This window comes from Streptomyces sp. NPDC047000 (assembly GCF_040644295.1).
Taxonomy (GTDB): Bacteria; Actinomycetota; Actinomycetes; order Streptomycetales; family Streptomycetaceae; genus Streptomyces.
Map to the genome: position 1 here is coordinate 57,672 of NZ_JBEYWE010000006.1, position 55,815 is coordinate 113,486.

The following is a 55,815-nucleotide window of genomic DNA, read 5'->3' on the forward strand; positions in this document are numbered from 1 at the left end:
CGCCGCGCCCGTGCGGGACCGTACCGGCCACGTGGTCGCCGCGCTGTCCATCTCCGTACCGATGATCCGCTGGAGCGAGGACCGGCGCGGTGAGCTGGAGCAGCTCGCCCTGAAGGGCGCCGCCGAACTGTCCGAGCGGCTCGGTCACCGGGGCGCGGTATGACGGCCTACGAGGTGGCGGTGCGCGCCGAGGCGGCCCTGGGCGAGGGCCCGACCTGGGACGCGGCCGCCGGACGGCTGATCTGGCTGGACATCCTGAACTCGCGCGTGCACACCTACGACCCGGTCACCGGCCGCCGTACGGTGCGGGTCACGGAACAGCACGTGGGCGCAGCGAAGCCGCGGGCGGGCGGCGGCCTCGTCCTCAACCTCCGCGACGGCGTCGGCCTCACCGACCCGGACGGCACCTTCCGCTGGCTGCACCACGAGCCGGTGCCCGGCCGCCGCGGCAACGACGCCGCCGTCGCCCCGGACGGCTCGCTGTGGGCCGGGACCATGCGCTACGACGAGGCGCCCGGCGGCGGCACGCTGTCCCGGATCACCGCGGACGGCACGGCCGAGACGGTCCTCGGCGACGTGACGATCAGCAACGGCATCGGCTGGAGCCCCGACGGGCACCTGATGTACTACATCGACAGCCCGACCCGCCGGATCGACGTCTTCCGCTACGAGGACGGCCGGGCCACGGACCGGCGCCGCTTCGCGGAGATCGAGCCCGGCGCGGGCTCCCCCGACGGGCTGACGGTGGACGCCGAGGGCTGCGTGTGGGTGGCCCTGTGGGACGGCTCGGCGGTACGGCGCTACACGCCCGACGGCGAGCTGGAGAGGGCGGTCGTCCTCCCGGTCCCGCGCGTCACGGCCTGCGCCTTCGGCGGCCCCGCCCTCACGGACCTCTACATCACCACGGCCCGCGTCGGCCTCACGGCCCCCCACCCGATGGCAGGCTCCCTCCTGGTAGTCCCCCACGCAGCCAAGGGCCTGCCCCAGCCGCCCTTCACGGGCTGACGGGTCGTCGTCGCATCCGCCGTCGTCACCGACGACCACGGAAGCGCGTCCTCCTCCAGCGCCGCCGCGACAACAACCTGTGGGCGCTGCCCGGCCGGAGCCCCGGCACCGGTCCGTGCGACCCCGGCCGACCAGGGCCACGCCTTATGGCAGCAGAGTGAAGAAGAGAGGCGCCCTGGGGCGGACGACGCTGAAGTGGCGGCGATCGAGCGTGGCGATGGCGTCCGCGCCGAGACGTTCGGCGACGGCGAAGACGGAGGCGTCGACCGCGCCGAGGGGGAAGTCGGCGTACTTCTCCACCAACTCCACCATGCGGTCGACGTCCTGGGCGGCCAGGGGGACCAGGCTGATCTGACCGGTACGGATGGAGCGCAGGAAGGCGGCTTCCGCACGGGTACCGTGCTCGCGCTCCAAGAGGTAGCAGACCTCGGTGAGCACGGGGTAAGGCACCAGCAGCGGGCGAGGGGTGCGTCGCATGAGCTCGACGCAGCGGGCGTGGTCCTGGTCGTCGGCATCGGCGGCCGCGACCAGCGCCCCGGTGTCCCAAATGATCACTCGGCTTCGCGTCCCATCTCGGCGCGGAGGATCTCGCCGGAACGGGCACCCAGATCACCCTTGCCGCTGGACAGCGCGCCGACGAAGTCGGGCAGCGGCCACTCGTCCCCGCCGTCTTCGGCCGGAGTGCTCTCCCGCACGAGAGCCAGTATCGGCGCTACCTGCGACTCCGGAAGCCGGTCGATCAGCTCGTGCAGTTCTTCACGCAAGGTGCTCATGACGCCAGGATAGGGACGCCCCGCAGGGAACGGCGAACAAGGACAGAGACCAGACACCCACGTGATCCGTCCCTTGTTCTTCGCGGAGAGTCCCAGCCTTCAGGATTACCGCAACAAGTGAAACGAAGCCGGCCGGAGGGGCCGCCGAGGGCGACCCGTCTGCCCGGACATGATCCAGGGCCGCGGCCTCGTTCGCGCCTCCGCCGATCCGGTTCGCCACTGGCGCGGCATCGGCGAGCCGGGACAACGGAGCGCGCGGCCGTCGTGGCGTGGGTGGCGCGTGGTCTACAGGCCTGCGGCCTTGCGTTCCTCCGGGGTCAGGGGCGGGCCGGGGAGTGGGGGTTTCAGGGGGCCTATCGCCGCTGCCAGGAGTGTTCCCGGGGTGAGGAGCACCGGGGGCTCGTGTTCCAGGGACGTGACGTCCGTGACGCGGCGGGCCATGCGGCCGTTGCCGGTGGCGGTGTGCATCAGGCGGGCGACGTAGGCCGACACCAGGCGGTCGCGCAGGGTCGGGCCGTGCTCGGTGGCGCCGGGGTAGAACACGTCCTGCCCGATGGCCAGGTCCCATGCCGCGCCGACCGGCCGGGCCACCGCCCGCTGCACCCGGCGGGACAGGCCGGGTGAGCCCCAGCCGTACCGGCGCACGGTGTCCCGCAGCCGTACGGCGCTCTGCGCGGCGACCGACATGCCGTGGCCGTAGACCGGGTTGAACGCGGCGAGCGCGTCGCCGACGACGGTGAGACCGTCGGGCCACACCGGCATCCGCTCGTAGTGGTGACGCCGGTTGACGGTGGAGCGGGTCAGGGTCACGTCGGTGAGCGGCTCGGCGTGCTCCAGCAGCTCGCCGAGCAGCGGGTGGCGCAGCCCGTCGCGGGCGAAGGGCACGAAGTCGGCGTTGCCGGCGGTCGGTTCGCCGCCGCGGGTGCCGGACAGGGTGACGATCCAGCGGCCGTTCTCGATGGGCAGCAGCCAGCCCGAGCGGCCGGGACCGCCACCGCTGCCGTGTCTGCCGTGCCGTGGCGCGGGCTGCACATTGACGACGGGGAAGCCGTCGCGGGCCCCTTCCGGCGCCAGATACAGCCGGCTCGCGTACACCAGACCGGAGTCGACCTCCCGGCGTTCCGCCTCGGGCAGGCCCAGCGAGGTGAGCCAGCGGGGTGCCGACGAGCCCCGGCCGGTGGCGTCGACGACGAGATCCGCCTCCAGGACGCGTTCCCGGCCGCCGGGCTCCCGTACCCGTACGCCCGTCACCGCGAGGTCGGTGCCGGTGAGGCCGAGCGCCTCGGTGCCGTCGAGGAGTCCGATCCGGCCGTCGGAGAGGACCCGCGCCCGTACCGTGGCGTCCAGCAGGTCCCGGCTCGCCAGCACCACGTGGTGGGACTCGGGCCAGCGCCGGAACCAGCCCTGCGCGGACAGCGCGACGACGTCCGTCGTCACCGGGGTGCGGCGGGCTCCCACGGCGGCGAGCTCCACGCCGATGCCCGGCAGCAGCTCCTCCATCGCCAGGACGCCGCCCGACCACAGCATGTGGGCGTGCCGGGCCTGCGGCAGCCCCCTGCGCGGCTGAGGCCCCGCCGGGAGCACATCGCGCTCCACGACGGTGACCCGCGTGAAGCAGGCCAGGGCACACGCCGTGAGCAGGCCGGCCAGGGATCCCCCGAGGACGACGGCGCTTCTCGCGGGGGAGGGGCGGGCGGAGGGGCGGTCAGTCATGCGCGGGCACGCTCTCTGCCGGGGCGGCCGCGCGGGCACGTACCGCCGTGATCTCGTCGGGACGGCTCAGCGCCCGGGACACGGCCTGGATCTCCTGGAGCAGATAGGCCGGGTCCGGGCCGGAGGGCGAGGCGCAGGCGGAGAGCGGCGGTGGCGTGACGGTGCCGGGGTCCGGGGCGTGCCGGCGGGTCTCCACCGCGTCCAGGACCGCCACGGCCGCGGCGAGGGCGTCCGCCCGGCCGGTGTCGTGGCCGAGGGCGAGGGCCGCGGCGCGGGCCCGGGCCCGCAGGCCCTCGTCGAGGTACCGGGAGAGCTGGAGCAGGGCGTCGCGGATGAACGTCTCACGGCGGATCAGCCGCAGTTCGGCGGTGGCACGCGGGGTGAACGGCTCCCGGCCGCCCGTGACACCGCGCAGCAGCCGCTCCAGCGGCCGCAGCGCCCGGTGCCCCGCCCGGATCCGGCGCTGTTCGGCCGCGTACTGCCCGGCGTGCGGGAGGATGAAGCCCACCGCGACCAGGGTGGCGGAGACGCAGGCGGCGGACGGGGCGAGGTCGGTGCTCAGCCAGTCCAGGTCGTGACCGCTCCACCGGGCGCCCACGGCGGTCAGCTTGGCCGCGTCGAACAGCAGGTTGGTGCTGTAGCCGAAGCCGAGGAAGCGCAGGCCTCCGCGCAGCCAGCCGTCGAGACCGGGGGTGCGGATCCAGTTCCAGATCAGCCGGGCGGTGACGGTGCAGGCCACAGTGTGCGCGAGGAGGTAGAGCAGGATCTCCTCGCGCATGAACGGCGTGTTCGCGTAGTACGTGTCGAGGTCGCGCGGGCGTTCCACGGGGACGTCGGCGAGGGCGAACAGCACCCATAACGCGACGACCACCCCCGCGTACGCGGCGATCACCCAGCGGGTGACGCGGCGGGTGGCGGCGGAGCGGTCGGCCAGCCCGTTGCGCCAGGCGATGATCAGCAGCAGCCAGGACGCGCACAGCGCGGTGAGCAGCGAATACACCCACGGCGCAGCGATGTTGGGGACACCGGCGACCTGGTTGGTCCAGGTGATGGTGCGCGGCGCGGCGAACACGAACACCGCGCAGGCGAACACCAGCAGCCCGCCCACCGCACGCAGCAGCGGGTCACGCCACATCTTCACGATGCCGGGCAGTTTGATCGCGAGGGCGGCGGTCAGGACGGTCGTGGGCAGCCAGAAGGAGACGTACGAGGTTCCGCCGCCCGCCGCGAGGACGTCGGCCGCGAGTGGGCAGGCAGCGAGGGGGCCGGGCGCGAGGGGGCCGGCCGCGCCTAAGGCCGTCACCGCACCGCACCGCGGCGGCCGCGGTAGCCCAGGGTCCGCTGCACCGGGTCGAGGGGCCGCTCGGCGTCCCCGCCGGCCAGTCTGCCGCGCAGCAGGGCGGCCAGCCGGTGCCCGAAGTCGTCGGCCTCCGCCTCGTCGGCCTCGCGGGAGCCGTTGCGGGCGGCGATCGGGGTGCCGCCGCGTTCCAGGGAGGCCGACAGGCCGGGGGAGAGCGTCTCGTCGTCCCAGCGGGCCAGCGCGTGCGAGGCGGCCGGGCCGACCGGGCCGATCGGGTGATGTCGGTGCCCGGCGTGCAGATGCCACAACTCGTGTCCGAGGATCACCAGTTGCTGTACCGCTTCGGCGCGCTCCTCCACGATGACCAGGTCGAAGTCGTCGAACTCCACCCACAGACCGGTCACTTCGAGTTCGTCGGGGAACCGCTCGAAGCGCAGCTCGACCGGCCGGCCGCCCCGGTGCGCGCCCATCTCCGCACACAGCGCCCGGCACAACTCCGCTACGTCGGAAAGGGGTTCGGGCCGGGCCCGGAGGGCGCCGGTGAGGTCGGCGGCGAGCTGTCGCATCGCGGAACCGGAACGGCGGGAACCCGGCCTGCGGGAACCCGGACGGCGGGGTCTCAGCCGCGCGGCGAACCGGATCACCCGTGCCCGCGCGCCCGCGAAGTCCATTGAACCCCCATCTCACCGCGTCGGGCGGTGTGTCGGTCGGCAGCGGCACCGAGCCTACGCGCCCGGAAGCGCCCGCGGCAGGGGATCCGGTGCCCGTACCTCGCCGTTGAACGACCGTCCTGAGCGGCGGTCCCGCGGTTGCCCCGCCACCCCACCCCGGCGCTCCGGGAGGCGTCCCCTCCGCTCCGGGACGCGCTCCCGGCGCCCGGAGCGGAACTCCGGCCGCCCCGGAGCGGAGGGCGCCCTCAGTGCCCCGGTGAGGCCACCGCCGTCACCGGCACCCCGCCCGCCGCGCTGCCCAGCAACGTCAGCCGGACGTCCCCCGGCCCCGCCTCCGTGGTGCCGTCGGACAGCACGGCCAGCGCCAGCGTGTTGGTGCCCCGGGTGCGCAGGATGCCGCCCGGCAGCACGAACGTGTGCTGCGGGCCCACGTCGTTGATGTACTGGCCCATGTTCCAGCCGTTGAGGAAGATCTGCGCGCGGTAGGCGCGCCCCGGGTCGTCGTCCAGGTGCAGGCCGACCGACGCGTCCACCCGCTGATCCACCGCCAGCCGGAACGTCGTCCGGTACCAGGTGACCCCCTGCCGTCGCTCCGTGTGCGGGAAGGACACCGGCGTCCAGCCGTGCTCCCCGCCGCCCGGCAGATGCCAGCCGTGCCGCTCCCCGTACAGCCCGCCGTTGTTCTGCGGCCCGCGCACCGGGTCCGGCGCCGCCTCGCCCTGGATGCGCCAGCTCACCTTCGGAGCGGCCCCCTTGGCGGCCTTCAGGGAGACACCGGTCAGGCCGCGCGCCGCCTTGTGGGTGTCCTGCGCCCGGCCGTCCATGTCGTGCTGCATCCGCCGCACCAGCACGGACAGCACCCGTCCGCCCCGCCTGCGCAGCTTCTTCGGCACCCTGAGGACCGCCGTCGCCGTCCAGGTCCCCTTCCGCACGGTCGCACTGTCCGGCACCGGCATCCGGTGCACGCCCAGCGGCACCCCGTCCAGCCAGGCCATCAGCAGTCCCTGCGTGCCGGTGCTGTAGCCGAGGGACACCTCGGTCACGCCGCCCTTGCCGGTGCGGAAGCGGCCCCGGTACCAGACGTCGCCGTAGTGGAAGCCGTAGTCGTCCGCGAAGAGCACCGGCTGCCCGTCCGGGACCGGGGTGGTGCTGTTCGACGCGGTGAGGCCGGCCGGCTGCCACGCCGAGTCGTCGAAGCCGGGCGCCGCCTCCGGGTTCTCGGCGCGCCGCCGCCAGCCCGTCAGCTCGGGCAGCCGTACCGCGGGCACGGCGGGCAGCGGCGTGCGGGCGCGCAGACTGCCCGCGCCGTCGTCGGCCCGCACCGGTACGGCGGTCCCGTTCCAGGTCACCTGCCGTACGCCGCGCGGCGCCCACACCTCGAGATCCGCCGCGTCGGTCACGTCACCGGTGAGCCGGACCGTGTCGCCGTGCACCGCGGCGGAGCGCAGCAGCGCCGGGCCGTGTACCAGGACGGTCCCGGACGGCGTGTCGCGGGGGAACAGGCGCAGCGCCGTCGTGTCGTCCGCCAGCATCACCAGCAGGGGCCGGTCGGAGCCGCCGCCCTCGACCAGGACGCGGGCCGGTCCGCCGTCGCCGAGCCGCGCCGTGATGTGCAGTTCGTCGCCCTCGTACACCCAGGCCGCCGCCTGGTCGAGCCGGGTCGGCCGCGCCGCCGCCGGCAGTTGCAGGACGATGTGGGCCATCTCGTCCCGCGGCCCCGCGAACACGGCGATGTCGCGCCGCCCCGCCGTCAGGAACATCATCGGCGTCACCGTGGCGGACTTCAGTCTCCGCGGCCCGAGCGCGAGGCCGGTGACCAGCAGCCGGGCGTCGTGCGCCGCGACCGGCACGGCGAGTTCGCCCGCCTCGCGGGTGGTGAGCCGCGCGCGGACGTCCTCCGTCCCGTCGTTGCGCAGGACGTACACATGGGTGCCGGTGTCCGGGTTGGTCAGGTGGTACGTCCGTACCCGCGCGTCCCCGGCCGCCACGTCCGCCGCCCGGTCCAGCCGGGCGAAGTCGGGCACCCGCTGGAGCAGATGGCCGAGCTGGTGCATCGGGGCGAGCTTCGCCGTCGCGTTGCGGGCCTCGTCGAGGGCGGCGCCGTAGTCGTACGACGTGTAGACCTGCGGGGCGGGCAGCCAGCCCCACGAGGTGCCGCCGAAGGTCATGTAGACGTTGTGCAGGGAGATGCCGTTGGCGAGGTTGGTGAGGTAGAAACGCCGCTCGTAGGCCGCGTCCCGGGTGCGCCGCGACCCGTCGTACCCCTTGCCGCCGAACTCCGCGCCGCCCCACGGGTCGAACCAGCCGCCCCCGAACTCCGGCACGAACCCGGGTGTGTGCGGGCTGGCCGTCGCCCCGCCCCTGAGCCCGCCGGGCCCGAACCGCCCCCAGTCCGGCGGCACCTGGGACGGCGCCGGATACCCGTCGAAGCCGTACAGCCAACGGCCCTTCTCACCACCGGTGTCGAACGATCCGGGGGTCCAGTAGCCGTTGCGGCCCTTGTCGTTGTGGAAGAGGGGGACGTCGATGCCGTCGGCGCGCACCTTGCGGTACAGGTGCGCCATGTAGGCCGCGCCGGTGCCGTCGGCGACATGGGCGTCGTACTCGTTCTCGATCTGGTAGAGCAGGACGGTGCCGGTGCCGTGGGTGAACAGATGGCGCCGCACGATCCCGTTGACCGCCGTCAGCCATTCGTCGGCGTACGCCAGATACGTCGGGTCGTCGGTCCGGGCGGTGCCCTGCGTCGCGGTGAGCCAGCCGGGGAAGCCGCCGCCGTCGACCTCCGCGTTGATGTACGGGCCGGGCCGCATGATCACGTACAGCCCGGTCTCGGCGGCCGTGCGCAGGAACAGGTCCAGGTCGCGCACGCCGGTGAAGTCGTACCGTCCGGGCGCGGGGGAGTGGTAGTTCCACGCCGCGTACACGCTGACCGCGTTGTAGCCGTACGCCCGCATCTTCTCCAGCACGTCCCGCCACAGCGACGGACTCGGCAGCCGGAACGGGTGCATCTCGCCCGACCACAGCACCAGCCGCTTCCCGTCGATCAGCAGCGAGTGGCGGTCGAACCCGACCGTGTGCCGCGCGCGGTCCGCCCGCGGCGGGGCGGGCGGCGGCCCGGTCGGCACGATGTGTGCCGCGTACGCCGAAGGCGCTCCCGGGCCGCCGCTGCCGCCCAGGGCGAGCCCGAGCGCGGCGGTACCGGTGAGGGCACTGAAAGATCGTCTGCTGAGCGCCAAGGAAAGCCTCCTGCGCGATGTTCACGGGGCGCGGCCCCGACATTCTCCCCGGTCGCGCACCCACAATGGACGCATGAGGATCTCGGCACGCGCGGATTACGCGGTACGGGCGGCACTGGAGCTCGCCGTACGGCAGGGCGACGGCACGGTGAAGGCCGAGGAGATCGCCACCGCACAGGACATTCCGCACAAATTTCTGGAGGGGATCCTCGGTGATCTGCGGCGCGGCGGGATCGCCGTGAGCCGGCGCGGCGGGGGCGGCGGCTACCGTCTCGCCCGCGAGGCGACGGAGATCACCGTGGCCGACGTCATCCGCGCGGTCGACGGCCCGATCGTCTCGGTACGCGGCGAACGCCCGACGGAACTGTCCTACCGAGGCACCGCCGAACCGCTGCTCCCGCTCTGGATCGCCCTGCGCGCGGGCGTCCGGCGCGTCCTGGAGGGCGTCACGATCGCCGACCTGGCGACGGGAACCCTGCCGGAGACGGTGCAACTCCTGGCGGCGGAACCGGCGTCGTGGACCAACCCGTAGCGTCCGCACCCGGTGCGTACGATCGCCCGTATGACGGACATCCGTGAGTTGGACGCGCGCGCACTGAAGATCACCGAGTCCCTCGTCCATCAGGTCGACGCCCGCCTGCTCGACCGTCCTACACCGTGCGGGCAGTGGACGCTGCGGCAGCTGCTGGCGCACATGACGGGGCAGAACCACGGCTTCGCGGCGGCGGCCCGGGGCGAGACCCGTGACCGCGGCGTGTGGGCCGACCGCCCGGTCGACGACGATCCGGCGGGGGTGTTCGCGGCGTCGGCCGCGGAGGTCACGGCCGCTTTCGCCGAGGAGGACGTGCCGACCCGCTCGTTCTGGCTTCCGGAGATCCGCGGCGGGCAGACGTTCCCGGCGCCGCAGGCGATCGGGTTCCACCTCCTGGACTACGTGGTGCACGGCTGGGACGTCGCCGTCTCCCTCGGAATCCGGGCCGATTTCGACGCGGACCTGCTGACCGCCGTGCTGCCGATCGCCGAACAGGTCCCCACCGGACCCGCCCGCGAGCACGAGGACGCCGCGTTCCGGCCCGCGCTGGACACGACGGCCGCGACCGGCCCGCTCGACCGGACACTCCTCCTCCTCGGCCGCGACCCGGGCTGGCCGGGGAAGCGGTAGCCCGGCCGGCGCCAGGACCACTCCGCGGGGATCTCGGGTGGGTGAGGCCCCGGGTTCTGCCACATCTGCCGTGCTGGGCCAAGTCCGCGGTCTGCCGATGGGAGAGAGGACCGGCCGGCGACGGCGCGGGCGGTGTCGCTCAACTGCTCCCGGGGACCGAGGCGACGGGCCAGGGCACGCCAGTTCTTCAGGTGGGCGATGCCATGCGGCAGCTCGACGTCTCTCTGTCTGCCCTGCACGAGATCGTCAGTCACCGATGAACACGAGGCGCCTGTGAGGCTCGGCACGCACCAGCTCACACAGACGGACCAAGCTCTGCACGGCACCGTCACCCACGCCTATGGCCGCCAGGAATTCGGCCCCGTCTCGAAGTTCACCGATGAGGAAATCGCACTGCAGGTAGTTCAGGGCCGTGTCACCGCACGGGTCCAATGATGCCATCGTCGGGTATTTCTTTGCATCCACACCCTTCATTACCGGGTTAAAATTTCCATCTGCCACGATCTTGTCCACGACAAGGCCGTTCTCTTCCAGAACTCGGACGCCGAACGCCATTTACCCTCCTTGGGAGCAGGCCCCAGTCGGCCGGCCCCCGTGGGGTCGGCTCCGAGGAGATCGGCAAGGCCACCGGGGCAGACCTGGTTGATGATCCGGCGGATCGTTGCCGTACTTGGTGCGATGCGGACGCGGAACACCGAGACTGTACGGGCGTCGAGTCGGGCGAGGGCGGCCTGTGCTGCGCTTCGTGCCCACTGACCGATTGCCGCGAAGGACCTGGCACCGGCCACCACGGACGAGCAGGCCGCCAGCAGAACGCTTACGAACGGGTGACGCTTCCCTCGCCGGCAACACAGATCCACCAGCGTCCCAAGCCGCGTCGGCAAGCTGACGATGCTGACACGAAGGTGACTTGGTCAGACAGACACTGGCAGACTGACGGCACATCGAAGCTCCGGTTCGGTTGGGCAGGGCGACTTGGCAAGGTCACCCCTTCAACCGGAGCTTCGTTGCATACGTGGCGGGTTACCGATACACCGTCGCACGCCGTGACCTGCGCAGATTCATGAGCATCAGGACTTTGAAACCCCCCTGGTCGGACGTCCCACACAGGAGCAGAAACAGGCCGCCGGGGATCCGGCGGGCCGTTTACGACGTATGGGCTAATCCGCACTCAGGCTGGGTCTTCGTAGAAATATGCTTCTTCGGCGACCTTCTCTGCCTCGTCTACTCCAATGGCGACCTCGAGCGCGTCGAAAACCTTCTCGCGCAACCGAGCAAGTCGCTGCATCACTTGTCTGTCGACCATGTAGTCAGCCAGGATTTCCGGACGATACTCGCCAGTACCCAGTCGCGAGAAAATTCTGTCAAAACAGACCACGTATTCATTTAGATCCTTAGCAGCTTCGATCGCATCGGCCAATGAAATTTTCACCGGGGTCGCTTCCGCCATCGCCTCACAGTGATATTCGAAACCTCCAGGTCGCCGGTTGCGACCCATTCCGTAAATCCGTACTTGGCGTTGTAGCGCGATGTCACTCGATCCGCCGGGACATCAAACTCGAGCACTTTGTTTCCTCGACCTCGACCGATGCCTAGCGCGCTTTCCGCATCCTTTGGGCTCACCGGTCAGCCGCAGCCCGTCCGCCCGGGCCCGGGCCACCAACTGAGTGACCAGCTCGTCATCCACCCCAGCAGCCGACCCGGCGGCCCAACCTTCACTCTCGAAGACACTCACGTCAGTGGTCATCAACTTCCACTTCCTGCTCGGGAGTTACACCACTCACCGTACAGACCCGAACCAGCCAACCTCGTGGGGGCTCCGGCGTCCCGCGTTGCCGTCAACTGCGCCCAGAGATCATGATCGACCACAGATCGCCAGGCGCGAGCAACTCACCTTCGCTCGCAAATTCATCAACGACGAAGAGAATCACGTGAGATTTCGAGACGCGATAGCACCGATATCCAGATTGCCCCCGGAGCTCCTCCAAGGCATAGGAACCATCCCTTTCGATTTCACTACGCAGAGATTCGAACGAAACCGTTCGCGAGAGCTCAGAAAGGGAGGGTCTCAAGGCGTCGGGAATAACCTGCTCAGGCCCGCCCGTTAGCCGATGAACCTGGACAGCGATGCCCTCGCAGGATCCAGCGAACAAGCTGAATTCCAGAAGACCGTAGTCCAGACGGAGAGACTTCTTCCTGCGGTCTGCGACGCATTGGTCTCCGAGCGCATCACGGATCTGTTCAGCCGAGCTACCGAGGCCCAGACCTGCGACGGTTCCCGTCACTGCCACACGCGCAAGGAAGCTGATGGCCGTCACTCGATCTTCTCCAGCGCCTTGATCAGGAAGTGCATTTCAGGTGCCCGGTTGAGCGAATTCCCCCAGTTGTGGTCATTCATATCAGCCATGGCAGATCGCGCCTTGTCGATAAGGTCGGCCCTAAGCTCCGGATTGTTCATGATGGCACTTCGGGCAGTCGCCACATCGCGCGCGCTAGCCATTCCGTTGCTGAGGCGAATCCCTTCGAAACCGACTCCTCCGTCACCGTTCGGGAAGACTCGTATTTCGGAACTGCCAACGTGCATGTGCGCACCCTTCGTGGCCCAGTCCGATGCCGCCGGAGAAATCCGAATGTTGGGTGCCGCGCAATTGTGCACCAAGACCGGTGTGGCCCCCGCCAGCACATAGTACGTGTGGAGACCGTCGATGGTCAGATTGCGGGTGACGTGCGAGTCGTTGAAGGTGCGTGTCGCGACGACGGGGACGAATGCTCCGGTCTCTGTGCGCAGCGTCATGCCGGGCTGTAGGTCGCTGGCGTCGACCCAGGAGTGGCTGCTGGGAGACCAAAAGGGGTGGTGGGCGGTTGCGATTATGCCGGAGTTGGATTTGTGGGATTTCACCGTGATTTCGGTGAAGTCTTTGTCGTCCTTGGTGATGATGGTGGCGAGGACGGTTCGCGGTTCGGTCTTGCCGGTTTCCGGGTTGGTCGCAAGGACCTTTTCTCTGACCTTCACGTCCTTGATGTGTCGTGCGGTGCCGTCGGCCATTCGGACGTCTTCGTCGGGTAGGAAGCTGTTGGCGCACGGATTTCCCTTGACCGATCCGTAGCCGTTGGCCAGATATTCTCCTGCACCGCCCCACGCTGCTCCGGCGGTCATATCGTAGAGCGTTTCACCATTGGATTCTTTGTCGCTGTCGTTGGCGTCCTTTATGGCAGCGCCCGCAGCGCCTGCCATGAATCCGCATCCGGTGATTCCGGCCCCGGCACTCGCGCCGAGAGTTTCAGGGGCTCCAGCCGCGGCCGCGGCTTCGCACAACGAGTAGGTGACGAAGGTGGTCAGTGCGCCAAGAAGTTCGGCCGCAGCCTCTCTGGCGTCTCCGTTGTAGGCCCCTTGAATGCTGCAGGATTCGGCAGCCATGTATCCGTACGAACTGCAGCCCGTGCCCGTGCCCGTGCCGGTACCGGAACCGGTGTTGGAGCCTGAACCGGTGCCGCCGCCGCTGAGGTCATTGGCAGGGGTTCCCTCTGTGCAATCGACGCGGCTGCAGTCGTTGCTTCGGGACGAAGCAGTCATCGCCCCAAAGTTTGACCATCGTGCCGCCCCTCAGGCACCCCAATTCTCGGCGTGTTCCCTCAGGTAGTCGGCGAGTTCGGGCGGATGGAGTTCAAGCGCTCTCACGGCTGACGCGTCCAACTCGACGCGCACCGGCGAGAAGTCGCCTACGTCGGGATCATCAAGCTCGGGGCCGCTGCGGCGGTTGAGATCCATGTTCAGCACGTCAGCGCGAAAGAAGTGGTGTACAACGCTGACCTTGTCACCAGGCTCGGTCAAGGTCAGGAACTCACTCGCCGGGCCGATCGTGGCACCGATCTCTTCCATCACTTCACGGCGTAGAGCCGCTTCAAGGTCGGCATCGTCAGCTTCGACGCCCCCACCGACGGTCGTGTAGTAGGAGGTCCCGCCCGGCCATCCTCGGCGTAGGAACACCAGCTGACCGCCATCGCGCAGAACCGCACGTACGTTGTGACGGACCTTCATAGGCCCGACGGTAGTGCACCCACCCTGGCGAGGAGGCTCGAACCGAACAGACCAGAACGTGGATGGGCCCGGCGCACCACTAACGCACCAGAACGAGCGGGGAACAGCGGGGAATCACGGGGAAGGCTGCCGGGCTCGACAGGGCCGCTCACCTACCGCTCACCCAGGTCAGCGCTCCCCGCCCTCAAATGCCCGCAGCTTCCCAAGCTGAGAGCTCACGCATCGTCGTCACGGACCCGCTGTCTGAGCTTGCTCTGATCGACGAGGCAACCCAGTAGCGTGGCTGGTGCCGGTGGGGGTGCAGCGAGGCACACGCGTGCGCCGTCTGCCGGCGGACCCGCTGTCGTGGCGGGCTGTCGTCGGCTGAGGTTCGGGCGGGGTGCGTCGAAGGTGACTGCCGGAGGGCGACCGGCGAGGAGGCTTGATCAACTCCGGGCCGTCCCTGGGCCGTGCGAGGGCGGCCAAGGGCACTCGACAGCAACCGGTGACGACAGGCGAGCCGGCGCCTCCACGACCAGGTACCCCAGGTCACCCGCCCCCACCACACGGGTTACCACGCAGCCCTGGACGTCAGGCAAGATGGCGTGTTTCTCACCAGGCGGCTTGCTGGACATGGTGGCGCGTCCTCAGGGTGCCGTCGATAGGGTCGGCGCCGTGAGTGAAGACGCCCGCCTCATGGCAAACCATCGACTCCACCTTGTACCCGTGGTTCTGGCTCTGGCGAATCCACCGTGGCAGCGGGATGTCTGGCTCGATCCGGCAGTGTTTGAGAACCTGGACCACGTCTTCCACACGCTCTTCGACGACTTCTGTGACGCCGATGAGCCCGAGCGGTTCCTCGGTATCAGTCTGAGGACCGAGGAAGAGGTCTCTCTCATGCGCCAGTTGGGGGTCGTACTCAACGCTGTGGTGACCCAGGCGCCCAACGATTCGGACGAGGAGTATCTACAGTCGCCCTCTTGGCCAGAGGTCGTGGCCGTTGCCGGACGCCTTGCTCAGGTCATGGTCGCGAACGACCTTAAGGAACTCGCTGCGCTGCAGGAGTCCACCTGAACCCCGGCACTCGACATAGGCCGCAGCGTTGAGTGTCTGACTGCGTGACAACGCCTGCGGACAGTCGCGGACGCACACGAACGACTACGGACCATCGCTGCACGTCAGATAAACATCGGTCCAAGGCCGGCAATCCGCGCAAGTTGCTTCCGTCGCTGTGGTCTTCGGAGGTGAAGCTCAGTCCGGAGGGGTCGCTGTAGGCGATCGGGTTGTTGCGGCTGTAGCTGTAGCCGGAGAGGTCCTGCGGGTCGTAAGGGGTGAGGAGCGGGTCGTTGCTGAGGAAGCGTCCGAAGTAGGGGTCGTAGGCGCGGGCGCCGAGGAGGGACAGACCGGTGCTGGTGTCTTCGGTCTTGCCGAGGAACCCGTTGCTGGTGCCCGCGGGGAGGGTGCCGGAGCGTTCGTCGCCGGAGGGGGTGTAGCGGCGGCGGGTGGTGGCGTCGACGGCGAGTTGGGTGGAGGCCTGTTTGCCGACCATCAGGAAGGTGAGGGTATCGCTCTCGTCGACCACAGGGGTGGCCTCGACAACGCCGCGCCCGCCTCCTTTGAGAACCGGGAGGCGGGCGCGGGTGGGTCAGGTGCGTTCAGTGCCCCGACGCGAACCTCACGAACGTGTCCCACCTGCCGCGACCCACGGCGAAGGCCGGACGGCTCACGTCCTTGGAGTCCCGTACGTGGACGGCCTGGTCGCTCATGGCGACCTCCACGCAGTCGTCGCCCTGGCTGCCGCTGTAGCTGGACTTGAACCAGGCGAGTTCCGTCTTGCCGCTCTTCATGGCTCTCCTCGGAGTCGCTCCAGCAGGGCCCGGGATTCGCTCGGGGGCAGGGCCTGCGAGCGCAGTGTGTCATAGCGCTGACAGAGGAGGCTCACCTCTTTCCGGTCAGCAATCAGCCGCCCGTTCTGCTGTCCCTCGGAGTAGGCGAGCCGCTGCCCTTCAGCAGTTTCCAAGATCCGCACCGGCCCGTCCAGGCACGCGTGCAACCTGGCTCGCAGGGGCACCACTTGAAGCGTGACGTTACGCAGAGACGTGCGCTCAAGCACGTGATCGATGAGTGCCCGCATCGCCTCCGCATCACCGAATTCACGCCAGAAGACCTGCTCCTCGACGATAAAGCTGAACGGCACCTTCGGCCGCTCCCGCATCATCGCCTGCCGCTCCATCCGGGCGCCGAGTTGCTCCTCGAGCTCCTCATCGGTCCGCAGGGGAATGGTGCCGTCGAACACCGCACGGGCGTAGGCCTCCGACTGCAACAGCCCCGGCACCAACCGGTTCTCGTACGTGCACAGACTCACCGCATCCCGCTCCAGCCGTGCCCACCGCCGGAACCACGCCGCCAACCCCGCCTCCCCCCGCGTCAGATGCCGGGCGGCCTTCCGCAGTGCGCCGGTGTTCCCGGTGGCCTCCTCGGTCCGCTCGACGAAGGAGTCGTCCGGCATCCGGCGCCCCAGTTCCACCGACTCGACGGTGTGCTTGGAGTACCGCACGACCGCGCCCAGTTCGGCCCGGCTGAGCCCCGCGTGCTCCCGCAGGGCCTGGACGACCGCCCCGAACGTCCGCAGACTGTCCGACGGGTGAGGCTCCCGCTCACCGCCGCACGCACCGCTCCACTCGGTCCTGGCCTCGGCCCCGGACCCGGCCAGGGCCTCGTCCCCGTTGACGATGTCCATGCGCCGCCCCTCTCCGCGTACCGCACCACTGCGGCCCCTTGCGCCGCACAGTGTTCAACACCCAGAGTGAGTGATCGGTTCGCGTACTGTCCACCCTCTGTGTCCGTACGCTGACGTGGAGTACGCGGCATGGGGCTCGCGCTCGCCCACCCGGGTCGCCACGCTGGCTCCCATGAACCACCCGACCCCCCAAGTCGACGTCCCCACCAGCGCCTTCACCCAGCTGCTGTCGTCGACCCCGAGAGGCGCCCGCCTGGCCCGGCTCCTGGCCATGAACGAGCTGCGCACCTGGAACGTCCCCGAGAACATCACGGAGCGTGCCGAACTGGTGGTCGCGGAACTGGCGAACAACGCCGCCGTGCACGGCAAGGTCCCCGGCCGGGGCTTCCGTCTGACTCTGACCTGGGCCCTACCGCCGGAAACCCTGCACATCGAGGTCACGGACGCCCGGGGCGACCACCTCCCCGACATCCCCCCGCAGGACACCACCCCGGACCCCTTCGGCATCGGAGGCCGCGGCCTGACCCTCGTGACCGCCCTGGCCGACCACTGGGACACCGTCCCGTACCCACCCACCGGCAAGACGATCCGAGCCCTTTTTCACACCCCTGGCCCCGGCCTGGCCGCCCCAGCCGCCGCTGGCGCTACGCTGCCGTGTCGTGCAGGAGACGCGTCTCGACACCGCTCGGATCCGGGCGGCTCGCCGGTTGATCGACCCGGTCTTTCTCGACAGTCCGCTGTACCGCTGTGAGGCGCTGGAGCCCGGCCTCGGGTGTGCGGTGAGCGTCAAGCTCGAAACGGCGAACCCGGTCCGCAGCTTCAAGGCCCGCGGCACCGAGGTGGTCGCGAGCCTGCTGGCCGGCAGTGGCTCGCGGGCCGCGGTGTGTGCGAGCGCGGGCAACCTCGGCCAAGCCCTCGCGTGGTCCGGCCGCGGCCGGGGGCTCGACATCACCGTCGTGGCATCCCGTCATGCGACCCGGGCCAAGATCGACCGCATCCGGGCACTCGGCGCCCGGCTGGAGCTGGTGGACGGCGACCATGAGACGGCTCGCGAGCGGGCGGCGGCCATTGCGCGGTACGACGGCATCCGGCTGGTCGAGGACAGCCTGGACATCGAGACCTGTGAGGGCGCGGCGACCATCGGCCTGGAACTGGTGGACACCGCGCCGTCGTTCGACACCGTACTGATCGCTCTCGGCGGCGGGGCGCTGGCCACCGGCGTAGGGCATGTCATGAAGGTCCTGGCACCAGGCGTCGAGGTGATCTGCGTCCAGCCGCTGGGCGCACCGGCGATGACACACTCGTGGCGCGCGCGACGTGTCGTCACCACCGACTCGACCGACACCATCGCCGACGGCGTCGCCGGACGGTATCCCATCCCGGCGGTCCTGGACGACCTCCTCCTGGTCGCCGACGACGCCGTTCTGGTCCAGGAGGCGTCGATCATCGCCGGTATGCGGATGCTCCTCGACCACGCCGGCCTGATCGTCGAACCGTCGGCCGCGCTCGGCGTCGCGGCGGTCCTGGAGGACCGTGACCGCTTCGCGGGCCGGCATGTCGTCACCATCCTCTGTGGCAGCAACGTCGACGTGGACGCCTACCACCGATGGGTCGGTGCCGCTCCCCTCAGGTGAGCCGCACCCATGCGCCGCCCCGGGGCGGTTGTTGCGAAGACTTTCGGATATCGGTGCGGGTCATTGACGCGGGAGGGGCGTGAGCTTACGGTCCCGTCCGGCGACGCGAATGTCATTCGGTATTCCGAACAGCAACGGCCCCCGCGCTGAAGGAGCGTCCACGATGAGCCGTACCTCCCGCACCGCCCGCGAGCACCGCCGTGCCTCCCGCCGAACGGCGCTGCTCGCCGTCCCCGCCGCGGTCCTGCTGGCCCTCGTGCCCTCGACCGCCTCCGCGTACCCGAACCCGGGGACGGTCACCGGGTCCGTCGTCGTGCACGACCCGACGATGATCCGCGCCGCCGACGGCCGCTACCTCCTCTACGCCACCGGCGGCGGACTCGCCTACCACACCTCCACCGACCGCGTCGCCTTCAGTGCGGGCGCCGACGCCTTCTCGACGCGGCCGAGCTGGTGGTCGTCGTACGGCACCACCGAGGCGTGGGCGCCGGACATCTCGTACCACGGCGGCAAGTACCTGATGTACTACGCCGTCTCCACCTTCGGCTCCAACAAGTCCGCCATCGGGCTGGCCGGTTCGACGACCGGGCTGCCGGGCTCCTGGAGCGACTACGGCACCGTCTACACCTCCAGCACCTCCAGCGACTACAACGCCATCGACCCGAACCTCTTCGTCGACGACAACGGCACGTGGTGGCTCTCGTTCGGGAGCTGGTGGACCGGGCTGAAGATGATCCGGATCGATCCCTCCACCGGCAAGCAGCTCGCCTCCGACACCACCCGGTACTCGACCGCCTACCGCCCGACCGGGACGAAGGCCGTGGAGGCGCCGTACGTCGTCAAGCGGAACGGGTATTACTACCTCTTCGCCTCGTACGACACCTGCTGCGCCGGCACCAGCTCCACCTACAAGGTCAAGGTCGGCCGGGCCACCTCCGTCACCGGGCCGTACTACGACAAGAGCGGCGTCGCGATGACCGACAACGGCGGGACACCGGTGCTGGAGTCGCACGGGCGCTACATCGGCCCCGGCGGCCAGTCGATCATGAAGGACGTCGACGGGGACCTGATCGTCTACCACTACTACGACGGCGACGACAACGGCACCCCGAAGCTCGGCATCAACCTGCTGGACTGGAGCAGCGGCTGGCCCGTCGCCTACTGACGGCGTCAGGGGTGCGTGCCGGCCCGTCAGCCCGCCTGCCCCGTCCCGGCCGCGCTGGGCCAGCTCTGCGGGTTGGGCCAGCCCGTCGCCGGGGCGGGGGAGAGGCCGTTGGTGCCGCGGACCTGGGCGGCGGTGAGGCCGCCCCGTGCGGGCACGCCGGGCGGGGTGGGACCGGTCATCGGGACGTTCATCGAGGCGTTCATCTGGCCGGGTACCGGTCCGGGCGGGGCCATCGGGGGCGGCGCCTGCATCGGGCCCGGCGCCTGCATCTGGGCCGGTACGGGCATCTGGGCCGGTACCGGCATCGGCCCGCGCGCGACCATCGCGGCGGGGACGCCCTGCACGCCCGGCATGCCCGGTGCGGTCATCGGTGCCGCTACCGCCGCCGCGGCAGGCATCCGCATCGGCTCCGGCATCCGCATCGGCTCGGGGACGCCCAGCGGTTCGGGCAGGCCCAGTGGTTCGGGCACGCCCATCGGGTACGGTCCCGCGGCCAGCGGGTCCGGAGCGGGCACCAGAACAGGCACCGGCACCGGAACCGGTGCGGGCTGTACCGGGGCTGCCGCCGGTACCGGCATCCCGTCGGCGCCCGGCACTGCGGCCTGGGCGGCGACGGGGAGCGGCATGCCGGTGCCGGCGGCCGGGGCGGGGGGCAGCCCCGCGACGGGGCCGGCGCCGGCGGCCTGTGCGAGGCCCCGCATTCCGGCCCCGTTGGTCTCGCTGACCAGCCGGTCGACGGCCGCCGTACCCGAGCTGTAGCCGTTCGCGACGGCCTGCTCGGGCACGGCGGCGCCTCTCCTGGTCCCGTAGAGCACCTGTTCCAGGCCGGACACCAGGCGACGCACGTCGACCTGGGGGCGCACCACGAGACGCAGGAAGCGGCTGGACGAACCGATCTTGTTGCCGCACTCGCGGACCAGGATCCGGTGCTCGGTGAGCATCCGGTCCCGGACCACGGTGCCCTCGGCGCCCACGGGGAGGCGCACGAAGAGGAAGTTCCCCTGGGAGGGGTAGACCGTCAGACCGGGCAGCGCGGAGAGCTGGCTCGCCATGTCGAGACGGTCGCGGCGGACCTGGTGGAGGCTCTGCTGGTACTCGGCGCCGTGCTCCTTCAGCATGAACACCACGTGTTCGGCGAAGGAGTTGAGGTTCCACTTGGGCAGCATGGAGCGCACCCGCCCGGCCAGTGCCGGGTTGGCGACCAGATAGCCGAACCGGATGCCGTGCAGGCCGAAGTTCTTGCCCAGGCTGCGCAGCACGACCACGTTGGGCCGCAGCATCGCCTCCTGGACGACGCTGGGTTCGGCCTCGGCGTCGGCGAACTCGAGGAACGACTCGTCGATCACCACCAGGTCCAGGTCGGCCATCGCGTCCATGAACTGCACCACCGAGTGCTTGGGCAGGAAGCCGCCGTCGGGGTTGTTGGGGTTGCAGATGACGGCGGTCCGGGTGCCGCGCGCGCGGATGAACTCGCCGTACTGGGCGAGGTCGAGGGCGAAACCGGCGGACTCCTGGAGCGGGAACATGTCCACCCGCTTGCCGGTCTCCATCGGCTGGTCGGTCCAGCGGCCGAAGGTGGGCACGGGGACCGCCAGGGACTCGCGCACCAGGAGATGGTCGAGCCAGGTGATGAGTTCGGTGGAGCCGTTGCCCATCGCCACGCACTGCGGGGGCAGCCGGAGCAGACTGCACAGTTCGGCGGTGATGGTGTCCGCGCCGCTCGGGTAGTACGTGATGATGTCGCGCAGCCGGGACGCCATGTCCTCGAACATGGCCGGGGTGGGGAAGTACGGATTGCAGGGGATGCAGAAGTCCACCGGCCCGGCACCCTCGCCGCCCTCCCGCGCCAGCGCAGCCATCGAGGGGCTGTGCGCCGCGGTGCTGCGGAACAGCGAGGTGACGTTGTCGGCCATGGAACCTCCGTACGGGGCGGACCCGGCGGGGGGAGGACCGGGGCCGTCTTCTGGGCGGCCCGCGCGGGGGAACGCGGGCCGCCCTTACGTACGGCGCCGGGCGGCGCGTTGTTCAACCGTTCGGAGATCAGGAGGAGAGTGAGGAGAGGCCGGGGAGAGACGGGCGGAATCCCGGGAGGACGCCGGGCCGAGCCCCGCAGGGCTCCGCGTCCGGGCGGGTCCCGCATCCCCGCCGGTCGCAACCTTCGCTCAGGGGCCGCACGGCCATTGACGGGAATCGCCGTCCCGGCCAGGATAAGGCTGTAATTTCGAACAGTGGTCGATATATCGAACACTTGGGAAGGAGGCGGCGGATGAGCGCCGAGCACGATGGGCAGACGGGTCCCGAACCCTGCGTCGTGGGAGTCGACTACGGCACGCTGTCCGGGCGGGCCGTGGTGGTACGGGTCCGGGACGGCGCGGAGCTGGGAACGGCGGAGTACGCGTACCCGCACGCCGTCCTCGACCGGGAGCTGCCCGACGGCACACCGCTGCCCCCCGACTGGGCCCTTCAGGTGCCCGCCGACTACGTCGACGTCCTGCGCCACGCGGTGCCCGCGGCGCTCGCGCAGGCCGGGGTGCGGCCGGAGCAGGTGATCGGTATCGGCACGGACTTCACCGCCTGCACGGTCCTGCCGGTGCTGGCCGACGGCACCCCCCTGTGCGAACTCCCCGAGTACACCGGCCGCCCGCACGCCTACGTCAAGCTGTGGAAGCACCACGCCGCCCAGGCCCACGCCGACCGGATCACGGCGACGGCCACCGAGCGCAAGGAGCCGTGGATCGAGCGCTACGGCGGCAAGATCTCCTCGGAGTGGGAGTTCGCCAAGGCGCTGCAACTGCTGGAGGAGGACCCGGAGCTCTACCGCCGCACCGAGCGCTGGATCGAGGCCGCGGACTGGATCGTGTGGCAGCTGTGCGGCACCTATCTGCGCAACGCCTGCACCGCCGGCTACAAGGGCCAGCTCCAGGACGGCGTCTACCCCACACCCGAGTACCTCGCCGCGCTGAACCCGGACTTCGCCGGCTTCGTGGCCGACAAGCTGGAGCACCCCATCGGTGAGCTGGGCGCGCGGGCCGGCGGGCTGAGTGCCGAGGCCGCCGCGTGGACCGGGCTGCCCGAGGGCATCGCGGTCTGCGTGGGCAACGTCGACGCCCATGTGACGGCACCCGCGGCGGCCGCGGTGGAACCGGGCCAGATGGTCGCCATCATGGGCACCTCCACCTGCCATGTGATGAGCTCCGACCAGCAGGGCGTGGTGCCCGGCATGTGCGGGGTCGTCGACGGCGGCATCCTGCCGGGACTGTGGGGCTACGAGGCCGGGCAGAGCGGCGTCGGCGACATCTTCGCCTGGTTCGTGAAGAACTGCCTGCCCGCCGGGTACGCCGAGCGGGCGGCGGCGGCCGGGCAGAGCCCGCACGAGTACCTCACCGCCCTCGCCGAGACGCAGAAGGTCGGCGAGCACGGCCTGGTCGCGCTGGACTGGCACAGCGGCAACCGGTCCGTCCTGGTCGACCACGACCTCAGCGGCGTCCTGGTGGGCCTGACGCTCTCCACCCGGCCCGAGGAGATCTACCGCGCGCTGCTGGAGTCCACCGCCTTCGGCACCCGCACCATCATCGAGGCGTTCGAGACCGCGGGCGTGCCGGTCCGCGAGCTGATCATCGCGGGCGGCCTGATGAGGAACGCGCTGCTGATGCAGATCTACGCCGACGTCACCCGCCGCCCGCTGAGCGTCATCGCCTCCAAGCAGGGCCCCGCCCTCGGCTCGGCGATGCACGCCGCGGTCGCGGCCGGCGCGTACCCGGACATCCACGCCGCCGCCCAGGCCATGGGCAAGGTCCACCGGGCCGTCTACGAACCCGACCCGGACCGGGCCGCCGCCTACGACCGCCTGTTCGCCGAGTACAAGCTGCTGCACGACTACTTCGGCCGCGGGGCCAACGAGGTCATGCACCGCCTGCGCCGCCTCCGCACCGAGGCGTCCGAAGCCTCCGCCTGAGCCCTGCCCCGCACGCCCGAAAGGAACCCCGTCATGACCGCACCGAACGACACGCAGCAGGCCCAGGAGATCTGGTTTCTCACCGGCAGCCAGGGCCTGTACGGCGAGGAGACCCTGCGTCAGGTCGCCGACCAGTCGCGGAGCATAGCCGAACTCCTCGGCTCCGCCCCGCAGATCCGCCCCCGCCTCGTGTGGAAGCCGGTCCTCACCGACTCCGACTCCATCCGGCGGATGTGCCTGGAGGCCAACGCGTCCGACACCTGCGCGGGGGTGATGGTGTGGATGCACACCTTCTCCCCGGCCAAGATGTGGATCGCCGGGCTCAGCGCCCTGGACCGGCCCGTGCTGCATCTGCACACCCAGTACAACCTGTCGCTGCCCTGGTCGAGCATCGACATGGACTTCATGAACCTCAACCAGGCCGCCCACGGCGACCGCGAGTTCGCCCACATCGAGTCCCGGCTGGGCGTGACCCGCAAGATCGTCGCTGGTCACGTCACCGACGCCCGGGTCATCGAGCGGGTCGCGGCCTGGTCCCGCGCCGCGGCGGGCCGGCAGGCCTCGCGCACCCTGCGCCTCGCGCGGTTCGGCGACAACATGCGCGACGTCGCCGTGACCGAGGGCGACAAGGTCGAGGCGGAGATGCGCTTCGGGTTCTCCGTGAACACCTACGGGGTCAACGACCTGGTCGCCGTCGTGGACGCCGTCGGCGACAAGGAGGCCGCCGCCCTCGCCGCCGAGTACGGCGAGCAGTACGACCTGGTGCCCATCCTGCGCCCGGACGGCCCCCGCCACGACTCGCTGCTCTACGCCGCCAAGATCGAGATCGGGCTGCGCGCCTTCCTCACCGACGGCGGATTCTCCGCCTTCACCACCAACTTCGAGGACCTGGGCGGCCTGCGCCAGCTGCCCGGCCTCGCGGTCCAGCGGCTGATGGCCGACGGCTACGGCTTCGGCGCCGAGGGCGACTGGAAGACCTCCGCGCTGCTGCGCACCATGAAGGTCATGGGCGACGGACAGCCCGGCGGCACGTCCTTCATGGAGGACTACACCTACCACCTCGGCCCCGGCGTCCCGCGCATCCTCGGCGCGCACATGCTGGAGGTCTGCCCGTCCATCGCCGCGGACCGGCCGCGCTGCGAGATCCACCCGCTGTCGATCGGCGGCCGCGAGGACCCGGTCCGGCTGATCTTCGACGCCGCTCCCGGCCCCGCCATGGTCGTCGGCCTCTCCGACCTCGGCGACCGGTTCCGGCTGACCGCCAACGCCGTGGACGTGGTGGCCCCGAGCCAGCCGCTGCCCAACCTGCCGGTGGCCCGCGCGGTGTGGCAGCCGCGCCCGTCGCTCGCCGAGTCGGCCGAGAGCTGGCTGCTGGCCGGCGCCCCCCACCACACCGTGCTCAGCGCGGCCGTCGACCTCGAGACGCTGACCGACTACGCGGCCATGCTCGACGTCGAGCTGCTCACCATCGACGAGAACACCACGCCGGGTCAGCTCGCCAAGGAGATCAGGTGGAACGCCGCCTACCACCGTCTCGCCCAGGTTCTGTGACGCACGGTCCCGCACGCACGAGAAGAGGAGACACGCGATGACCGTACACGTCAGGGACGGGCTGCGGCAGGAGGTGCTGGCGGCCAACCTGGCCATCCCCAAGGCCGGTCTGGCCACGCTCACCTGGGGCAACGTGAGCGGGGTCGACCGGGAGGCGGGGGTCTTCGTCATCAAGCCCTCCGGGGTCCCGTACGAGGACCTGAAGGACGAGCACCTGGTGACGGTACGGCTCTCGGACGGCGCCGTCGTCGGCGGCGACCTGAAGCCGTCCACCGACACGGAGACGCACCGCTGCCTGTACCTGGCGTTCCCGTCCGTCGGCGGGGTGACCCACACCCACTCCACCCACGCGGTGGCCTTCGCCCAGGCGCGCCAGCAGATACCGGTACTGGGCACCACGCACGCGGACACCTTCAACGGGCCCGTCCCGGTCACCCCGGACCTCACCGCGGAACAGTGCGCGAAGGACTACGAGTACAACACCGGCCGCGTCATCGTCGACATGCTGAACAGTGACGACGACCGGGCGGCCGAGGTGCCCGGCGCGCTGGTCGCCAACCACGGGCCCTTCACCTGGGGTGCCACCGCCCGCAAGTCGCTGGAGCACTCCATCATCTGCGAGGCCGTCGCGGAGATGGCGATCCACACCATGGCGATCGCCGACATGGCCATCCACACCATGGCGCTGGCGTCCACGGCCCCGCCTCCGCGCCACCTCCTGAACCGGCACTACACCCGCAAGCACGGCCCCGACGCCTACTACGGCAACCCGGAGGTGACCGGAACCTGACCACCGCTCCCCGCGTGTGACACGCGAAGGCGGCCCGTGCACGGAGCACGGGCCGCCTTCCTGGTTCGTGACAGGCGTCAGTTGCCGAACGTGTGGACCGTCGTCGAGCGGTACACCTGGCCCGGCCGCAGCACCGTGGACGGGAAGGCCGCCTGGTTCGGCGAGTCCGGGAAGTGCTGGGTCTCCAGGCACAGGGCGTCACCCTGGCGGTAGGTGCGGCCGCCGCTGCCGGTGAGGGTGCCGTCGAGGAAGTTGCCCGAGTAGAACTGCAGCCCCGGCTGGTCGGTCGCGATGTGCAGGGTGCGGCCGGAACGCGGGTCGCGCAGCGTGGCCACGTGCTCGGGCCGCGCCGTGATCCCCTTGTCCAGGACCCAGTTGTGGTCGTAGCCCTTCGCCTGCACCTGCTGGACGTGTCCGGCGCGGATGTCCCGGCCGACCGTCTTGCCCTTGCGGAAGTCGAAGGGGGTGCCGGAGACCTTCGCCAGCTCGCCGGTGGGGATCAGCCCCGTGTCGGTCGGCGTGTAGCGGGAGGCGGCGATCGTCAGCTCGTGGTCCTCGATCGTGCCGCTGCCCTCGCCGGCCAGGTTCCAGTACATGTGGCTGGTGAGGTTGACGACGGTGGCCTTGTCGGTGACGGCCTCGTAGTCGATGCGCCAGTCTCCGTGCCGGGTGAGGGTGTACGTCACCTTCACCTTCAGCGTGCCGGGGTAGCCCATCTCGCCGTCGACGCTCGTGTAGTGCAGGTACAGGCCGACGTCGGAGCCCTTCACGAACCCCTCGACGTCCCAGACCCGCTTGTCGAAGCCCTTGGCGCCGCCGTGCAGGCTGTTCACGCCGTCGTTCACGGAGAGCTGGTAGCTCTTGCCGTCGAGGGTGAACCGCCCCTTGCCGATACGGTTCCCGTAACGGCCGATCAGGGCGCCGAAGTACGGGCTGGAGGCGACGTACTCGTCGACGCTGCCGAAGCCGAGGGAGACGTTCGCGTAGCGGCCGTGCCGGTCGGGGATCTCCAGCGACTGCACGACACCGCCGTAGGAGAGGACCTTCAGCCGGGTGCCGCCGTTCTGCAGCGACCACCGGTAGACCTTGGTGCCGTCGGCGAGCTTGCCGAAGAGCGACTTCACCGGCTTCCCGCCGTCCGAGGCGTGTGCCGTGCCGCCGAGCGCCGTGGCGGCCACACCGGCCGCCGCCGCTCCGGCGATGACCGTGCGTCTGTTCAGTTCCATGTGCGGCTCCTCCTGTCTGCGGCCCGGTCCGGCTCCGGGGGCGTGCCCCCGGAGCCGGACCGGGCCGAACGAGGTCGGTTCCCGCGCCGCGCGCGGCGCGGGAACCGGCTGCTTACGAACCGGACTTGCGCTTGTTCCACACGTCGAAGCCGACCGCCGCCAGGAGCACCAGGCCCTTGATGACCTGCTGCCAGTCGGTGCCGATGCCGACGAGGTTCATACCGTTGTTCAGCACGCCCAGGACCAGGCCACCGATGATCGCGCCGAGGACGGTGCCGACACCGCCGCTCATCGACGCACCGCCGATGAACGAGGCCGCGATCGCCTCCAGCTCGAAGTTGAGGCCGGCCTTGGGAGAGGCCGCGTTGAAGCGGGCGGCGAAGACCAGACCCGCCAGGGCCGCGAGCATGCCCATGTTCAGGAAGACCAGGAAGGTGATCTTCTTGTCCTTGACGCCCGACAGCTGGGCCGCGGGCAGGTTGCCGCCGATGGCGTAGATGTGCCGGCCGATGACCGCGTTGCGCATCACGTAGCCGAAGCCGACGAGCAGCACGCCCAGGATCAGCAGGACGATCGGGGCGCCCTTGTAGCTGGCCAGCAGCATGGTGAGGGTGAGCACCGCGGCGCCGATCGCGACCAGCTTCAGCACGAACAGCTTGGCGGGCAGGACCTCGAGGGCGAACTGGTGCTGCCGCTTGCGGTCACGCAGCTCCTGGAAGACCACGAACGCGATCAGCGCGATGCCCAGCAGCAGGGTGAGGTTGTGGTAGTTGGTGTCCGGGCCGACCTCGGGCAGGAAGCCGTTGGCGACCTTCTGAAGACCGTTCGGGAACGGGCCGAGGGTCTGCCCGTCCAGGACGATCTCGGTCAGACCGCGGAAGACCAGCATGCCCGCCAGGGTCACGATGAACGGTGGTATCCCGCCGTACGCGATGAAGAACCCCTGCGTCGCGCCCGCCGCGGCGCCGACGAGCAGGCACAGCACGACCGCGACCGGCCAGGGCAGGTCGTGCTTGACCATGAACACGGCCGCCATCGCGCCGACGAAGGCGGTCAGCGAGCCGACCGACAGGTCGATGTGGCCCGCGATGATGACCAGCATCATGCCGATCGCGAGGATCAGGATGTAGCTGTTCTGCAGCACCAGGTTGGAGACGTTGCGCGGCAGGATCAGGTCGCCGTTCGTCCAGATGGCGAACAGCACCACGATCAGGCCGAGGGCGATCAGCATGCCGTACTGCCGCATGTTGCGGCGCATGCCGTCCAGCATCAGCTGGAGCAGTCCGTCGCCGCCGGCGGCGCCCTCCTTGCCGGGCGGCGCGGGCGCCGGCGTCTTGGCGGTCACATCCGTGCTCATCGGGTTACCTCTTTGTCCTTAGTCATCTGACGCATCAGCGCTTCCTGCGAGGCCTCGGCCCTCGAGAACTCGCCCGTCAGCCGCCCCGCGGCCATGGTGTAGATGCGGTCACACATACCGAGCAGCTCGGGCAGCTCGGAGGAGATGAAGACGACCGCCTTGCCCTGGGCGGCCAGCTGGTCGATGACCGTGTAGATCTCGTACTTGGCGCCGACGTCGATACCGCGCGTCGGCTCGTCCAGGATCAGCACGTCGGGACCCGCGAAGATCCATTTGCTGAGGACGACCTTCTGCTGGTTGCCGCCGGACAGCTTGCCCGCCGGTTCGAAGACGGTCGGAGCCTTGATGTTCATGGACTTGCGGAAGCCCTCGGAGACCTGCTGCTCCTCGTGCTCGTCGACGATGCCGCGCTTCGCGACCTTGCCCAGGGCGGCCAGCGAGACGTTGCGGTTGATGGTGTCGATGAGGTTGAGGCCGTAGTGCTTGCGGTCCTCGGTGACGTAGGCGATCTTGTGCTTGACCGCCTCCGCGACGGACTTGGTACGGATCTCCACACCGTCCTTGATGACCTGTCCGCCCGCGTACCGGCCGTAGGAGCGGCCGAAGACGCTCATCGCCAGTTCGGTGCGGCCGGCGCCCATCAGACCGGCGATGCCGACGATCTCCCCGCGCCGTACCTGGAGCGACACGTCGTCGACGACCTTGCGCTGCTGGTCGATGGGGTGGTGGACGGTCCAGCCGCGGATCTCCAGGGCCGGGGCGTCGCCGATCTCGCCGTCGTACGCCGTCCGGTCCGGGAAGCGGTGCTCCAGGTCGCGGCCCACCATGCCGCTGATGATCCGGTCCTCGGTCGTCTCCGGGTCCTTCACGTCGAGCGTCTCGATGGTCCGCCCGTCGCGCAGGATCGTCACCGAGTCCGCGACCTTGCGGATCTCGTTGAGCTTGTGGGAGATGATGATGCAGGTGATGCCCTGCTTCTTCAGCTCCAGGATGAGATCCAGGAGCTTGCCGCTGTCCTCGTCGTTGAGCGACGCCGTCGGCTCGTCGAGGATGAGCAGCTTCACCTTCTTCGACAGGGCCTTCGCGATCTCCACGAGCTGCTGCTTGCCCACGCCGATGTCGGCGACGCGGGTGTCGGGGTGATCGCTGAGACCGACCCGCCGCAGCACCTCGGTGGCGTGCCGCAGCGTCTCGGTCCAGCTGATGATCCCGCGCGTGGCGTGCTCGTTGCCGAGGAAGATGTTCTCGGCGATGGAGAGATAGGGGATGAGTGCCAGTTCCTGGTGGATGATGACGATGCCGTGGTGCTCGCTCGCCCGGATGTCCTTGAACCGGCAGACCTCTCCTTCGAAGAGGATCTCGCCCTCGTACGTGCCGTACGGGTGCAGGCCGGAGAGGACCTTCATCAGGGTCGACTTGCCGGCGCCGTTCTCTCCGCAGATGGCGTGGACCTCGCCCTGCTGGACGGTCAGGGTGACGTCCGACAGCGCCTTGACGCCGGGAAAGGTCTTGACGATCGAGCGCATTTCCAGGACGGGTCCCGCCATGGTCGTGCCTTCCAATCAGCGTGGGTTGAGGGGCTGGTGGGGGAAATCCCGCCGGCTCACTTGAGGTCGCTCGCCTTGATGTAGCCGGAGTCCACGACCTCCTTCTGGTAGTTGGTCTTGTCGACGCTGACCGGCGTGAGCAGGTAGGCGGGGACGACCTTCGCGCCGTTGTTGTAGGTCTTGTCGTCGTTGGTCTGCGGCTTCTTGCCGTTGAGCAGGTCGTCGACCATGGTCGAGGCCACGTCGGCGAGCTTGCGGGTGTCCTTGTAGACGGTCATCGACTGCTCGCCGGCGATGATCGACTTCACCGAGGCGACCTCGGCGTCCTGGCCGGTGACGACCGGCAGCGGCTTGTCCTTGGAGCCGTAGTCGTCGGACTTCAGCGCGGAGAGGATGCCGATGGAGATGCCGTCGTAGGGCGAGAGCACCGCGTCCACGCGCTGGCTCTTGTACGCCGAGGTCAGGATGTCGTCCATGCGCTTCTGGGCGGTGCCGCCGTCCCAGCGCAGGGTGGTGACCTGGGTCAGGTTGGTCTGGCCGGAGCGGACCACGAGCTGCTTCTTGTCGATGAAGGGCTGCAGGACCTTCATCGCGCCCGAGAAGAAGTAGCGGGTGTTGTTGTCGTCGTTGGAGCCGGCGAACAGCTCTATGTTGAACGGGCCCTTCTTGGAGCCGTCCTTCAGGCCGAGCTTCTCCAGGATGTAGTTGCCCTGGAGCTCGCCGACCTTCTCGTTGTCGAACGAGGCGTAGTAGTCGACGTTCTTGGTGCCGAGGATGAGCCGGTCGTAGGAGATCACCGGGATCTTGGCGTCCGCGGCCTGCTGGAGCACGTTGTTCATCGACTTGTTGTCGATGGACGCGATGATCAGCGCCTTCACGCCCTGCGTGATCAGGTTCTCGACCTGCGAGACCTGCTGGTCCGGGTCGTCCTCGCCGTAGACCAGCTTGGTCTTGTAGCCCTTGGACTCCAGGTTCTTGACGACGTTCTTGCCGTCGGCGATCCACCGCTCCGAGGACTTCGTCGGCATCGCGATGCCGATGGTGGCGCCCTTGGCGTCGCCGCCCTTCTCCTTGCTCCCGCCCGAGCCGCTCTGGCCGCAGGCGGACAGGGTCAGGGCGAGGGAGGCGGCCGTGGCGATGGCGGCGAGAGTGGCTCTGCGAGTGCGCATGATCATCTTCCTTGATGTCAGTGATGCAGGGTCCGGTCTGGCGGTGTGCAGACGGTGCGAGCAGTGCTAAGACCGAGTGTGTTGGATTGTGTTGGACGGTGTGCCGTTGTGTGAAGGTGGGTTTCCGGAACGTTATGAGGGTGTGTCGAACCGTCTGAGCGTTCCGGGCAGCCGTGACCCGAGGGGCGCCATGTCGCCCTCGGCTCCGTGCCGTGCGAGCAGGTCCAGCGCCAGCCGGCCGCGCCGCACGCGTTCCCGGGCGGTGGCCAGCGTCAGGTCCCGCATGTGATGTCCGTAGGGGTAGATGCCGGGGGCCTTGGAGAGCCCGAACTTCAGATAGAGCGGTGCGCCGCGCCGGATCAGCTCGGCGACCTCGTACATCCGTACGTAGCCGCCCAGATCGTCCGGAGCCTCGATGTACATGTCCATCGGGGCGGCCGACACCCGCCGGATCTCGGTGAGATGAGGGAGTGTCAGATCACTGGGCACGTTGATGGAGTCGGCGCCGAGCATCTCGTAGACCGCGTACGAGGCCGGGTTGACGGGCCCGATCAGCGCCGAGGCCTTGAGGGTGGTGTCCGCCGGCAGGAGCCCGGCGGTCCGTGCCCGGTGCAGGGTCCACAGCACGCCCTCGTCGGCGACCAGCAGGCACCTGACGCCCAGCTCCGTCGCCCGGAGGGCGTCCTCGACGCAGCCGGCGACGGCGTCGTGGCCCCGGGCGCGCGCTCCGGCGCCCCCGGAGTCGGTACGGGTGGACCCGCCGGTGTCCCAGCTGCCGCGCGGGCCGGTGAACAGGCAGAGCTCGATGTCCCGTTCGGCGGTGGCCTCGGCCATCTCGGTGATCTCGGCGTCGGTCAGCATCCACACGCCGCTGCCCTGGCTGATCCGGTGGATCGGCACCTCCAGCAGCGAGGACTCCTTCAGGACGACCGCCAGTGCCTCGGGACCCTCGCAGGAGGGGATCTCGGTGCGCCAGCGGCCGCCGCCCGGGAAGGTGTGCGGCGAGGCGTCGGCGGCGGAGACGGGAGGCGCGCCCAGGCCGAGTGCGGCGAGCGCCGGCTCACCGGGGCGACGGGCCGCCGTGGCGGGGGCGTCGGTCACAAGCTGTCCTTCGTGTTCGGTATGTCGGACGACGTTCGAGACTCGGGGGGTGCGGGAGGGAGGGCGTCACGCCGGTACGGGGATCCTCAGGCCACCCCCGCACCGGTGTACTCCCACGGGTGGAGCACGACCTTCCCGATCTTCGGGTCCCCGGACCCCACCAGTTCGATGGCCTGCGCGAACTCGCTCAGCGGCAGCTCGTGCGTGACGAGTTGCAGCGGATCGAGCAGCCCGGCCCCGAAGACCCGCACCGTGTGCGCCCAGGCCTGCGGCGGCGCCCCGAACACGGTGGACACGTCCAGCTGCCGCACCACCAGGTCCGTCGGGTCGAGACCCTGGGCGCCCGGTGCCGGGATGCCCGTCAGCACCAGGCGGCCGCCGCGCCGCAGCAGCGAGGCGGCGGTGTGCGCGGCGGACGGCGCCCCCGCGGTCTCGATGACGACGTCGAAGTCGTCGGGGAACACCCCGCCCTTGACGCGGAAGTCGGTGGCGCCGTAACGCTTCGCCAGGGCGACGCGGTCGGTGCGGGTACCGATCACCAGCAGCTCGGACGGGGAGCAGGCCTTGAGGAACTGCACGGCGAACATGCCCAGCGTCCCGGTGCCGACGACGGCCACCCGCTCACCGGGCTGGACCTTCGCCTTGAGCGCGGCGGCCGCGATGCACGCGGCGGGCTCCAGCAGGGCGGCGGCCGTCAGATCGGCGTCGTCCGGGAGGATGTGCAGGAGGCGGGCCGGGAGGGTCAGCGTGGCGGCCATGGCCCCCGGCTGGGTGAACCCGGTCTCCTCGTAGCCGGCCGTGCACAGCGTCGTCTCGCCCGCGTGACACCGGTCGCAGACCTGGCAGTTGCGGAAGCCCTCCCCGACCACCTTCCGGCCGAGCAGCGGTTCCGGCACCCCGGAGCCCACGGCCTGGACGGTCCCGGACCACTCGTGGCCGGGCGTGATCGGGTAACGGACGTACCCCTCGGGCCGGTTGCCCTGGTACACCTCGCGGTCGCTGCCGCAGATGCCGACCGTGTGGACGGCGACCAGGGCCTCACCGGGGCCGGGATCGCGCGGCTCGTGGGGGACGAGCTGGTGCGACCCCGGTGCCTGGACGACGACGGCGGTGCTCACGTCCGCGTCCCTTTCGGGGCGCGCTGCTCCCAGCCCTCGGCCCACAGGTCGAACCGGGCCTGCTGCTGCGGGAACTCGGCGGCGGCGTCGGTGTCGAGCTCGACACCGAGACCCGGCGCGTCGGAGAGGTGGAAGTAGCCGTCGACGACCTCCGGGGCGCCCTTGACCACCTTCTTGATCTCCGCGTCCGCGAAGTCGTTGAAGTGCTCCAGGATCTTGAAGTTCGGTGTGGTGAAGCCCACCTGGAGGGAGGCCGCGGTGAGCACGGAGCCGCCCACGTTGTGCGGGGCGATCAGCATGTAGTGCGTCTCGGCGGTCGCGGCCAGCTTCCGGGTCTCCCAGATGCCGCCGAGATGACCGACGTCGGGCTGGATGATGTCGACGGCCTGGCTCTCGAACAGCTCGCGGAACTCGATCCGGTCGTGGATGCGCTCACCGGTGGCCACCGGCAGATCCACCTTGGCGGCGACCTTCTCCAGCGCCTTCAGGTTCTCCGGCGGCACCGGCTCCTCCAGCCAGGCCGGCTCGAACGGCGCCAGCTCCCGGGCGAGCCGTACGGCGGTGGCGGGGGAGAAGCGGCCGTGCATCTCCAGCATCAGCTCGGTGTCCGGGCCTACGGCGTCGCGGACGGCCTCGATGAGGGAGACGGAGTACAGCGTCTGCGTACGGTCCAGCTCGTAGTGCCCGGTGCCGAACGGGTCGATCTTCAGGGCCCGGTACCCGCGGTCGATCACCGCGCGGGCCGCCTTGTGGTAGGCGTCCGGGGTGCGCTCGGTGGTGTACCAGCCGTTGGCGTACGCCTTGACCCGGTCGGTCACCCTGCCGCCCAGCAGCTGCCACACGGGCACGCCGAGCGCCTTGCCCTTGATGTCCCAGCAGGCCATCTCGACGACCGCGATGCCGGACATCACGATCTCACCCGCGCGGCCGAAGTCGCCGTACTTCATCCGGCGGACCAGGTCTTCCGTCGCGAACGGGTCGGAGCCGAGAATGTGGTTCGCCTCGGCCTCGCGGAGGTACCCGACCAGCGCGTCGGTGTGCCCCAGCATGCGGGTCTCGCCGACGCCCGTGACACCCTCGTCGGTGTGCACCTGCACGTACGTCAGATTGCGCCACGGCGTGCCGACCACGTGGGTGGTGAGTCCGGTGATGCGCACGGCGAGTCCCCTTCGGGCCGTTCGAGATTTCGTCACATGTTCGAAATGCTGGCGTGACAGTAGAGACGAGTCGCATCAGGTGTCAATGGGTGCGGCGGGTAACAGTCTCGGCAATCTCCTCGACCACGCTTTCTACCTCACACAGAACCTTCACGGAACGGTCTAGGAACGTTACCTACCGGGAATTTAGTCTTCCCGCGTCATGGATTACTGTCACCCGTGCCGACGGCACCTCAACGGCGCCCTCACCTGTCCGGGCTGCGGAGCACCGGCGGACGGCCCCCCGTCCGGGAGCGGCGGGGTGCGGGGAGCGCATGCCGGACATGACGGATCCGGTGGGACCGGTGAGCCGGGTGGGACCGGTGAGCCCGGCCCGGCGGACATGGCCGAGGAGGCCGCCGCACCGGACGGACCCGGTGCGGAGCCGGACCCGCACGACGGAACCGGCCGCGGAGACCACGGGGACCGCGGGGACGGCCGGGACAGCCGGGACGACGCGGATCGCCCGGATCCCGGGAATCCCAGGGCCCGCCGGGACCGCAGGGGCCGTAAGGCCGCCACGGCACGCCGCAGACGGCGTCGCGCCGTGCTGGTCGCCGCGGGGCTGGCGCTCGCCGCCGGCGGCCTGGGTCTCGCCGAACTCGGCACGGGCGGAACAGGATCGGGCGGCCCGGGACACGCGGCGGCGGCCGGGGACGACACCGCGGACGGGACCGGTACCGCGTCCCCCTCCGCGGGGGCCGGTACGGCACGGCCGGACGGCGGTGCGCAGGGTGACGGGAGCACGTCCTCGCCGGACGCCTCCGCCTCACCGTCGGGGACCGCGTCCGCGTCGCCGTCGGGAACCGCGACCGAGTCCGGCGCGGCGGGCCAGGACGCCGAGGCGGCGACCGCCGGCGGACCGGGCGCCGGTGCGCCGGGGGCCTCCGCTCCGACGGCCACCTCCCGCGCCACGCCCGGCGCCTCCCGGCCCGCGTCCTCCGGACCCGGCGCGGGCGGCGGCTCGGGATCCGGCGCGGGGGCCACCCCGTCGCCGTCCCCCACGGAGACCTGCACCCAGTTCCTGTGGTGGTGCACCTGACGGGAGCCGCTGCCCGGCGGGGCCGGCGGCGCCGAGGGGCTCAGGCGTCGTCCAGCATGCGCCGGAGCAGATCCCGCAGAGCCGTCCGTTCCTCCTCGGAGAGCCCCGCGAGGGGTTCCCGGGCGAACCGCAGCCCGTCGCGCAGCCCCCGGGCCACCTGCCGTCCCTCGTCGGTCGCGGCGGCCAGCTTGACCCGCCGGTCCGCCGGATCGGGGCGCCGCTCGACCAGTCCCCGTGACTCCAGCCGGTCCACTATGCCGGTCACGTTCGACGGCTCGCACTTCAGCTTCTTCGCCAGCTTCCGCATCGGCAGCGGCTCCAGCGACAGCAGGCTCAGCAGCCGCGCCTGGGCACCGGTCAGCGCGTGCTCGCCCGCCGCCTCCTCGTAGTCCGCGTAGAAGCGGGCCACCACGTCCCCGATGAGCTCGACGACCTCGAGGGTCAGGGCGTCGGGGCGGCGGTGCTTCGGTGGCGTTGACATGTACTCAAGCCTACCCGTTACTTGACACGGTTAAATATTGAAGCGCATGGTTGTTTCAGTTAGTGAAGTATTTTTCGGGAAAGGCGCTTACATGATCAACCGCGAGTGGCACCTGCTCAGCCGTCCCGTCGGCTGGCCCGAGCCGGAGGACTTCTCGCTGGTCGAGACGGAGGTGCCGGTGCCCGGCGAGGGCCAGGTGCTCGTACGGAACACGTACCTGTCCGTCGACCCGTACATGCGGGGCAGGATGAGCGCCGCCAAGTCGTACGTCGCCCCCTTCGAGCTGGGCAGGGCCATGCAGGGCGGCGCGGTGGGCGAGGTCGTCGCCTCCGAGGCCGAGGGGGTGGCCGTCGGCGACCACGTCCTGCACTTCCTCGGCTGGCGGGAGTACGCCGTCGTGGACGCGAGGAACGCCGTCAAGGTCGACCCCGCCACCGCCCCCCTCTCCACCTACCTGGGCGTCCTCGGCATGACCGGCCTGACCGCCTACGCCGGGCTGCTGCGCACCGCCTCCTTCAAGGAGGGCGACAGCGTCTTCGTCTCCGGCGCCGCGGGGGCCGTGGGCAGCCAGGTCGGCCAGCTCGCGAAGCTCAAGGGGGCCACGCGGGTGATCGGCTCGGCCGGCTCCGACGAGAAGGTCGAGCTGCTCGTCGAGGAGTACGGCTTCGACGCGGCCTTCAACTACAAGAAGGGCCCGGTGGGCAAGCAGCTGAGGGCGGCGGCTCCGGACGGCGTGGACGTCTACTTCGACAACGTGGGCGGCGACCACCTGGAGGCCGCGATCGGCTCCCTCAACCGGGACGGCCGGATCGCCGTGTGCGGCATGATCTCCGTCTACAACGCCACCGAGCCCGCCCCCGGCCCCCGCAACCTGGCCCGCCTCATCCAGACCCGGGGCCGTATCGAGGGCTTCCTGGTGGGCGACCACTACGACCTTCAGCCGCAGTTCGTGGCGGAGGTCGGCCCGTGGGTCGCCTCCGGCGCCCTGAAGTACCGGGAGACGGTACGGGAGGGGATCGAGGACACCCTGGACGCGTTCCTGGGCGTCCTGCGCGGCGACAACACGGGGAAGATGATCGTCAAGCTGTAACCCCTGCCGGGGGCGTCGGGAGGCCGCGGGGCCGAGGGCGTGCCCGCGCGGACAAGCGGGCACGTGAACTGCCCGGACCCCGCGAGCCGTCCGCCGCCGCCCGGCCCCAACTACAGTTGCCTCATGCGTGATCTAGCCACGGGTTTCGGTTATCTCCTCAAGGGCCAGCGGTGGGTGGCCCGGCACGGCGGGCGGTACGGCTTCGGGCTGCTCCCGGGGCTGATCACCCTGGTCCTGTACGGGGTGGCCCTGGTGTCGCTCGCGCTCTGGGGCCCGGACCTCGTCGGCTGGGCCACGCCGTTCGCCGACGACTGGTCGAGCCCGTGGCAGGGGCTGTTCCGCGGGTTCCTGACCGTGGTGCTGTTCGCCCTGGGGCTGCTGCTGGCCGTCCTGACCTTCACCGCGGTCACCCTGCTGATCGGCCAGCCGTTCTACGACAGCCTCTCGGAGAGCGTCGACCGTGACGTGTCGCCCGACGGCACCGCTCCGGAGTCCGGGCTGCCGCTCTGGCGCGAGCTGTGGGTGTCGGCCCGTGACAGCCTGCGGATCCTGATGCGGGCACTGGTGTGGGGGCTGCTGCTGTTCGCCCTCGGGTTCCTGCCGTTCGTCGGGCAGACCGTCGTCCCCGTGATCGGGTTCTTCGTCACCGGCTTCTTCCTCACCGAGGAACTGGCCGCGGTCGCCCTCCAGCGCCGTGATGTCGAACTCCGCGCCCGGCTGGGCCTGCTGCGCTCCCGCAGGATGCTGGTGTGGGGCTTCGGCACGCCGCTGGGGCTGGCCTTCCTGGTGCCGTTCGTGGCGGTGTTCCTGATGCCGGGCGCGGTCGCCGGCGCCACGCTGCTGGCCCGCGACCTCCTGGGCGAGGAGATCACCGACGACGACCAGGACCCGGGGAACCCGGAGGACGGCGAGAACCGGGACGGCGGCGACGAGGCCCGGCGGGACGCTCAGATCACCCGGTGACCGCCCTCTTCCCCCTCCGTACCGCCCTCGGCGCCCTCCGCGCCCTCTTCCCCCTGCACGCTTCCCCCGCTCTCGCCCAGCAGCACCAGGAAGTCCCGGAACGCCCCCGCCATGTCCGTCCCGCGCGGGTCCAGCAGCCACTGGTACTGGAGTCCGTCCATCACCGCGACCAGCAGCGGAGCCGTCCGTTCCGGGGTGAGGCCGCCCGGGAGGCGGTCGCCGTACTCGGCGCGCAGGGTCTCCGCCATGGTCTCCCGCACCCGTTCGTAGCGCTCGGTGAAGAACGCGCGCGCCGGATGGTCCTCGGTGACGCTCTCGCCCAGCAGCGCCGAGAAGGTCTGGACGATGCCGGGACGCATCGCGTTGTACTCCACCAGCGCGGCCAGCAGGTCGAGTCGCCACGGTGAGTCCGGGACGGCGTCCCACTTGTCGCGCTCGTCGAGGACGGCGACCAGCAGGGCGTCCTTGGTCGGGAAGTGGTGCATCAGCCCCTGCTGGGTGAGCCCCACCCGCTCCGCGACCGCGGCCAGACTGGCCCCCCGGTAACCGCGCTCCGCGATCACCTCCAGCGCCGCCCGCACGATCTCGGCGCGCCGCTCCTCGCTCCTCACCCTGCCGTTCACCCCCTCACCGTAAGGCACCCCCACCGCAGCGACCCGCCAGTAGGATCACGGCGGGATAACGAAACCTACCGTTCACCAGGTAACCGTTGCACGATAGGAGCCAGCAGCCCGCACGGACTCGATGAGGAGGTCCCGCCATGCCGGGAACCCGGGAGACAGCCGCAGCCACCACGGACAAGACCGCCACCGCCACCGCCGCTACGGCCACCGCCACCGCGGCGGCAGACGGCGCCGCCACCGCCGCCGACCGGGCGCGGGAGGCGGCCGTGGAGGAGGCCCTCGGCAGGCTCGGCCTCGACGACAAGGCCCGCCTGCTGGCCGGCCAGGACATGTGGTCCCTGCCCGCCCTCCCGGAGATCGGACTGGCCTCCCTCGTGATGTCGGACGGCCCGATCGGCGTGCGCGGGGTGCGCTGGACGTCCGACGACCCGTCCGTCGCCCTGCCGTCCCCGACCGCCCTCGCCGCCACGTGGGACCCGGAACTCGCCCACCGCGCCGGTGTGCTGCTCGCCCAGGAGGCCCGCCGCAAGGGCGTGCACGTGCTGCTCGCGCCGACCGTCAACCTCCACCGATCCCCGCTCGGCGGACGGCACTTCGAGGCGTACAGCGAGGACCCGTACCTCACCGGCCGGATCGGCACCGGATACGTGGCCGGTGTGCAGTCGGGCGGCGTCGGCACCACCGTCAAGCACTTCGTCGCCAACGACGCCGAGACCGACCGCTTCACCGTGGACAACCTGGTCGGCGAACGCGCCCTGCGCGAGCTGTACCTGGCGCCCTTCGAGGCCATCGTCGGCGACGCCCGCCCGTGGGGCGTCATGACGGCCTACAACTCCGTCAACGGCACCACGATGACCGAGCACCGCCGCCTCGTCGAGGACGTCCTGCGCGGCGAGTGGGGCTTCGACGGCTTCAACGTCTCCGACTGGTCGGCCGCCCGCGCGACCGCCGCCGCCGTCGAGGGCGGTCTCGACGTCGCCATGCCCGGCCCGGACACCGTCTACGGCGCCGCCCTCGCGCAGGCCGTACGGGACGGCGAGGTCGACGAGGCGGCCGTCGACGAGGCCGTACGCCGCGTCCTGCGCCTCGCCGCCCGCGTCGGGGCCCTGGCGGGCGCCGAGCCGGTGGTCACCACGCCGCCCGCGCCGGTCGACGGAGTCGCCCTCGCCCGGGAGATCGCCCACCGCTCCTTCGTCCTGGTCCGCAACGAGCGTGCCGCGCTCCCGCTGCGCCCCGGCGGCACCGTCGCCCTGATCGGCGCCGCCGCACGCGACGCCCGTGTCCTCGGCGGCGGCTCCGCCACCGTCTTCCCGGCGCGCACCGTCTCCCCGCTGGAGGGCCTCACCGCCGCCCTCCCCGAGGGCACCCTGACCTACACCCTCGGTGCCGACCCCAACACCGAACTCAACCTCGGCGAGAAGGAGTTCGAGCTGCGCGCGGTCTGCCGGGACGTCTCCGGCGCGGTCATCGGCACCGGTACCGCGCCCGGCGGGCAGATCCAGTGGATGGGCGCCGACCTGCCCGACGGCGTCACCCACGAGACGCTGCACAGCGTCGAGCTCACCGGCACCTACACCCCGCGCGAGAGCGGCGTCCACACCTTCGGCACCCGCGGCACCGGCGCCTTCACCCTCGCCGTCGGCGGCACCGTCCGCTACGACGACGTCCAGCCCGCCGACGCCGACGACCCCTTCTCCGCCTTCTTCGGCGCCCCCGTCGCCCGCGCCGAGGCCGAACTCACCGCCGGTGAGCCGGTGGACGTCTCCCTCACCTACAAGGTGGCGTACGACCCCGGGCTGCCCTGGCGGAACGTCATCTTCGCCATCGCCCACCAGCCGCCGCGGCGGGACGCGGACCGTCTGATCGCGGAGGCCGCCGAGGCGGCGCGTGCCGCCGACACCGCCGTGGTCGTCGTCGCCACCACCGACCGCGTCGAGTCCGAGGGCTTCGACCGCACCGATCTGCGTCTGCCCGGCCGTCAGGACGACCTGGTGCGCGCCGTCGCCGCCGCCAACCCGAACACCGTCGTGGTCGTCAACTCCGGTTCTCCGGTGGAGCTTCCGTGGCGGGAGGAGGTCGCGGCCGTACTGCTGACCTGGTTCCCCGGCCAGGAGGGCGGCGCCGCCCTCGCCGACGTGCTCACCGGGGACCGTGAACCGGGCGGCCGGCTCACCACCACCTGGGGCCCGCTGGCCGAGGCACCGGTCAGCCAGGTCGTCCCGGTCGACGGAGAACTGCGCTACGGCGAGGGTGTGTTCATCGGCTACCGGGCCTGGGAGAAGGAGGGCCGCAGGCCCGCCTACACCTTCGGGCACGGGCTCGGCTACACCGACTGGACCTATGACTCGGTGACCGTCGAGGGCACCACCGTGACCGTCCGCGTCACCAACTCCGGTGACCGGGCCGGGCGGGAGGTCGTCCAGGTCTATCTCGCGCCGGACGAGGCGGACGCCGGCCGCCCGGCGCGCTGGCTGGCGGGATTCGCGGGCGCCGAGGCGGCACCGGGGGAGAGCGTCGACGTCACCGTCGAACTGCCGCGCCGCGCCTTCGAGATCTGGGACGAGGACGCCGACGCGTGGACCCTCGTGGAGGGTTCGTACAGCGTCCACGCGGGCAGGTCGATCACGGACCTCCGGATCACCGCGACGGTCAGCGTCTGACACGGCGGCCGGCCCGACCGGGCGCCTGCGGTCCTCCGGGCGTCCCCGGACACCGGCAGCCGGCCCCGGCACCACGGACAGCCCCGGTCCGGTACCTGACCCCGGACCGGGGCCCACCGTCTCCCTGCCCGCCACCTCGCGCCTGCCCGCCCCGACGGCCTCCCGCGCCCGGCGGAGTGTCGGCGTTCCGCCCTGGCGGAGTTCGAGCAGCCCGCCCCCGGCGGAGGCTGAACGCCCCGCATGCGGCGAAGTCCGAACGCTCCGCCCCCGAGCGGAGCGTCAACGCCCCCGGGCGGAGCGTCAGCGGGTCGAGAACGCGTACACCGTCTCCGACCGGTACACCCCGCCCGGTCGCAGGACCGTGCTCGGGAACTGCGGGTGGTTCGGGGAGTCCGGGAAGTGCTGGGTCTCCAGGGCGACGCCGTCCCCGGGGGAGAACGGCTTGCCGAGGTGGTCGGCGGTGTAGACCTGGATGCCGGGCTCGGTCGTGGACACCGTCATGACCCGCCCGGACGCCGGGTCGTGCAGCTCGGCGATCTCCTCCGCGGTGGGCGTGACGCCCTTGTCCAGCACGAAGTTGTGGTCGTAGCCGGAGCCCACCTCACGCCCGGCCCGGAAGTCGAACCGGGTCCCCGCGACGTCCTCCAGCACACCCGTCGGGATCAGCTGGTCGTCCACCGCGGTGAACCGGGAGGCCGCGACCCGGAGTTCGTGGCCCGCCGCGCTTCCCGAACCGGACCCGGCCAGGTTGTAGTACCCGTGGTTCGTCAGGTTGATCACGGTCGGCGCGTCGGTGACGGCCTCGTAGGAGATGCGCAGCGCGCCCGCGTCGTCCAGGGTGTACGTCGCCGACACCTCCAGGCGGCCGGGGAAGCCCTCCTCGCCGTACTCGCTGACCCGGCTGAGCCGCACGCCCCGCTCCGTCCGGGCGACCTCCCACACGCGCTTGTCGAAGCCGCGGGAGCCGCCGTGCAGGGAGTTCGCGCCGTCGTTGGGCTCCAGGGCGTAGACCGCGTCGTCGAGCGGGAAACGGGCCCCGCCGATCCGGTTGGCGTAGCGGCCGACCAGCGCGCCGAGGTACGGCTCCGGGTGGGTGACGTAGCCCTCCAGGTCCGCGAAGCCCAGCACCACGTCCGCCGGGCGCCCGTCCCGGTCCGGGACCTCGACCGACTGCACGATGCCGCCGTACGACAGGACGCGCACCCGCACGCCACCGCCCTCCAGCGTCCAGCGGTGCACCGGAGTCCCGTCGGAAAGTGTGCCGAAAAGTTCGCTCATGAGGGAAACCCTAGGCCGTGACTAGAGGTCTAGGCCACCGGTCGCCGCGCCGTGACCGCCCGGTAGGCGATCTCGGCCAGCCGGGCCTGGCCGTCCTTGCTGGGGTGGAACCAGTCCCAGGCGCTCAGCTGGCGCGTCCCGAAGCGGTAGTCGAACACCGCTCCACCGTCGAAGCGGCACCGTTCCGTCTTGGCGCACACGTCCTTCAGCACCGCGTTGTACGCCTCCACCCGGGCCTCCACCCGCTGCCGCCGCAGCGTCGCCCCCGCGGCCAGGTCGTCGGCGTCGGCCAGCATGGAAGGGCAGATGCCGAGCTTCCAGATCTGCCTGCCCAGCGGATTGCCGCGCCCCTGCGACCACAGCCGCTTCAGGTTCGGCACGCTCGCCACGTACACCTGTGTCTTCGGCAGCGCCTTGTGCAGCGCCGCCAGCGCCTCCCGGAACGCGGCGCGGAAGTCGGCCACCGGGGTCATCGCCGAGGTGCTGGCGCGGCAGGCGTCGTTCGCGCCCATCATCACCGTCACCAGCTGCGGGTGCCGTACCGCCGCGCGCCTCATCTGGCCGGGCAGGTCGGCCATCCGGGATCCGGTCACCGCGTAGTTCCAGCTGTGCGACGCCGCGCCGGCCGTCCCCAGCAGCCGCACCGCCAGGCTGTCGACGTCCGGTGAGCCGCCCGTGGCCCAGGACACCTCCGGGCAGTCCGACAGCACCGTGCACGCGTCGAAACCGCGGGTGATGGAGTCACCGACCGCCGCCACCGACGACGGGCTGCGGTCCCACACGGGCGCCGGGGAGGGCTTCGCCTTCTTCGCGGCCGTCCGCGCCGCGTCCGGGGTGCCGTGGCCCGGCGAGCAGCCCGCCACGCCGAGGAGTCCCGCGAGCAGGACGGCGCTGACGGTCCGCGCGCGGCGGCGCCGGCGTCCACTGCCCATGCTCTCGTCCGTCCCTCGTCAACGCCCTCACGGTGTCCAACCCATGACAGCGCCTCAGGGTTCCCGCCGCCGGCAGTGCCGCGGCTCACACCGGGCACAAGCGTCCTCCCGGGTGAACGGGAGGCACTCAGGCGTCCCCACGGGTGAATAGGAGGCGCTTATGGGTACCCGGACCGACGGTACGTCACACTCCGCGCGCCGTCGCACGGTAGCCTCGCCATCGACGCGGCATCCGGAAACCCGGTGACCGCCACCGCCAGTCCGTCCGCCAGCATCACGTCCCGCTCAGCCCGGAGGTCCCCGGTGACGACACGTGGAGTCCTGTACGTGCACTCCGCGCCCCGTGCGATGTGCCCGCACGTCGAGTGGGCCGTCGCGGGGGTGCTGGGCACCCGCGTCAGCCTGGACTGGATCCGGCAGCCCGCCGCGCCCGGCACCTGGCGCGCCGAGTTCTCCTGGCAGGGCCAGGCCGGTACCGCCTCCAAGCTGGCGTCCGCGCTGCGCGGCTGGCACATGCTGCGCTTCGAGGTGACCGCCGAGCCCTGCGCCGGCGCCGAGGGCGAGCGCTACAGCTGCACCCCGGACCTCGGCATCTTCCACGCCGTCACCGGCATCCACGGCGACATCCTCATCCCCGAGGACCGGCTGCGCGCGGCGCTCACCCGCTCCCTGCACGGTGAGACCGACCTGGAGGCCGAGGTCGCCAAGCTGCTGGGCAAACCGTGGGACGACGAACTGGAGCCGTTCCGCTACGCGGGCGAGGGCGCCCCGGTGCGCTGGCTGCACCAGGTGGTGTGAGGCCGGGTACCCGGGTACGACGCCGCGGGGCCCGCAGGGAACGGACACGGGTACGCACGAGGAGAGGGCCCCACCGGCCGGTGGGGCCCTCTCCTCGTGCCGTGTGGCGCCTGACGCCGTCTCTCAGACCGTGCGGAAGGCGAGGACGACGTTGTGGCCGCCGAAGCCGAACGAGTCGTTCAGCGCGGCGATACGGCCCTCGACGGGCAGCTTCCTGGCCTCGCCGCGGACGACGTCGGCGGCCGCCTCGGCCTCGGGGTCGAGGTTGTCGACGTTGATGGTCGGCGGGGCGAGCCGGTGGTACAGCGCGAGGACGGTCGCGACCGACTCCACGCCGCCCGCGCCGCCGAGCAGATGGCCGGTCATCGACTTGGTCGCGGAGACCGCGAAGTGGTCCGTCTCGTCGCCGAAGACCTTGCGCAGCGCCTTCAGCTCCGCCACGTCACCGGCCGGGGTGGAGGTGGCGTGCGCGTTGACGTGCACGATCTCCTTCGGGTCCAGGTCGGTGGACTCCAGCAGGTTCTGCAGGGCGTGGGCGATGCCGCGGCCCTCCGGCTCCGGCTGCACGATGTCGTGGCCGTCGGCGGAGATGCCCTGGCCGACCGCCTCCGCGTAGACGCGGGCGCCGCGCTTGGCGGCGTGCTCCGCGGACTCCAGGACCAGCACGCCGGCGCCCTCGCCGAGGACGAAGCCGTCCCGGGCGGTGTCGTAGGGGCGGGAGGCGCCCTGCGGGTCGTCGTTGTTCTTGGACATCGCCATCATGTTGCCGAAGGCGGCGATGGGCAGCGGGTGGATCGCCGCCTCGGTGCCGCCCGCGACGACCACGTCGGCGCGGCCGGTGCGGATCATCTCGACGGCGTAGCCGATCGCCTCGGCGCCCGACGCGCAGGCGGAGACGGGGGTGTGCACGCCGGCGCGGGCGCCCACGAGCAGACCCACGTTGGCGGCCGGCCCGTTCGGCATGAGCATGGGGACGGTGTGCGGGGAGACCCGGCGTACGCCCTTCTCCCGCAGCACGTCGTACTGGTCCAGCAGGGTGGTCACACCACCGATGCCGGACGCGATGACGGTGCCGAGCCGGTCCGGGTCGACCTGGCCGTCCTCACCGGCCTTGGCGGTGAAACCGGCGTCGGCCCACGCCTCCTTGGCCGCGATCAGCGCGAACTGCGCCGAACGGTCCAGCCGGCGGGCCTGGGGCCGGGGGATGACCTCCGTCGGCTCCACGGCGACCGGCGCCGCGATGCGGACCGCCTGCTCGGCGGCCCAGTCCTGCTCCAGGGGCTTGACACCGGACTTGCCGGCGAGCAGACCCTCCCAGGTAGAGGCTGCGTCGCCACCCAGCGGTGTGGTTGCGCCGATACCGGTGACGACCACGGTGCGATTGGTCGGGCTCACGGGAATTCTTTCTCCAACGGATACGAGGATTCAGCGGCGCCACCGCCGGGTGGCGGGGCCGGGCCTTCCACAGGGGCGTGACCCGGGCGTTCATCCGGATGGGACCCGGATGTTCCCCCGGGCGGGACCCGGGCGTTCCTCCCGGGCAGCGCCCGGGCGGACGGCACCGGCCCGAGCGCGGCTCAGGCCTGGTGCTTGAGGATGTAGTCGGTCGCGTCGCCGACGGTCTTGAGGTTCTTGACGTCCTCGTCCGGGATCTTCACGTCGAAGCGCTCCTCGGCGGCGACGACGACCTCGACCATGGACAGCGAGTCGACGTCCAGGTCGTCGGTGAAGGACTTGTCCAGCTGGACGTCCTCGACCGGGATGCCGGCGATCTCGTTGACGATCTCCGCGAGACCTTCGACGATCTCTTCCTGAGTGGCGGCCATCTTGGCGCTCCTTCTTGGTTTTCAGAGGGTGTGGCGGTAGTGCCGGGCCCGTACCGGACGCATGATCCGGCACGGAGTGCCTAGGGGAGGGTAACGACCGTCGCGGCGTACACGAGACCCGCCCCGAATCCGATGACGAGCGCGGTGTCGCCGCTCTTCGCCTCGCCGGTCGCCAGGAGCCGCTCCATCGCGAGCGGGATCGAGGCGGCCGAGGTGTTGCCGGTGGTGCGCACGTCACGGGCGACGGTCACGTGCTCCGGCAGCTTCAGTGTCTTCACCATCGAGTCGATGATCCGCTCGTTGGCCTGGTGCGGGATGAAGACGTCCAGGTCGTCCGCGGTGATCCCGGCCGCGTCCAGCGCCTGCTGGGCGACCTTCGCCATCTCGAACACGGCCCAGCGGAAGACCGCCTGGCCCTCCTGCGTGATCGCGGGGAACTTGGCGACCGTACCGTCGCGGTAGTCCGTCCACGGCACGGTCTGCTTGATGGTCTCGGACTTGTCGCCCTCGGAGCCCCAGACCGTCGGGCCGATGCCCGGCTCGGCCGCCGGGCCCACCACGACCGCGCCGGCCCCGTCGCCGAAGAGGAACGCGGTGGCCCGGTCCTCCAGGTCGGTGAGGTCGGAGAGCCGCTCGACGCCGATGACGAGCACGTACTCCGCCGAGCCCTCCACGATCATGCCCTTGGCGAGCGTCAGTCCGTACCCGAACCCGGCGCACCCGGCGGAGATGTCGAAGGCGGCGGCCCTGTCCGTGCCCAGCTTGTCGGCGATCTCGGTCGCGACGGCCGGGGTCTGCTTGAAGTGCGAGACGGTGGAGACGACCACGGCGCCGATCTGCGCGGCGGTGATCCCGGCGTCGGCGATCGCCTTGCCGGACGCCTCGACCGACATCGCGGCGACGGTCTCCTCGTCGTTCGCCCAGTGCCGGGTCTCGATGCCGGAGCGGGAGCGGATCCACTCGTCGGACGAGTCGATCGTCTCGAGGATCACCTCGTTCGGCACGACCCGGGTCGGACGGTATCCGCCCACACCGAGGATGCGTGCGTACGGGGCGCCCTTGCTGGGCTTGATCTTCGACATGATCGGTCGGCTCCTTAGGGGACGTCAGGAGTGCTCGGAGATGAGCTCACGCGCGGCGTCGAGGTCGTCGGGGGTCTTCAGGGCCAGCGTCTTCACGCCGGGCAGCGCACGCTTGGCCAGCCCGGTGAGCGTACCTCCGGGGCACACCTCGACCAGCGCGGTGACCCCGAGCGACGTGAACGTCTCCATGCACAGGTCCCAGCGGACCGGGTTGGCGACCTGGCCCACCAGCCGCTCCAGCACCTCCGCGCCGGTCGCGACGGGACGGCCGTCCTTGTTGGAGACGTACGTCACCGCCGGGTCGGCGGGCGAGATCTCCTGCGCGGCCTCGGCGAGCGCCTTCACGGCGGGAGCCATGTGGTGCGTGTGGAACGCACCGGCCACCTTCAGCGCCACGACCTTGCGCACGCCCTCCGGCTTGTCCTCGGCGAGCGCGGCCAGTTGCTCCAGCGTGCCGGCGGCCACGATCTGACCCGCGCCGTTCACGTTGGCCGGGGTCAGGCCCAGCTTCTCCAGGTGCGCCACGGAGGTCTCCGGGTCGCCGCCGAGCAGCGCCGACATCCCGGTCCCGGTGACGGCGGCGGCCTCGGCCATGGCGAGCCCGCGCCTGCGGACCAGACCGAGGGCGGACCGGTCGTCGAGGACACCGGCGAACACCGCGGCGGTGATCTCACCGACGCTGTGCCCCGCCACCGCGCCGGGCGCGATGTCACCCAGTGCCGCGGCGGACAGCAGACCGGCCGCGACCAGCAGCGGCTGCGCCACCGCGGTGTCACGGATGGCGTCCGCGTCGGCCTCGGTACCGTAGTGGACGAGGTCGAGCCCGATGGCCTCCGACCAGGCCGCGACACGATCGGCGGCACCGGGGAGGTCGAGCCATGGAGTCAGGAAGCCGGGCGTCTGTGCGCCCTGGCCGGGAGCGACGAGTACGAGCACCCTCACACTCTCTCTTGAGGACGGGCGGAGCCGCCCGTGGGGACAAAGACGAAGAACCACCGGGGGAATTGTGGACCCCCCACAAAAAACTACGACGGGAGATCGCCCTCGGCCAGACGCCCCAGGATCAGCGCGATCCGCAGCGTGAACGCGGAGCGTACATCCGACGGCGACCAGCCGGTGACGTCAGTCACACGTCGGAGCCGGTAGCGCACGGTGTTCGGGTGCACGAAGAGCATCCGCGCGGCACCCTCCAGACTGCTCGCCTGCTCGAGATACACGCTCAGCGTCTCCAGCAGAGCCGACCCCGCCTCTTCGAGCGGTCTGTAGATCTCCTCCACCAACTGCTCGCGTGCGGTGGGGTCTCCGGCGATCGCGCGCTCCGGCAGCACATCGTCGGCCAGCACCGGCCGCGGCGCGTCCTGCCAGGCGGAGCACGCCTTCAGCCCGGCCGCGGCGGCCTGCGCGGACCGCGTGGCGGCGAGCAGGTCCGGCACCACGGACCCGGCGACCACCGGCCCCGCCGCGAACGGGCCGATCAGCGACTTCGCCACCGCCAGCGGATTGTCGCTGCCGCCCGCGATGACGACGAGCCGGTCCCCGAGCACCCCGGTCAGCACCTGTAGCTTGGCGTGCCGCGCCGCGCGCCGGATCGCCTCGACCGTCAGCTCCGAGTCGCCCTCGGGTGCCGTGCCCAGCACCACGCACACATGTTCGGGAGCGTTCCATCCCAGTGCGGCGGCCCGGCTGACGGCCCCCTCGTCGGCCTCCCCGCTCAGCACGGCGTTCACCACGAGCGACTCCAGTCGCGCGTCCCAGGCACCGCGTGCCTCGGCGGCCTGCGCGTAGACCTGCGCGGTGGCGAAGGCGATCTCCCGTGCGTAGACCAGCAGCGCCTCCCGCAGCACGTTCTCGTCGCCGGGTGCGGCGACCTCGTCGATCGCGCTCTCCATCACCTCGATGGTGGTCCGCACCATCTCCACGGTCTGCCGCAGTGTGATCGCCCGTGTCAGCTCCCGGGGCGCCGTCCCGAACACGTCCGTCGAGATGGCCTGGGGCGCGTCCGGGTGCCGGAACCACTCGGTGAACGCGGCGATGCCCGCCTGCGCGACCAGCCCGATCCAGGACCGGTTCTCCGGAGGCATCGCCCGGTACCACGACAGGGTCTCGTCCATCCGCGCGATGGCCTGCGCGGCGAGACGCCCGGAGGACTTCTCCAGCCGCTTGAGCGTGGCGGGGTGGGAGTGGGCGGGCGCGGCGGGGCGGGCGGCACTGGTCTCGGGTTCGGGCACGGGACAAGCCTGCCTCATCCCCCGGGGGCGCCGAGCCACGGGGCGGGGAGTCCGTACCGCTCGGCCGCCGCCGGGCGCCGGACGCCGGTGCCCGGGGCACGACCGTCCCCGGCACGTCGTGCCTCCGCGCGCCCGGGTCCCCGGCGCCGTCGCGCTCCACGGCTCCTCGGGAGTTGACGGGCGGGTGCGGCGGGTTGACGGGGGCGCCGTCGCCGCCGGGGGAGCGGACGGAACCGGCGCCGCGACCCCGGGCTACCGTGGGGGACGTGACGGAGGTATGGCGAGCGAGTGACCGTTATCACGGCGGAGACGGCCCGGCCGGGATCGACTCCCGCCACGCCTTCTCCTTCGGCCCCCACTACGACCCCGGCAACCTCCGCTTCGGCGCCCTGATCGCCTGCAACGAGGAGCGCCTGGCCCCCGGCGCAGGCTTCGACGAGCACCCGCACAGCCACACGGAGATCGTCACATGGGTCGTCGAGGGCGAGCTGACCCACCGCGACTCCACGGGCCGTGCGACCGTGGTCCGCCCCGGCGACGTCCAGCGCCTCAGCTCGGCGGCGGGCGTACGGCACGTGGAACGCAACGACGCCACGACCCCGCTGACCTTCGTCCAGATGTGGCTGGCCCCGCTGCGTCCCGGCGGCGACCCCTCCTACGAGATCGTCCGGGGCATCGCCGACGCCACCCCGTACGCCGTCCCCGGGGCGGCCGCGATGCTCCACGTCCGCCGCCTGACGGAGGGCGAGCGGACGGCGGTCCCCGACGCGCCGTACGTCTACGTCCACGTGGTCCGCGGCGAGGTCCGCCTGGACACCGTCCTCCTCGCCCCGGGCGACGCGGCCCGCCTGACGAACCCGGAACACCTGACGGCGACGGGAGCCGACGGCACGGCGGAACTCCTGATCTGGGAGATGGCGGCCCGCTGAGCGGTGAGCCTTTCCGGTCGCGGCGCCCGCTAGCGGGCCTGGCGGGCCGCTGTCAGGACCGCGTCGGTGAAGGGGGGCCAGGCCTCGACCGCCCAGGGGCCGAAGGCGCGGTCCGTGAGGGCCGTGCAGGCCAGCCCCGCCACCGGGTCGATCCACAGGAACGTGCCCGACTGGCCGAAGTGGCCGAAGGTGCGGGGGGAGGAGCCGGCGCCCGTCCAGTGGGGGGACTTGCGGTCGCGGATCTCGAAGCCGAGGCCCCAGTCGTTGGGGTTCTGATGGCCGTAGCCCGGCAGGACGCCCTTGGTGCCGGGGTACTGGACCGTCATCGCCTCGGCGACCGTGCGGGGGTCCAGGAGGCGGGGCTGCTGGAGCTCGGCCGCGAAGCGCAGGAGGTCGGTGACCGTCGAGATCCCGTCCTTCGCCGGGGAGCCGTCCAGGGTCGTCGCCGTCATGCCCAGGGGGGCCAGGACCGCCTGGCGCACGTACTCCGGGAACGGGATGTCCGCCGCCTTCGCGATGTGGTCGCCCAGCTGCTCGAAACCGGCGTTGGAGTACAGGCGGCGTTCACCGGGGGCCGACGTCACGCGGTGTTCGTCGAAGGCCAGGCCCGAGGTGTGGGCCAGCAGATGGCGGACGGTGGCGCCGGGCGGGCCCGCCGGTTCGTCGAGATCGATCGCCCCCTCCTCGTACGCGACCAGCGCGGCGTACGCCGTGAGCGGCTTGGTGACCGAGGCGAGCGGGAAGCGGTGACCGGCCGGGCCGTGGGTGCCGAGGACGGTGCCGTCGGCCCGTACGACTCCCGCCGCCGCGGTGGGGACCGGCCAGTTCTCGATCAGGGCGAGGCTCTGCAGGGGCATGCGGCCGAGCCTATGCCGTCACAGGTGCAGCTCCAGCAGGGGGTACGGCTTGGGGCGGAAGCCCAGGCCTGCGTAGAGGGAGCTGCCCGCCGCCGAGGAGGTGAGCTGGACGCGCTGGGCGCCCTGCTCGCGGAACCAGTCCAGGAGCACCGTCATGCAGGCCCGCGCACAGCCTCTGCGGCGGGTCTCCGGGTCCGTGGCCACCGAGAAGACGGTGCCGGTGGTGCCGTGCGGGTTCGTGGCGCGGCCGATGCGGTATTCGACCGTGCCCGCCACCAGCGCGGCCAGTGCGCCCGGGCGGTCCGGGTGGTCGACCACGAAGGCCGCGAAGCCGTCGTCCGCCGCCAGCCGGGCGCGCAGGGTGGGCAGGGACTCCCGGTGCCAGTCCGTGGACGTGTCCGCGTCGAACAGCGCGTCGATCATGACCTGGCGCAGGCGCAGCACCTCGGCGGCGTCCGCCGGCACGGCGCGGCGGGCGTGGGGCGGGAGAGGCTGGAGAGGCATGTGGCTCATACGGGGGCACGCCGGCGATCCGCATCCGCGTGCGTCGTGCGGATTTCCGACCGGGGTCACCGGTTCCGCTTGCCTGGAGTGCGCTCGAAGGTCATAGCGTTGGTCCATGACGGTGATGCAGACCACGGCAGTTACCACGGCAGTGACCACCGAGGAAGCCGGACCGGCCGACACCTGCTCCAGCCCGCCCCGGCGCCACCCGCGCCCGGAGGGCGAGGACAGCTACACGATCAGCGAAGTCGTCGCCTTCACCGGGCTCAGCGCGCACACCCTGCGCTGGTACGAGCGGATCGGGCTGATGGCCCATGTGGACCGCTCCCACACCGGGCAGCGCCGCTACACCAACCGCGACCTCGACTGGCTCGACCTCGTCGGCATGCTCCGGCTGACCGGGATGCCGGTCGCGGACATGGTGCGCTACGCGGAGCTGGTGCGCGAGGGGGAGAGCACCTACGGCGAGCGGTACGAGCTGCTGGAGTCGACCCGGCGGGACGTGCTGGCCCGGATCGACGAACTCCGCGACACCCTCGCCGTGCTCGACCGGAAGATCACCTTCTACGCCGACGCCGGACGGGCGACCGCCTACGAGGCCGAGCGCGTCAAGAGCCCCGGCTGACCTCCGTCCGGCCTCGTCCGCCCCGGCTGTCCGCCCCGGTCGCGGCGTCAGAGCTCCGCCAGCAGCTCCGCCTTCTTCAGCGCGAACTCCTCGTCCGTGACCAGGCCGGCCTCGTGCAGTTCGCCGAGATGGCGGATGCGCTCCGCGATGTCGGCCGGGTCACGGCGGGCCGTGCGGGTCGCGTGGACGGCGGGCGCCGTGGCGGCCGTCGCCGGGGCTCCCGAGGACCGTACGGCCGCCAGGACGGCCGCCGCGAACGGCAGCGACTCGTGCACCGGGCCGTAGCCGAGGCCGAAGACGACGGCGGCCGGGTCCTGGTCCGGCCCCACGGCGGATCCGCCCACACCGCCGGAACCACCGGGCCCGCCCGCACCGGCGTTCCCGCCGTCCCGGTGGAGCAGCCGCAGATGGCCCTCGAAGAGCTCCGGCGAGCGCCACTCCACCCCGGTGAGGTCGGCGATCCTGAAGGTCTGGTCGCCCGCCTTCCACTTCGCCGAGGACGCGCCCGTCCGGAACCAGCGGAACGACACCGCCCTGCCGTCGAAGGACGCCTTCGCGTCGTACGCCTTGAACCGGCGCGGCGCGTCCGGCGGTGCCACCAGGTGGCGGTCGGCGGGGCCCGGGTCGGTGAGCAGGGCGCGCAGTTCGTCGGCGTACCGCCCGGCGAGGGTCTCGTGCTCGGCGGACAGGACCAGGCGGTAGGGGTCGGAGCCCTCCTTCAGCTGGCCGTCGGCCGCGTCCATCAGGGGGTCGGCCCCGGGGCGGGGCTCGGCGCGCAGGACGACGGTGCCGCGTCTGCCGGGGGCGAGGGTGACACCCTGGAGGGCCTTCAGGGGGATCCGGCGTTCGCCCAGCGCCTGGAAGAGCTTGGGGGTGCGGATCCCCCGTTCGTAGCGGATGAGCAAGGAATCGGACCCGAACTCCCAGGCAGCATGAAATCCGGCCAGTACGTCACCCATGCGGCTCATCGTATGCGGCACGCGCTCTTTCGTCCCCTCCCCGCGCGCACCGCAGTTCCTGCTGTCTCTACGCGCGTCCGGCTGTCGTGGTGCCGGGCAGGTCCGCCCGGCACGTGTCGTTGTCCCCGGGGCTGCCCGCGCAGCGCACCGAACCGTATGCGCCAACCCCGATCTCGGCGAAGTTGCGCAGGCTGTCCGTGCCGGGCACGAAGTAGCCGGCGTGGCCCTGCGCGTCCAGTGCCGACATCACGCGCGCCCCGAACGCCCGGGAGACCGGGTCGGCGCCGTGACCGAGGCCGCCGACCTCCAGGTACGGCACGTCCTGGATCCAGTCCGTGCGGTCCCGCATCGCCCACACCTGGGCGCGGGTGCCGAGGCCGGACGCCTTCGACGCGCGCATCCCGGGGCTGCCGGCCACCGCGATGTCCGTGACCCGGCCCGGCAGATGGTGGGCGGCGACCCCGCACACCACCGAGCCGTAGCTGTGGCAGAACAGGCCGACGTCCGAGCGGCCGGGCAGCGCCGCCAGCAGCGCGTTCAGACGCAGGGAGCCCTCGGCGGCACGCACTCCGGTCGCCGCCTCCATACCGATGCCGCTGGGCGCGGTGTAGTCGGCCCAGGCGATCACGGCGGTCCGGGAGGCGGGGGCCACGGACCGCTCGGCCGCGTACAGGGCCTGCGCCATGCCGACCGGGGCCGACCAGCGGCGGTTGGTGCGCTGGAAGGTCAGCAGGTCGGTGTCCACGCCGGGGACGACCACCGAGATCCGCCGCGCCCGGTCGAGGTCGCCGAAGACCTCGGCCACCCGGCCCGGACCCTCCGGGTCGAAGGCGAGGATGTGGCGGCCCTTCGCCATGAGGTCGCCGAAGCGGTGCATACGGCGGCCCGCCTCGTACTGCCCCGCGGGCGAGAGCCTGCTGTCGTGCATCCGGCCGAGCTCCACCGTGCGGGCCTGGCCCAGCGCGATGCGGTTCGCGGCATAGCGCAGGGTGACGGGGGCGCCGTTCATGTTGCCGACCGCGAGCGGATAGCGGTGGGCGAGGCGGGTCTGCTCCGGCGCGGTGAGTGCCGCGAAGAAGCGGGTCAGCCGGGCGGCGGAGGTGGCCGTCGGGTCGGGCAGGGCATGCCCGTGCAAGCGGCCGTGCTCCCATGCGGCGCGGGAGGCGGCAAGCGGGGTTGTCTCCCGGCGGCTGTGGAGCGCCGTCCAGCCGGTGGTCGCCAGCATGACGAACACCACGCCCAGCGCGAGCAGTGCGCGCCAGACGCTCAGTTGCGGGGAGGTATCGAAGGAAGTCACTGGAAGGACACAGTAGGAGAACGGGAGAGCCTCGCGTTAACCGTGTGGCGCGTATCACGTTTGGGGCCGAGTGACGTTGCCCTCACGGTGACGTATATCGCCTCCAAGTGTCCCCAGAGGGCCCATTGGCCCCATTGACCTCGCCTGTTCGTCACGGCTTCCAGTGGCCGGTCAGGGCGGATCCCACCTGATCGAGGTACGACGCGGTCAGCTCGCGGATCGCCGCGAGGCTGAAGTCGGCGCCCGTGCTCCACCGCCGCTCTGTGACTCTGATCACCCCGCCGAACACGGCGACCGCGAGCCGGGGCCTCGGGTCGCGGTCCACGTCCACGCCCTCGCGGGCGGCCAGCAGCCGGGCCAGGGTCTCCTCGGTGTCGGAGGACCGGCGCAGATGGGCGGCGAGCAGGACCGGCGTCGACTCGATCACCCGGTACATCCGCACGTACAGCTCCACGGGCACGGCCGCCGCGACGGACTCGCTCATCGTGTCCCAGCCCTCCAGGACGGCCCGGCGCAGCGCCTCCATCGGCGCCTCGTGGGGCGGGCGGGCGCGGACCGCGTCGACGAAGTGCGCCTCGGCGATGTCCTGGGCGGCGAAGGCGGCGTCCTCCTTGCCGCCGAAGTAGCGGAAGAAGGTGCGCGGGGAGACCTCGACGGCCTCGGCGATCTCGTCGACGGTGGTGTGCTCGTAGCCCTGGGTGGTGAACAGTTCCAGCGCGGCCCGCAGCAGCGCGTCCCGGGTGCGGCGCTTCTTGCGCTCGCGCAGCGACTCCGGGGGAGCGGGAGAAACCGAGGGGGCCGCGGGGGCCGTGGGCGCCGTGTTCATCGGGTGGGCTCTCTTCTTCGTCCGCCGTGCCGTTTTCCCAGTTCAAGTGCGGCGGGAGTGACATGACAGTTACCGACTAGTGAACCCGCGTGTCAACTGTCAGAGGCTGACGCTAGCCTCGAACACATGACTAGTCAGACCACCATCGACACGACGGGGTCGGGGGGCAAGGCGGCGGGCACGCTCGCGGACCGGCCGGCGCCCCAGGGACTGCGCGGGCATCCCTGGTTCACGCTCGTCACTGTCGCGGTCGGGGTCATGATGGTCGCCCTCGACGGCACCATCGTGGCCATCGCCAACCCTGCCATCGCCACGGACCTCGGTGCGACCTTCGCCGACGTCCAGTGGATAACCAACGCCTACTTCCTCGCCCTCGCGGTGTCGCTGA

General features: G+C 71.2%; 57 protein-coding genes (2 of these 57 running past the window's edge). 19 read left to right on the forward strand and 38 right to left on the reverse strand.

Annotation, left to right across the window (positions count from 1 at the left end; genetic code table 11):
- Both ABZ862_RS12400 and ABZ862_RS12405 read left to right on the forward strand, forming a co-directional pair.
- Nucleotides 1-163 carry the 3' portion of an IclR family transcriptional regulator gene (locus tag ABZ862_RS12400; protein WP_360956208.1) on the forward strand. 611 nt of this gene lie to the left of the window's left edge, so only the last 163 of its 774 coding nucleotides appear in the window; the start codon falls outside the window, past its left edge; its stop codon occupies nt 161-163.
- A complete protein-coding gene (locus tag ABZ862_RS12405; protein ID WP_360956210.1) occupies nt 160-1,005 on the forward strand; it encodes an SMP-30/gluconolactonase/LRE family protein in 846 nt (281 codons plus the stop codon). The genes ABZ862_RS12400 and ABZ862_RS12405 overlap by 4 nt, the downstream gene beginning before the upstream one ends.
- Nucleotides 1,006-1,149: 144 nt before the next feature.
- Here the strand turns inward: ABZ862_RS12405 and ABZ862_RS12410 are convergent, their stop codons facing one another.
- From ABZ862_RS12410 to ABZ862_RS12435, 6 genes are all read right to left on the reverse strand, one after another.
- Nucleotides 1,150-1,560, reverse strand: coding sequence for a PIN domain-containing protein (locus tag ABZ862_RS12410; protein ID WP_360956212.1), 411 nt, complete (start codon nt 1,558-1,560; stop codon nt 1,150-1,152).
- The gene (locus tag ABZ862_RS12415) at nt 1,557-1,778 is read right to left on the reverse strand and encodes a hypothetical protein (protein WP_360956214.1); all 222 of its coding nucleotides are present in this window, start codon (nt 1,776-1,778) and stop codon (nt 1,557-1,559) included. Before ABZ862_RS12415 ends, ABZ862_RS12410 begins: the two co-directional genes overlap by 4 nt.
- A 285-nt stretch (nt 1,779-2,063) precedes the next feature.
- Complete coding sequence (locus ABZ862_RS12420; RefSeq protein WP_360956216.1) at nt 2,064-3,491, reverse strand: pyridine nucleotide-disulfide oxidoreductase; 1,428 nt, start codon at nt 3,489-3,491, stop codon at nt 2,064-2,066.
- Nucleotides 3,484-4,683: an MAB_1171c family putative transporter gene (locus ABZ862_RS12425; protein WP_360956658.1), complete on the reverse strand. Its 1,200-nt coding sequence runs from the start codon at nt 4,681-4,683 to the stop codon at nt 3,484-3,486. The genes ABZ862_RS12420 and ABZ862_RS12425 overlap by 8 nt, the downstream gene beginning before the upstream one ends.
- Nucleotides 4,684-4,790: 107 nt before the next feature.
- Nucleotides 4,791-5,357 (reverse strand): toxin-antitoxin system, toxin component family protein, encoded by a 567-nt coding sequence (locus tag ABZ862_RS12430; protein ID WP_360956218.1) that lies wholly within the window; start codon nt 5,355-5,357, stop codon nt 4,791-4,793.
- 350 nt (nt 5,358-5,707) lie between these two features.
- Complete coding sequence (locus tag ABZ862_RS12435) at nt 5,708-8,698, reverse strand: beta-galactosidase (protein WP_360956220.1); 2,991 nt, start codon at nt 8,696-8,698, stop codon at nt 5,708-5,710.
- A 73-nt stretch (nt 8,699-8,771) separates the two neighbouring features.
- Between ABZ862_RS12435 and ABZ862_RS12440 the strand changes: the two genes are divergently transcribed.
- Nucleotides 8,772-9,230 carry an Rrf2 family transcriptional regulator gene (locus ABZ862_RS12440; protein ID WP_360956222.1) on the forward strand — a complete coding sequence of 153 codons (459 nt, stop codon included), beginning with the start codon at nt 8,772-8,774 and terminating at the stop codon, nt 9,228-9,230.
- 30 nt (nt 9,231-9,260) lie between these two features.
- Nucleotides 9,261-9,860, forward strand: coding sequence for a TIGR03086 family metal-binding protein (locus ABZ862_RS12445; protein WP_360956224.1), 600 nt, complete (start codon nt 9,261-9,263; stop codon nt 9,858-9,860).
- A 246-nt stretch (nt 9,861-10,106) separates the two neighbouring features.
- On the opposite strand, the gene ABZ862_RS12450 is transcribed toward ABZ862_RS12445, so the two are convergent.
- The 7 genes from ABZ862_RS12450 to ABZ862_RS12480 form a co-directional block, all read right to left on the reverse strand.
- Complete coding sequence (locus tag ABZ862_RS12450; protein ID WP_360956694.1) at nt 10,107-10,415, reverse strand: hypothetical protein; 309 nt, start codon at nt 10,413-10,415, stop codon at nt 10,107-10,109.
- A complete protein-coding gene (locus ABZ862_RS12455; RefSeq protein WP_360956660.1) occupies nt 10,334-10,720 on the reverse strand; it encodes a transposase family protein in 387 nt (128 codons plus the stop codon). The genes ABZ862_RS12450 and ABZ862_RS12455 overlap by 82 nt, the downstream gene beginning before the upstream one ends.
- 311 nt (nt 10,721-11,031) lie before the next feature.
- A complete protein-coding gene (locus tag ABZ862_RS12460; RefSeq protein ID WP_360956226.1) occupies nt 11,032-11,310 on the reverse strand; it encodes a hypothetical protein in 279 nt (92 codons plus the stop codon).
- Nucleotides 11,289-11,483, reverse strand: a complete 195-nt coding sequence (locus tag ABZ862_RS12465) for an HYD1 signature containing ADP-ribosyltransferase family protein (RefSeq protein ID WP_360956228.1) — start codon at nt 11,481-11,483, stop codon at nt 11,289-11,291. The genes ABZ862_RS12460 and ABZ862_RS12465 overlap by 22 nt, the downstream gene beginning before the upstream one ends.
- Nucleotides 11,484-11,698: 215 nt before the next feature.
- Nucleotides 11,699-12,178 carry a hypothetical protein gene (locus ABZ862_RS12470; protein ID WP_360956230.1) on the reverse strand — a complete coding sequence of 160 codons (480 nt, stop codon included), beginning with the start codon at nt 12,176-12,178 and terminating at the stop codon, nt 11,699-11,701.
- Nucleotides 12,175-13,434 (reverse strand): polymorphic toxin-type HINT domain-containing protein, encoded by a 1,260-nt coding sequence (locus ABZ862_RS12475; protein WP_360956231.1) that lies wholly within the window; start codon nt 13,432-13,434, stop codon nt 12,175-12,177. Before ABZ862_RS12475 ends, ABZ862_RS12470 begins: the two co-directional genes overlap by 4 nt.
- A gap of 30 nt (nt 13,435-13,464) precedes the next feature.
- Nucleotides 13,465-13,899: an NUDIX domain-containing protein gene (locus ABZ862_RS12480; RefSeq protein ID WP_360956233.1), complete on the reverse strand. Its 435-nt coding sequence runs from the start codon at nt 13,897-13,899 to the stop codon at nt 13,465-13,467.
- Nucleotides 13,900-14,553: 654 nt separating this feature from the next.
- Here ABZ862_RS12480 and ABZ862_RS12485 point away from each other — a divergent pair.
- Nucleotides 14,554-14,952 carry a hypothetical protein gene (locus tag ABZ862_RS12485; RefSeq protein ID WP_360956235.1) on the forward strand — a complete coding sequence of 133 codons (399 nt, stop codon included), beginning with the start codon at nt 14,554-14,556 and terminating at the stop codon, nt 14,950-14,952.
- On the opposite strand, the gene ABZ862_RS12490 is transcribed toward ABZ862_RS12485, so the two are convergent.
- The 3 genes from ABZ862_RS12490 to ABZ862_RS12500 form a co-directional block, all read right to left on the reverse strand.
- Nucleotides 14,918-15,460: an RHS repeat-associated core domain-containing protein gene (locus ABZ862_RS12490; protein WP_360956237.1), complete on the reverse strand. Its 543-nt coding sequence runs from the start codon at nt 15,458-15,460 to the stop codon at nt 14,918-14,920. The genes ABZ862_RS12485 and ABZ862_RS12490 overlap by 35 nt on opposite strands.
- A 73-nt stretch (nt 15,461-15,533) precedes the next feature.
- Nucleotides 15,534-15,725, reverse strand: coding sequence for a DUF397 domain-containing protein (locus ABZ862_RS12495; RefSeq protein ID WP_360956239.1), 192 nt, complete (start codon nt 15,723-15,725; stop codon nt 15,534-15,536).
- Entirely contained in the window at nt 15,722-16,618 is an 897-nt protein-coding gene (locus ABZ862_RS12500; RefSeq protein ID WP_360956241.1) for a helix-turn-helix transcriptional regulator, read from the reverse strand. The genes ABZ862_RS12495 and ABZ862_RS12500 overlap by 4 nt, the downstream gene beginning before the upstream one ends.
- 172 nt (nt 16,619-16,790) lie before the next feature.
- On the opposite strand from ABZ862_RS12500, the gene ABZ862_RS12505 reads away from it, so the two are divergent.
- The 3 genes from ABZ862_RS12505 (at nt 16,791) to ABZ862_RS12515 (ending at nt 19,417) form a co-directional block, all read left to right on the forward strand.
- Nucleotides 16,791-17,369 (forward strand): ATP-binding protein, encoded by a 579-nt coding sequence (locus ABZ862_RS12505; protein ID WP_360956243.1) that lies wholly within the window; start codon nt 16,791-16,793, stop codon nt 17,367-17,369.
- Nucleotides 17,278-18,252 carry a pyridoxal-phosphate dependent enzyme gene (locus ABZ862_RS12510; protein WP_360956245.1) on the forward strand — a complete coding sequence of 325 codons (975 nt, stop codon included), beginning with the start codon at nt 17,278-17,280 and terminating at the stop codon, nt 18,250-18,252. The genes ABZ862_RS12505 and ABZ862_RS12510 overlap by 92 nt, the downstream gene beginning before the upstream one ends.
- A gap of 163 nt (nt 18,253-18,415) precedes the next feature.
- A complete protein-coding gene (locus ABZ862_RS12515; RefSeq protein WP_360956247.1) occupies nt 18,416-19,417 on the forward strand; it encodes an arabinan endo-1,5-alpha-L-arabinosidase in 1,002 nt (333 codons plus the stop codon).
- 26 nt (nt 19,418-19,443) lie between these two features.
- On the opposite strand, the gene ABZ862_RS12520 is transcribed toward ABZ862_RS12515, so the two are convergent.
- Complete coding sequence (locus tag ABZ862_RS12520) at nt 19,444-21,330, reverse strand: aminotransferase class I/II-fold pyridoxal phosphate-dependent enzyme (RefSeq protein ID WP_360956249.1); 1,887 nt, start codon at nt 21,328-21,330, stop codon at nt 19,444-19,446.
- 353 nt (nt 21,331-21,683) lie between these two features.
- Here ABZ862_RS12520 and araB point away from each other — a divergent pair, with 353 nt between their 5' ends.
- From araB to araD, 3 genes are read left to right on the forward strand one after another with little or no spacing between them, the layout of a single operon-like run.
- A complete protein-coding gene (gene araB, locus ABZ862_RS12525) occupies nt 21,684-23,372 on the forward strand; it encodes a ribulokinase (protein WP_360956251.1) in 1,689 nt (562 codons plus the stop codon).
- A gap of 33 nt (nt 23,373-23,405) precedes the next feature.
- Nucleotides 23,406-24,923 carry an L-arabinose isomerase gene (araA, locus tag ABZ862_RS12530; protein ID WP_360956253.1) on the forward strand — a complete coding sequence of 506 codons (1,518 nt, stop codon included), beginning with the start codon at nt 23,406-23,408 and terminating at the stop codon, nt 24,921-24,923.
- 37 nt (nt 24,924-24,960) lie between these two features.
- The gene (gene araD, locus ABZ862_RS12535) at nt 24,961-25,713 is read left to right on the forward strand and encodes an L-ribulose-5-phosphate 4-epimerase AraD (RefSeq protein WP_360956255.1); all 753 of its coding nucleotides are present in this window, start codon (nt 24,961-24,963) and stop codon (nt 25,711-25,713) included.
- A 77-nt stretch (nt 25,714-25,790) separates the two neighbouring features.
- Here the strand turns inward: araD and ABZ862_RS12540 are convergent, their stop codons facing one another.
- From ABZ862_RS12540 to ABZ862_RS12570, 7 genes are all read right to left on the reverse strand, one after another.
- Entirely contained in the window at nt 25,791-26,939 is a 1,149-nt protein-coding gene (locus ABZ862_RS12540) for an aldose epimerase family protein (RefSeq protein WP_360956257.1), read from the reverse strand.
- Between the two features lie 112 nt (nt 26,940-27,051).
- On the reverse strand, nt 27,052-28,296 hold the full coding sequence (mmsB, locus tag ABZ862_RS12545; protein ID WP_360956259.1) for a multiple monosaccharide ABC transporter permease: 1,245 nt from the start codon (nt 28,294-28,296) through the stop codon (nt 27,052-27,054).
- Nucleotides 28,293-29,843: a multiple monosaccharide ABC transporter ATP-binding protein gene (gene mmsA, locus ABZ862_RS12550; RefSeq protein WP_360956261.1), complete on the reverse strand. Its 1,551-nt coding sequence runs from the start codon at nt 29,841-29,843 to the stop codon at nt 28,293-28,295. The genes mmsB and mmsA overlap by 4 nt, the downstream gene beginning before the upstream one ends.
- A 56-nt stretch (nt 29,844-29,899) precedes the next feature.
- Nucleotides 29,900-31,012, reverse strand: a complete 1,113-nt coding sequence (gene chvE / locus ABZ862_RS12555; protein WP_360956263.1) for a multiple monosaccharide ABC transporter substrate-binding protein — start codon at nt 31,010-31,012, stop codon at nt 29,900-29,902.
- A gap of 132 nt (nt 31,013-31,144) precedes the next feature.
- Nucleotides 31,145-32,113, reverse strand: coding sequence for a hypothetical protein (locus ABZ862_RS12560; protein WP_360956265.1), 969 nt, complete (start codon nt 32,111-32,113; stop codon nt 31,145-31,147).
- A gap of 86 nt (nt 32,114-32,199) precedes the next feature.
- Nucleotides 32,200-33,231 (reverse strand): alcohol dehydrogenase catalytic domain-containing protein, encoded by a 1,032-nt coding sequence (locus ABZ862_RS12565; RefSeq protein WP_360956267.1) that lies wholly within the window; start codon nt 33,229-33,231, stop codon nt 32,200-32,202.
- Entirely contained in the window at nt 33,228-34,388 is a 1,161-nt protein-coding gene (locus ABZ862_RS12570; RefSeq protein ID WP_360956269.1) for a mandelate racemase/muconate lactonizing enzyme family protein, read from the reverse strand. The genes ABZ862_RS12565 and ABZ862_RS12570 overlap by 4 nt, the downstream gene beginning before the upstream one ends.
- A 586-nt stretch (nt 34,389-34,974) precedes the next feature.
- Between ABZ862_RS12570 and ABZ862_RS12575 the strand changes: the two genes are divergently transcribed.
- A complete protein-coding gene (locus tag ABZ862_RS12575) occupies nt 34,975-35,469 on the forward strand; it encodes a hypothetical protein (RefSeq protein ID WP_360956271.1) in 495 nt (164 codons plus the stop codon).
- A 40-nt stretch (nt 35,470-35,509) separates the two neighbouring features.
- Here the strand turns inward: ABZ862_RS12575 and ABZ862_RS12580 are convergent, their stop codons facing one another.
- Nucleotides 35,510-35,950, reverse strand: coding sequence for a MarR family transcriptional regulator (locus ABZ862_RS12580; protein WP_360956273.1), 441 nt, complete (start codon nt 35,948-35,950; stop codon nt 35,510-35,512).
- A 91-nt stretch (nt 35,951-36,041) separates the two neighbouring features.
- On the opposite strand from ABZ862_RS12580, the gene ABZ862_RS12585 reads away from it, so the two are divergent.
- Together ABZ862_RS12585 and ABZ862_RS12590 are read left to right on the forward strand one after the other, a co-directional pair.
- A complete protein-coding gene (locus tag ABZ862_RS12585; RefSeq protein ID WP_360956275.1) occupies nt 36,042-37,040 on the forward strand; it encodes an NADP-dependent oxidoreductase in 999 nt (332 codons plus the stop codon).
- A 123-nt stretch (nt 37,041-37,163) separates the two neighbouring features.
- Entirely contained in the window at nt 37,164-38,003 is an 840-nt protein-coding gene (locus ABZ862_RS12590) for an EI24 domain-containing protein (RefSeq protein WP_360956277.1), read from the forward strand.
- Here ABZ862_RS12590 and ABZ862_RS12595 read toward each other — a convergent pair.
- A complete protein-coding gene (locus ABZ862_RS12595; protein WP_360956662.1) occupies nt 37,988-38,644 on the reverse strand; it encodes a TetR/AcrR family transcriptional regulator in 657 nt (218 codons plus the stop codon). The two genes, ABZ862_RS12590 and ABZ862_RS12595, sit on opposite strands and share 16 nt — an antisense overlap.
- 119 nt (nt 38,645-38,763) lie before the next feature.
- Between ABZ862_RS12595 and ABZ862_RS12600 the strand changes: the two genes are divergently transcribed.
- Nucleotides 38,764-41,286 (forward strand): glycoside hydrolase family 3 C-terminal domain-containing protein, encoded by a 2,523-nt coding sequence (locus tag ABZ862_RS12600; RefSeq protein WP_360956279.1) that lies wholly within the window; start codon nt 38,764-38,766, stop codon nt 41,284-41,286.
- A gap of 300 nt (nt 41,287-41,586) precedes the next feature.
- Here ABZ862_RS12600 and ABZ862_RS12605 read toward each other — a convergent pair whose 3' ends face one another.
- Both ABZ862_RS12605 and ABZ862_RS12610 read right to left on the reverse strand, forming a co-directional pair.
- Nucleotides 41,587-42,564 (reverse strand): aldose epimerase family protein, encoded by a 978-nt coding sequence (locus ABZ862_RS12605; RefSeq protein ID WP_360956281.1) that lies wholly within the window; start codon nt 42,562-42,564, stop codon nt 41,587-41,589.
- 29 nt (nt 42,565-42,593) lie between these two features.
- Nucleotides 42,594-43,496: an SGNH/GDSL hydrolase family protein gene (locus tag ABZ862_RS12610; RefSeq protein ID WP_360956283.1), complete on the reverse strand. Its 903-nt coding sequence runs from the start codon at nt 43,494-43,496 to the stop codon at nt 42,594-42,596.
- A gap of 303 nt (nt 43,497-43,799) precedes the next feature.
- Here ABZ862_RS12610 and ABZ862_RS12615 point away from each other — a divergent pair, with 303 nt between their 5' ends.
- Nucleotides 43,800-44,294 (forward strand): DUF3145 domain-containing protein, encoded by a 495-nt coding sequence (locus ABZ862_RS12615; protein WP_360956285.1) that lies wholly within the window; start codon nt 43,800-43,802, stop codon nt 44,292-44,294.
- 123 nt (nt 44,295-44,417) lie between these two features.
- On the opposite strand, the gene fabF is transcribed toward ABZ862_RS12615, so the two are convergent.
- From fabF to ABZ862_RS12640, 5 genes are all read right to left on the reverse strand, one after another.
- On the reverse strand, nt 44,418-45,689 hold the full coding sequence (gene fabF / locus ABZ862_RS12620) for a beta-ketoacyl-ACP synthase II (protein ID WP_360956287.1): 1,272 nt from the start codon (nt 45,687-45,689) through the stop codon (nt 44,418-44,420).
- Nucleotides 45,690-45,871: 182 nt separating this feature from the next.
- A complete protein-coding gene (locus ABZ862_RS12625; protein WP_046425089.1) occupies nt 45,872-46,120 on the reverse strand; it encodes an acyl carrier protein in 249 nt (82 codons plus the stop codon).
- Nucleotides 46,121-46,200: 80 nt separating this feature from the next.
- Entirely contained in the window at nt 46,201-47,202 is a 1,002-nt protein-coding gene (locus ABZ862_RS12630) for a ketoacyl-ACP synthase III (RefSeq protein ID WP_360956289.1), read from the reverse strand.
- A 24-nt stretch (nt 47,203-47,226) separates the two neighbouring features.
- Nucleotides 47,227-48,138 carry an ACP S-malonyltransferase gene (locus ABZ862_RS12635; protein WP_360956291.1) on the reverse strand — a complete coding sequence of 304 codons (912 nt, stop codon included), beginning with the start codon at nt 48,136-48,138 and terminating at the stop codon, nt 47,227-47,229.
- An 89-nt stretch (nt 48,139-48,227) separates the two neighbouring features.
- Complete coding sequence (locus ABZ862_RS12640) at nt 48,228-49,430, reverse strand: helix-turn-helix domain-containing protein (RefSeq protein ID WP_360956293.1); 1,203 nt, start codon at nt 49,428-49,430, stop codon at nt 48,228-48,230.
- A gap of 266 nt (nt 49,431-49,696) precedes the next feature.
- Here ABZ862_RS12640 and ABZ862_RS12645 point away from each other — a divergent pair, with 266 nt between their 5' ends.
- Nucleotides 49,697-50,359, forward strand: coding sequence for a pirin family protein (locus ABZ862_RS12645; protein ID WP_360956295.1), 663 nt, complete (start codon nt 49,697-49,699; stop codon nt 50,357-50,359).
- Between the two features lie 29 nt (nt 50,360-50,388).
- Here ABZ862_RS12645 and ABZ862_RS12650 read toward each other — a convergent pair whose 3' ends face one another.
- Together ABZ862_RS12650 and ABZ862_RS12655 are read right to left on the reverse strand one after the other, a co-directional pair.
- Nucleotides 50,389-51,216, reverse strand: a complete 828-nt coding sequence (locus tag ABZ862_RS12650) for a serine hydrolase domain-containing protein (protein ID WP_360956297.1) — start codon at nt 51,214-51,216, stop codon at nt 50,389-50,391.
- A gap of 18 nt (nt 51,217-51,234) precedes the next feature.
- Nucleotides 51,235-51,720: a GNAT family N-acetyltransferase gene (locus ABZ862_RS12655; protein ID WP_360956299.1), complete on the reverse strand. Its 486-nt coding sequence runs from the start codon at nt 51,718-51,720 to the stop codon at nt 51,235-51,237.
- A 124-nt stretch (nt 51,721-51,844) separates the two neighbouring features.
- Here ABZ862_RS12655 and ABZ862_RS12660 point away from each other — a divergent pair, with 124 nt between their 5' ends.
- Nucleotides 51,845-52,345, forward strand: a complete 501-nt coding sequence (locus ABZ862_RS12660; protein ID WP_360956664.1) for a MerR family transcriptional regulator — start codon at nt 51,845-51,847, stop codon at nt 52,343-52,345.
- Nucleotides 52,346-52,392: 47 nt separating this feature from the next.
- On the opposite strand, the gene ABZ862_RS12665 is transcribed toward ABZ862_RS12660, so the two are convergent.
- The 3 genes from ABZ862_RS12665 to ABZ862_RS12675 form a co-directional block, all read right to left on the reverse strand.
- A complete protein-coding gene (locus tag ABZ862_RS12665; RefSeq protein ID WP_360956301.1) occupies nt 52,393-53,304 on the reverse strand; it encodes a DUF4429 domain-containing protein in 912 nt (303 codons plus the stop codon).
- A gap of 67 nt (nt 53,305-53,371) precedes the next feature.
- Nucleotides 53,372-54,601, reverse strand: coding sequence for an alpha/beta hydrolase (locus tag ABZ862_RS12670; RefSeq protein WP_360956303.1), 1,230 nt, complete (start codon nt 54,599-54,601; stop codon nt 53,372-53,374).
- A gap of 151 nt (nt 54,602-54,752) precedes the next feature.
- Nucleotides 54,753-55,427: a TetR family transcriptional regulator gene (locus tag ABZ862_RS12675; protein WP_360956305.1), complete on the reverse strand. Its 675-nt coding sequence runs from the start codon at nt 55,425-55,427 to the stop codon at nt 54,753-54,755.
- Nucleotides 55,428-55,553: 126 nt separating this feature from the next.
- On the opposite strand from ABZ862_RS12675, the gene ABZ862_RS12680 reads away from it, so the two are divergent.
- Nucleotides 55,554-55,815, forward strand: partial view of an MFS transporter gene (locus ABZ862_RS12680; RefSeq protein ID WP_360956307.1) — the 5' portion only. The gene runs 1,358 nt beyond the window's last position; only the first 262 of its 1,620 coding nucleotides appear in the window; the start codon lies at nt 55,554-55,556; its stop codon lies beyond the right edge, outside the window.

Coding starts and splice junctions, on each gene's coding strand:
- ABZ862_RS12625 (WP_046425089.1), bottom strand. CDS start 46,120: ATGGCCGCCACTCAGGAAGAGATCGTCGAAGGTCTCGCGGAGATCGTC.
- chvE (WP_360956263.1), bottom strand. CDS start 31,012: ATGCGCACTCGCAGAGCCACTCTCGCCGCCATCGCCACGGCCGCCTCC.
- ABZ862_RS12630 (WP_360956289.1), bottom strand. CDS start 47,202: ATGTCGAAGATCAAGCCCAGCAAGGGCGCCCCGTACGCACGCATCCTC.
- ABZ862_RS12495 (WP_360956239.1), bottom strand. CDS start 15,725: ATGAAGAGCGGCAAGACGGAACTCGCCTGGTTCAAGTCCAGCTACAGC.
- ABZ862_RS12665 (WP_360956301.1), bottom strand. CDS start 53,304: ATGGGTGACGTACTGGCCGGATTTCATGCTGCCTGGGAGTTCGGGTCC.
- ABZ862_RS12475 (WP_360956231.1), bottom strand. CDS start 13,434: ATGACTGCTTCGTCCCGAAGCAACGACTGCAGCCGCGTCGATTGCACA.
- ABZ862_RS12480 (WP_360956233.1), bottom strand. CDS start 13,899: ATGAAGGTCCGTCACAACGTACGTGCGGTTCTGCGCGATGGCGGTCAG.
- ABZ862_RS12675 (WP_360956305.1), bottom strand. CDS start 55,427: ATGAACACGGCGCCCACGGCCCCCGCGGCCCCCTCGGTTTCTCCCGCT.
- ABZ862_RS12505 (WP_360956243.1), top strand. CDS start 16,791: ATGAACCACCCGACCCCCCAAGTCGACGTCCCCACCAGCGCCTTCACC.
- ABZ862_RS12445 (WP_360956224.1), top strand. CDS start 9,261: ATGACGGACATCCGTGAGTTGGACGCGCGCGCACTGAAGATCACCGAG.
- ABZ862_RS12450 (WP_360956694.1), bottom strand. CDS start 10,415: ATGGCGTTCGGCGTCCGAGTTCTGGAAGAGAACGGCCTTGTCGTGGAC.
- mmsB (WP_360956259.1), bottom strand. CDS start 28,296: ATGAGCACGGATGTGACCGCCAAGACGCCGGCGCCCGCGCCGCCCGGC.
- ABZ862_RS12500 (WP_360956241.1), bottom strand. CDS start 16,618: ATGGACATCGTCAACGGGGACGAGGCCCTGGCCGGGTCCGGGGCCGAG.
- ABZ862_RS12605 (WP_360956281.1), bottom strand. CDS start 42,564: ATGAGCGAACTTTTCGGCACACTTTCCGACGGGACTCCGGTGCACCGC.
- araA (WP_360956253.1), top strand. CDS start 23,406: ATGACCGCACCGAACGACACGCAGCAGGCCCAGGAGATCTGGTTTCTC.
- ABZ862_RS12660 (WP_360956664.1), top strand. CDS start 51,845: ATGCAGACCACGGCAGTTACCACGGCAGTGACCACCGAGGAAGCCGGA.
- ABZ862_RS12590 (WP_360956277.1), top strand. CDS start 37,164: ATGCGTGATCTAGCCACGGGTTTCGGTTATCTCCTCAAGGGCCAGCGG.
- ABZ862_RS12585 (WP_360956275.1), top strand. CDS start 36,042: ATGATCAACCGCGAGTGGCACCTGCTCAGCCGTCCCGTCGGCTGGCCC.
- ABZ862_RS12650 (WP_360956297.1), bottom strand. CDS start 51,216: ATGCCCCTGCAGAGCCTCGCCCTGATCGAGAACTGGCCGGTCCCCACC.
- ABZ862_RS12420 (WP_360956216.1), bottom strand. CDS start 3,491: ATGACTGACCGCCCCTCCGCCCGCCCCTCCCCCGCGAGAAGCGCCGTC.
- ABZ862_RS12610 (WP_360956283.1), bottom strand. CDS start 43,496: ATGGGCAGTGGACGCCGGCGCCGCCGCGCGCGGACCGTCAGCGCCGTC.
- ABZ862_RS12600 (WP_360956279.1), top strand. CDS start 38,764: ATGCCGGGAACCCGGGAGACAGCCGCAGCCACCACGGACAAGACCGCC.
- ABZ862_RS12540 (WP_360956257.1), bottom strand. CDS start 26,939: ATGGAACTGAACAGACGCACGGTCATCGCCGGAGCGGCGGCGGCCGGT.
- araD (WP_360956255.1), top strand. CDS start 24,961: ATGACCGTACACGTCAGGGACGGGCTGCGGCAGGAGGTGCTGGCGGCC.
- ABZ862_RS12655 (WP_360956299.1), bottom strand. CDS start 51,720: ATGCCTCTCCAGCCTCTCCCGCCCCACGCCCGCCGCGCCGTGCCGGCG.
- ABZ862_RS12415 (WP_360956214.1), bottom strand. CDS start 1,778: ATGAGCACCTTGCGTGAAGAACTGCACGAGCTGATCGACCGGCTTCCG.
- ABZ862_RS12515 (WP_360956247.1), top strand. CDS start 18,416: ATGAGCCGTACCTCCCGCACCGCCCGCGAGCACCGCCGTGCCTCCCGC.
- ABZ862_RS12405 (WP_360956210.1), top strand. CDS start 160: ATGACGGCCTACGAGGTGGCGGTGCGCGCCGAGGCGGCCCTGGGCGAG.
- ABZ862_RS12460 (WP_360956226.1), bottom strand. CDS start 11,310: ATGGCGGAAGCGACCCCGGTGAAAATTTCATTGGCCGATGCGATCGAA.
- ABZ862_RS12520 (WP_360956249.1), bottom strand. CDS start 21,330: ATGGCCGACAACGTCACCTCGCTGTTCCGCAGCACCGCGGCGCACAGC.
- ABZ862_RS12580 (WP_360956273.1), bottom strand. CDS start 35,950: ATGTCAACGCCACCGAAGCACCGCCGCCCCGACGCCCTGACCCTCGAG.
- mmsA (WP_360956261.1), bottom strand. CDS start 29,843: ATGGCGGGACCCGTCCTGGAAATGCGCTCGATCGTCAAGACCTTTCCC.
- ABZ862_RS12440 (WP_360956222.1), top strand. CDS start 8,772: ATGAGGATCTCGGCACGCGCGGATTACGCGGTACGGGCGGCACTGGAG.
- ABZ862_RS12430 (WP_360956218.1), bottom strand. CDS start 5,357: ATGCGACAGCTCGCCGCCGACCTCACCGGCGCCCTCCGGGCCCGGCCC.
- araB (WP_360956251.1), top strand. CDS start 21,684: ATGAGCGCCGAGCACGATGGGCAGACGGGTCCCGAACCCTGCGTCGTG.